Source organism: Paenibacillus agricola (genome assembly GCF_011440305.1).
GTDB lineage: Bacteria > Bacillota > Bacilli > Paenibacillales > NBRC-103111 > Paenibacillus_S > Paenibacillus_S agricola.
In genome coordinates, this window is the sequence record NZ_JAAOIW010000026.1 from 1 (window position 1) to 57,671 (window position 57,671).

The following is a 57,671-nucleotide window of genomic DNA, read 5'->3' on the forward strand; positions in this document are numbered from 1 at the left end:
CCCGAAGGTACAATCCGCTCGACTTGCATGTATTAGGCACGCCGCCAGCGTTCGTCCTGAGCCAGGATCAAACTCTCCATTAAGGTAGAACTTGAGTTGCCTCATTCTTTACATCTGGCGAGAACTTACATTCTCTATTTTTACTCACTCGTTGATTCAGTTTTCAAAGGACAAGATTCATCTATTAAATCCATAATTCTCAATACCTATATTGCCGCTATCTTACTTCATACTATTAAGTATCTCGTTTTCAGCGACTTTATAAATATATCACAACTGCCATACTAATTGCAAGCTTTTTTTAAAATAATTTGAAATTGAATCGTTTCAAACATTGTGCCTCAGAAGCGACAAAAAGTAATATAACAAATCCGCAAAGAAATTGCAACAACAATATTTGCATTTTTGCTTTCTTCGATGTTCCCATAATTAAAAAACGTATCCTCCATTGGAAGATACGTTGTATTATAAACCATTACGCCATTCTTTATTCACCTTGCCGCTCACGCATAAGTGGAAATAAAAGCACATCTCGAATTGAAGCCGAATCTGTCAATAACATAACAAGACGGTCAATTCCAATACCCAATCCACCCGTAGGCGGCATACCGTATTCTAGTGCCCGGATAAAGTCATCATCCATCTCATGGGCTTCGTCGTTCCCCTGCTCACGCTCAATCAACTGCGCTTCAAAACGTTCCCTCTGGTCGATAGGGTCATTAAGCTCAGTGAAGGCATTAGCATGCTCCCTGGCCACTATGAATAGCTCAAACCGGTCGGTAAACCGTGGGTCGGCACCATTTCTCTTGGCTAAAGGTGAAATTTCAACAGGATGGCCAAATACAAACGTAGGCTGGATCAAGGTTTCTTCCACAAACGCTTCGAAAAATGCATTCACGATATGGCCGAACGCCATCGTCGGTTCTACGTGTACTTTATGCTCTTTGGCTAATTGGTGCGCTTCTTCATTCGTCATATGCTTATTAAAGTCAACACCAACCACTTCTTTAATCGCATCGACCATTGATACACGCCTCCACTCAGGGGCAAGGTCGATCTCTTGTCCTTGGTATTGGATCGTGGTTGATCCTAAAACTTCTTCAGCAATATGGGCAACTAAATTTTCTGTCAGCTTCATGATATCCAAGTAATCGGCGTAAGCCTCATATAACTCAATCATCGTAAACTCAGGATTATGTCGCGTCGAAACGCCTTCATTACGGTAAACGCGCCCAATTTCGTAAACCTTTTCCAAACCGCCAACAATCAACCGCTTTAGATGAAGCTCAATAGCAATCCGCATATGAAGCTGCATGTCCAACGCATTGTGGTGCGTATTAAAGGGACGTGCTGTAGCGCCGCCAGCAATCGCATGTAAAGTTGGGGTCTCCACTTCCAAATAACCGCGGGAATCCAAATATCTTCGCATAGATTGGATAATTCGGGAACGCTGAATAAAGGTTGCTTGCACTTCCTGATTCATGATCAAGTCCACATAGCGCTGACGGTAACGGAGCTCCACATCCTTTAAACCATGAAACTTATCTGGCAATGGCAAAAGCGATTTGGACAAAACCTCTACATGTTTGGCTTTCACAGAAAGCTCGCCTGTTTTGGTTTTAAATACCGTCCCTTGCACCCCAATAATGTCACCGATGTCCAAGATAGAGAAAGCCTGGTACGGAATTTCACCCACAGTGTCCTGGCGTACATAAATTTGGATTTTTCCCGAAATATCCTGGACATGTGCAAAGCCCGCTTTACCCATTCCCCGCTTTTGCATAATCCGACCAGCAATGCTGACCTCAACAGGCAATGCTTCCAATTCATCATGGCTTAAAGCGTCATAGCCTTGTAGCAAATCTCCCGCATGATGGGTAACGTTATATTTTTGACCGAACGGATCGATGCCCAATCCCCGCAGCTCATCGAGCTTGTTACGCCGTATTTGCAGCAATTCATTTAATTCTTGTTCCTCTGACAAAGGGCTTCAGCTCCTTATAAACGATTTTTGTTACATTAAAAAAGCTTCCAAAGGAAGCTTTATCGACCATTATGGATTAAGATTGCATCCAAGTTATTTCTTAATATCGATAATTTCATACTGAATTGTACCTACGGGAACGTTGATATCTACCTTCGTGCCTTTGGGCTTGCCAAGAATCGCTTTGCCTACAGGGCTCTCATTGGAAATTTTATTGTTAAATGGGTCAGCCTCCGCCGTACCTACGATGTTATATTCGACGGTTTCCCCAAATTCTAAATCCTTCAATGTTACAATGGCACCTACACTAACTGTATCCGTGTTCACATCAGCATTATTAATAATGCGTGCATTACGCAGCAGCTTCTCGAGTGTTATGACTCTGCCTTCAATGAAGGCTTGCTCATTCTTAGCATCCTCATACTCGGAGTTTTCACTGATATCACCGTACCCAATTGCCACTTTAATTCGTTCTGCCACTTCGCGACGCTTAACGGATTTCAGGTGCTCCAATTCATCTTCAAGCTTTCTTAAACCTTCCTGCGTCAGAATGACTTCTTTTTCGGCCACGGTAACAATCCCCTTTCGTGTGAAAAATTTTCATATTTCAGATTCAAAGTTTGTACCCTGATAGGGTCGAATCCTCGAGTATGAATTCACTACTAAATAATATGTTGACATTCTTAATCTTCATGACTAATCTCGCTTAAAATGACTATTGACTGATTATATGGCAAGCCTATTCAAATGTCAATCTAAGCCAAACCTACATTTATTATACCACTTGGGGTATGAATGGTACGCCTTCCTCCAGTGAATCGGATTCCTTCAACGAATCGACAAATTGCTCCAAAACGTCAGCCATCGCATTTCGTTTGGTCTGCTCCATGACGATATCTCTCACGCGCGCCCCTCCCTGAAGACCCTTCAAATACCATGCCAGGTGCTTGCGCATCTCCTTCACGGCAATATGCTCTCCCTTTAAGGCGATCAACCGATCCATATGCAAAATCGCTATGCGGATCTTTTCTTGGGCTGTAGGCTCAGGCGGCAATTCTCCATGGCTCAAGTATTGGATCGTGCGATATAGCATCCACGGATTTCCTAATGCTGCACGTCCAATCATAACCCCATCCACACCAGTCTCATCCAGCATGCGCTTCGCATCCTCTGGTGTTTGAACATCACCATTGCCGATAACAGGAATCGACACCGCTTGCTTAACCTCTCTAATGATATCCCAGTTGGCATGACCTGTGTACATTTGGACACGAGTCCGCCCATGCACAGATACCGCTGCGCCTCCGCCATTTTCAACAGCTTTGGCATTTTGCACCGCATAAATATGCTCGTCATCCCAGCCAATACGCATTTTTACCGTGACTGGCTTATTTACCGATTTTACGACCGCCGTAATCATTTCTTCGATTCTTGAAGGATCCAGCAACCAACGCGCGCCCGCATCACATTTTGTAATTTTGGGAACCGGGCAGCCCATATTAATATCAATAATGTCTGCATTCGTGTTCTGGTCAACATATTTGGCAGCTTCCACTAACGATTCCGTATCTCCACCAAAAATTTGCAGGCTAAGCGGTTTTTCGCGGTCATCCACAAAAAGCATATCCAGCGTTCTATGGTTGCCATGTAAGATAGCTTTATCACTGACCATTTCCGCGCAAACCAAGCCACAACCGAACTCTTTGGCTATGAGGCGAAAGGCCGGATTACACACACCTGCCATTGGTGCCAGCACCACTCGGTTCAGCGCTTTGACATTTCCTATTTTCAACATCATTTAATCCCCTTTCCTTACTTATTTTGCTGTTGGCAATAATTCTTCTGGATCAATATGCAGCACTTCAGAAATCTTATCTATAAGGATCGGATCCGGCTTTCTTGTTCCCCGCTCAATAGCTCCTAGAATAGCAATCGACACCTCTAACCGCTCCGCTAGCTCGGTTTGCGTGAAGCCCTTTAGCTTCCGAAAAGCTCGTATTCGCTGCGCTGTTACATTTTTTTCCATAAGGTAACGCCTTCCTTTCGATTCAGATGCTGCAGCTTCGCTGCCCATTGATCAGCTTGTTCCTTTTGCTGCTTCTTCATCGCCTCAACCAGAGGTACCAAAACAAATGCCCGTTCCTCCATCCGTGGATGGGGTAAAATAAGCTCGGGGTTGTCTTGGGCAAGCTCGCCATAAAGCAATAGATCCAGATCGATCGTCCTTGGTCCGAAGCGCAACTCGCGTGTGCGACCCAGTGTACTTTCAATACTGACCATGTGGGCAAATAGCTCCTGTGCAGACAGTTGTGTTTCTACCCCAATGACCATATTAAGAAAAGGAGCCTGGTCTACTAATCCAACCGGTTCTGTTTCGTATATGGAGGAGCGTACGGCAATAAACACATCCTCATTTTCATTTAAACAGGCAATGGCATCCAGCAAATATTGCTCTCGATCCCCAATATTAGAGCCCAGCGCCACATACGCGCTCGTTGGTGTTGTTAAAACCATAAAGTTAAGCTCGCTTTCTGTGGATTTCTACCTTAACGCCATCAAAAAACATTTTTACAGGCGGGTGCGGTTTTACAACACGTACGGTAATTTCGTGGATACCCACATAGGTTTGCAGCAGCACCGCTGCAATATGTTCAGCCAAAGCCTCAATTAGCTTAAATACCTGCTCTTCTTCTACGATTCGACGAATAACTTCGTACGCCTCGGCATAATTGATCGTATCTTCAATTTTATCACTTGTACCCGGCTTGTCTAAAGGCAAATACATTTCAACATCCACCTGATAACGCTGGCCGATTGCATTTTCTTCCGGAAAAACGCCATGGTAGCCGTATAATTGCAGTCCGGTCATTACGATTTTATCCAAGCTTTTATCCAAACTGCTACTCAACATTCTTTCCCCCTTTATGCTCAAGGATCGTATCCATCATCAATGCCACACGTTTCATCGCCGCAATATCATGGACCCGTATGATTTGACAGCCCTGCTGGATACCCATACTGACAGTAGCTGCGGTTCCTTCCATCACAGCATTAGCAGGAAGCTGAAGTGTACGCTGGATCATACTTTTTCTCGATGTCCCCAACAGGACTGGGTAGCCTATAGCTACAATCCTGTGAAGCTCGTTCATTAATTGTAGGTTGTGTTCGTACGTTTTGGCAAATCCAATGCCTGGATCTAAAATAATCTGTGCTTCTTGAATGCCTGCTGCATGTGCCAAAGCAATACTTTCCCGCAGATCGCTTATTACATCTTGAATGAAGTTATCGTACACGGCCTCTGTCCGATTATGCATTATCACGATGGGGCATGCAAATTCCGCTGCTAAGCGAGCCATCTCGGGATCTTTTTTCAATCCCCATATATCATTCACGATATGGGCACCCAGCCCTAGCGCCTGCCGCGCTACCTCCGGCTTGTAGGTATCTACAGAGAGCGGGACACCTATCCCCGCTTCAAGCAATGCGCCAACAACGGGAATCACCCGTTGCAGCTCTTGCTCAAGCGACACAGTGGCCGCTCCCGGCCGTGTAGACTCGCCACCGATATCAATGATATCGGCGCCTTCGGTAACCATACGTTTGGCTTGATCTACCGCCGCCTGCACATTCATATACAAGCCACCGTCACTGAATGAATTCGGAGTGACGTTTAAAATCCCCATGATCGCCGTTTTTTTGTGCAAATCCAAGTAATGTCCACGGCAATCCACTCCCAACTGATATTTATGTGTTGTTTCCATTTTATTCATCCCTCATAGTTTTCGATAGTACCTGGATCCGCTGTTGGTACATTTGCTGCAATAGGCAGGTCACCGCCCCAACTACGCCGAAGCTTACCGGCGTTTCAATGCCATCTCGGCCAAACAGCTTCGTGATTGGCACAATCTCTTGGATTGAATTGGTCATAAACACCTCATCGGCAGCTAGCATATCGTCCCAACCATATAAGCCTTCCTCGAACTGGATATCCGCTTCAATCGCCAAGGTCCCTATCAAAGCTCGCGTAATTCCCGGCAAAATGCCTGTAGCAATAGATGGGGTATATAGCTTGCCCGCCTTAACAAAAAACACATTGCTCGTTATTCCTTCTGCTATATGGCCGTCAGCATCGGCTAGCAAGCCCTCAGCGCCATTCGCCCACGGATAACGCATTAGCTCCCGTTTGGCTAAAACATTGTTCATGTAATGCAACGATTTGAAGCGTATAGCGCCTTCCGGCGTATTTCGGGGCAGCTCCAGCTGCTGCAAAGCCTTGCCAATCCCTACTACAGGCCCAGGAGGCAGCGATTTGATATATACAACAACTGATGGCTTCTCATAATCGCTAGACGGCAAGCCTAATAAATCCTGGCCTGCCGTTACTGTAAAACGTATATACGCATCCTCCAACCCATTGGCTGCCAACAGGCTTTCAATGATTGGCTCCCAGCCTCCTCTATAGGGATCATAGGCAATTCCTAGCTGCCTGCATCCATCAGCTAGTCGCTTTCTGTGCTCCTCAAGTAAAAAGGGAATGCCTTTATAGCTGCGAAACGTCTCAAACAGACCAATACCATAAAGAAAGCCATGGTCGTATACCGAAATGACAGCCTTGTCTTCTTCAACGATAGATCCATTGACATAAATCTTCACGCCTGCTTTACGACCGTTTCCTGTAAAAAGTTTCGCAATATTTGCAGGCCATAGTCGGTTATAATCGATTCCGGATGGAATTGCACACCCTCTATCGGGTATTCCTTGTGGCGTAGCCCCATAATTTCTCCCTCAGCTGTTTCCGCACTAATTTCCAGGCAATCTGGCAAGGTTTCTCTTTTTACAATCAAGGAGTGGTAGCGGGTTGCCGTAAATGGCGATGGCAGATTTTTAAACAAGGTTTTGCCATCATTTATAATCGGAGAGGTTTTACCATGCATTAGCCGCTCCGCTCGTATCACATCGCCTCCAAATACTTGTCCAATCGCTTGATGCCCCAGGCACACCCCTAAAATCGGAATTTCACCCTTAAAACGCTCAATTAATGCCAAGCTAATTCCAGCTTCATTAGGCGTACATGGGCCCGGAGAGATCAGGATATGGTCAGGCTGCAGCGCCTCGATGCCTGCCAAATCGATTTCATCATTGCGGCGTACCTCAACCTGCTGCCCTAGCTCACCCAGATACTGCACCAAATTATACGTAAACGAGTCATAGTTATCGATCACTAGAATCATGGTATTCCTCACTTTCTTCTACACCAGATTTTGAACATTCCATTCACTATATTGGATCGCTTTCCACATAGCTTTGGCTTTATTGAGGGATTCGACATATTCCTTCTCAGGGATCGAATCGATCACAATACCGGCTCCAGCTTGGACGTATCCCACGCCGCCCTCCACAACCAATGTACGGATAACAATATTAAATTCCATATCCCCATTATAACCAATCCAGCCCATCGAGCCGGTATAAGGACCACGGCGGGTTGGCTCAAGCTCCTCAATAATCTGCATCGTACGGATTTTGGGCGCTCCGGTTATGGTCCCTCCCGGAAAGGTCGCGGCTATACTATCATAAGCCCCTTTGCCCTCAGCCAATTGTCCCTCGACCTGTGACACAATATGCATCACATGGGAGTAATATTCAATGACCATAAACTCTTTGACATGCACAGTTCCATAGCTGGAAATCCGCCCTAGGTCATTGCGTATCAGATCAACCAGCATGATATGCTCAGCCCGTTCTTTCTCATGGTGGATAAGCTCTTCAGCAAGCCTGATGTCACCCTCGGCATCCTTGCCTCTTGGCCTTGTCCCCGCAATGGGACGGGCTCGCACTACACCACCCTCCAGTTGGACTAATAGCTCGGGAGAACCGGATACGAGCTGGAAGTCACTGAACCTCATCAATGCCATATAAGGTGAAGGATTAACAATCCGTAGCCATTCGTAGATCGATTCAGGGCTTTGGTGGAGTCGTTTATGCTGCCGAACTGCCAGGTTAACTTGAAAAACATCTCCCGCAGCGATATAAGCCTGAATTTTATGAACGGCCTCGATATAAGCCTCTTTGGAAAAATTGGCTTGAATGCCCTCCATGAAATCCGAATCAACACGGAGTTTGTCATCTGCCATTTGTTCTTGCATCATTTGTCTATTGCGTATATGAAGTCCCGTATGATTAGCTTCCGCAATGCGATCCCATAAAGCTTTCATCTGTCCGGTTTCCACAACTGCTTTGCGATACTCTATATCCAATCCACGTCCACAGGAGCTATTAGGTGACACGCAATACGAGGAGGCACAATAGAGCTGTTTGTCCTCATGGTCGATTATCCACAATTGCTCAAACCGCGCAAAAGCATAGTCGGGGATTGCCAAATCGTCGGAAGCCAAATTCGGAAGCTTTTCTATAGAACGGATCACATCATATCCCCAAAAACCTACACAGCCTCCAACAAACTTAGGCGTTCCTGGCACTACCGGTGAACGGAATGGCTCCATCCAGCGCTTAACGAGCTCCAAAGGAGCCCCTTGCGTTTCAATTATAGCTCCATCTGCGCCCTTAATAGTTGCCTGAAGCCCGGTGCCCCGAATCTCCGAAACTGGGTGAAGGCCGAGGAAGGTATAACGCCCGCCTTTGCCACTCTCCAAGACAAAGGAGCCCGGCGAGGCCTCCTTCCAGGCCATCTCCCATGTAAGCAAGCGGTCATCATCCAAAGGGAATGATTGGATATAAGGGAGTACCGTGTAACTCCCTGCCCATTCCTGCCACTGCTCGTAGGTTGTCAAAACCACTGGCTACTCCCCCTTTCTTTATGAATAAGCCGATAATCACGGCCAATAGCTGTTCTCAGTCACATAAGTTTGGACTTAGTATACTGTATATTTACAACGAAAAAAAGCCCCTCAGTGAACTGAAGGGTATTATTCGGCAAGATTAATCTTCGAATTGGTACAATGGCGTACTTAAATATCTTTCGCCATTACTCGGGATGATAGCTACTACCCGTTTACCTGCGCCCAATTCCTTGGCTACCTTCAAAGCAGCGAAAATCGCGGCTCCAGATGAAATACCACCTAGAATGCCTTCTTCTTTGGCTACACGGCGGGACGTTTCAAACGCTTCTTCATTGTCCACCTTGATCACTTCATCATAAATATCTGTGTTCAATATTTGCGGTACAAATCCAGCTCCGATCCCTTGGATCTTATGTGGGCCTGGTTTGCCTCCAGATAAAACAGGAGATGCGCTAGGCTCAACCGCATAAATTTTGATATTCGGGAAATTTTCTTTCAATACGCCGCCAGCACCTGTAATCGTTCCACCCGTACCGATACCGGAGATGAAAGCATCCAGCTTGCCGTCATGGGAATTAATTGCTTCCACGATTTCAGGACCTGTAGTTTCACGGTGTACTTTCACGTTGGCAGGATTATTAAATTGTTGGGGAATGAAATAAGTCGGGTTCTCGGCTTGAAGATCTTCCGCCTTCTTGATTGCACCCTTCATACCTTCAGCTCCAGGCGTAAGCACCAATTGTGCTCCATAAGCACGAAGCAGGTTACGACGCTCCAAGCTCATCGTTTCTGGCATAACCAAAATCGCTTTATAGCCCTTGGCTGCAGCAACCATGGCCAAACCAATACCTGTGTTACCACTTGTTGGCTCAACAATGGTATCACCCGGTTTAATTTTGCCTTCTGCCTCTGCTACCTCGATCATGCTGATCGCAATACGATCCTTAACGCTTGCACCTGGGTTTTGGTACTCCAGCTTCACATAAACCTCGGCACTGCCTTCCGGGACAACACGATTTAGCCTTACTAAGGGTGTACCACCGATTAAATCCGTAATACTTTGAACTAATTTCGCCATTTAAATTCCTCCTAAAATCCTAATAGATAATATCATAGTAAATTGGTCGGTATTGTATCTTTATCCTATCAACCTGTAGAGAGGTTGTCAATATCCAAATGTTTAAAAGGTGATGCTAACTTTCCAACGCTCCCGAAGCTTGAGGATCACCTCTTTTAATGGAGGGGCTTCTCGCAGTGCCATCTCTTTGCGGACTACTTCCTTCAATTCGTCCTGCTTCGCCTTCGAATCTTCTTGGCGCTCCCGAAGCTTGATGAAATATATATTACCGTTAAAAGAAATCGGCTTACTGACCTCGCCTACCTTTAATTGCTTTGCAGCATTTAATAAGACAGGTACCATAAAAGGATCGTCCTCATCCAGCCAACCTAAGTCTCCGCCCTTATTGCGAGTTGCATCATCAAGTGAACGGTCTTTGGCGACCTGCGAGAAATCCATCCCCTTGCTTAAATCCAACGCCACTTTGTCTGCATTTGCTTGGCTGCTTACCACGATTTGCTGGATTCTTAATAGCACAGGAGCTTTAAACTCATCAGGATGGGCCTTAATATAGGCATCCACTTGTTCATTCGTAATGTTAATGGAGCGTGTGGCTAGCTTCTCTAGCAATAGTTTGCTGTATACATCCGTTCTTAGTGCCTCTTCTGAAAAGCCAAGCTGTTCTTTCATCGACTCATAAAATTGCTGTTCACTGTCATAGCCCTGTTGCATCCGTTTTAGCTCTTTATTAATTTCACTTTCTTCCACCGATATACCTTCTGCATGGCCTTCCATGCCAATAACTTCATGATCCACCATTTGATCTAACAGTTCCCGACCGTGCTTCTGCAATAATTGCTGCTTTAAATCCTCACTGGTAATAGTTTTCTCACCTATGGTCGCAATGATACGCCCAGCAGGCTTAGTCTGCTCTGGCTTCGCCTCGACAAGAGGCTTATTAAACAGCGCGGCAAATAATACGGAGGAAAGGATGACAACGACAAGCAGCAAAAGTGCATTGACTCCCCACAATATCTTTACGTTTCGCATTCCTTATCCCCTCGTAGGCTTACTTCTCCATGGAATTAAGCGTTTCCTGTATCCTAAATCTATCATCGTAGCTCATTGATGATCGCGGTTAATTGCTCTTGGTCAAACTTATAAGATTCATTGCAATAATGGCATAAAACCTCTGCTTGGCCATCCTCTTGCAGCATCAGCTCAATTTCCTCGCGGCCTAACGAAATGATGGTTTGTTCCACCCGTTCTCTGGAGCATTTACAGCGGAATTGGATATCCACTTCGCCTAATACCTGTACACCAGGAAGAATACGATGCAAAATCTCATCTAGCGCCATTCCTTGGTTCAGCAATGTGGTAATCGGTTCAATTCGCGAAAGCTGTAATTCAATTAACGAAATATCTTCGTCCGTCAGTCCAGGCAGCAGTTGTATAACAAAGCCGCCAGCAGCCGTAACTGTATAATCCACCCCTACGAGTACTCCAAGTGCTACTGCCGAAGGTGTTTGCTCGGATTTGGCAAAATAATAAGTAAAGTCTTCAGCCAGCTCTCCTGAAACTAACGGAATATTACCGCGATAAGGCTCCTTAAGACCCAAATCTTTAATGATACTTAAAAAACCATCCACACCAATCGCCCCGGAAACATCCAGCTTGCCAATCTCATTCAGCGGTAAGTCCACTTGTGGATTTTGTACATAACCCCGGACATCGCCGTTAGCATTAGCATCTACAACCACTTGGCCAATGGGGCCGCCACCTTGTACTAAAATCGTCAGCATCTCATCGCCTTTGAGCATCGCTCCCATAATGAGCCCAGCTGCCACGGTGCGCCCTATAGCAGCCGTTGCTGTAGGGGTCATCCCATGGCGTTTGCTGATTTCATCTACAATGCCAGTTGCTCGAACGGCGAATGCCCTTACCTTACCTTCCATAGCGGTAGCTCTAATTAATTGGTCACGCATCGTTTGCCCTTTCTTTGTAGACCAGATTTTATGTTCGATTTCATTTGATATTCCTATTCATTGGTTGCGTTCATAAATGATTTGTAAGCCCTGTAAGGTCAGCAATGGATTCACGGTTTCAATAGTGCGGGACTCCTTCGCAATTAAATCAGCTAGCCCGCCTGTCGCCACTACCTTAGGATGATTTCCGAATTCTTCGCGAATGCGCCCCACGATCCCGTCCACCTGCCCAGCAAAACCGAAAATAATGCCAGCCTGCATCGACGATACAGTATTGCGGCCTACTACACTCTTGGGCCTTACTAGTTCTATACGTGGCAGCTTCGCAGCACGTTGGTACAAGGCTTCCGTCGAGATACCAATTCCTGGAGCTACGGCTCCTCCAATATATTGCCCTGCTTCATCTATGTAATCAAAGGTTGTTGCCGTGCCAAAATCAACAACAATACAGGGCGGGCCGTATAACTCTATGGCTGCTACAGCATTCACAATCCGGTCAGCCCCGACTTCACGGGGATTCTCATAACGAATATTCAATCCGGTTTTCACACCTGGACCTACAATCAGAGGTGCTTTCTTAACATATTTTAAACATAATTGCTCTAATACAAACATTAAAGGTGGCACTACCGAAGATATAATGACACCTTCTACCTGAGCCAGACCAATTCCTGCATGCTGGAACAAATTATACATCATCATCCCATATTCATCAGCTGTTGAAGAGCGATTGGTGCTCAATCGCCAATCATGCAGCAAGCGTTTGCCTTCATAGAGTCCAAGCACGATGTTGGTATTCCCTACATCAATGACCAAAATCATGATTGCACTCCTTTTTGCGCATTTAAATCAAGACTAATATCCAACGCGTTAACGGAATACGTTAAGCGGCCGACAGAAATAATATCTACACCAGTTTCGGCTATGCCCCTCACTGTCTCCAATGTTACCGAGCCTGATGCTTCTATCACAATATGCGGAGCTGTCGATTTAATATGCATAACCGCTGCACGCATTTGATCATTCGTCATATTGTCCAGCATAATGATATCGGGCTGAGCAGACAAAGCCAACTCCAGCTGTTCAGTGCACTCGACCTCAATCTCGATTTTCATCGTATGGGGGATTTGCTCCCTTGCAGCACGAATAGCCTCAGCTACTCCACCAGAGCCTTTAATATGATTGTCCTTAATCATTACCGCGTCAAATAAGCCAAAGCGGTGGTTATGGCCACCCCCCACACGAACCGCGTATTTCTCCAGCAACCGGTGCCCCGGTGTTGTTTTTCGTGTATCCACGAGCCGGACAGGCAAACCTTCCAAAGCGTCGACAAATTGCCTTGTCCTTGTAGCAATCCCGGACATCCGCTGCATCAGGTTAAGCGCCAGCCTTTCGCCAAGTAAAATATGGCGGGTACTGCCCGAAACCTCGGCCAGCACCATGCCTTTGGTGACAGCTTGCCCCTCCACTACCTGGGCCTCGAAGCGAAGCTCAGGGTTAACTAGGGCAAATACGGCTGCAGCAATGGGAAGTCCAGCCACAATTCCTGATTCCTTGACATGGATAATACCTTTGGAACGATGGTCACCTACAATTGTCGTCATGGTTGTAACATCGCCCATACCGATATCTTCCTCCAGCCAAAGCTGGAGGTTTTTTTTAATTAATTCCGTTTGTAGCTCGTACATCATCGATTTGCACCTCCGTAATCCCATTTTCACGGCTGAACACGGTATGTTTTCTCCAAACCTGGTCATCCTTCTCAGGAAAATCGTCCCTGTAGTGTCCCCCGCGGCTTTCTTTTCTAATCAATGCCGCTTCTGTCGTCAAAAGCGCACAAGTCAACAAATTAGCGAACTCGAAATCCTCGCGTTTGGTTAAGCTAGTTTCAAAAATGGATAATTGCCGCTTAAGCTCCTCATAACCCTTCTCAAGACCTTTCGCATTACGCTTTAGGCCTACATAACGAAGCATAATCTTTTGCAGCTTTAGCCTTTTTTCAACGATAGGCTGCTTGGCGTGCTCATTTCTGGTGCTAGATTGCTCGGCAGCAGGAACCAACTCGATCGGTGATAATTTGTCGATGCGCTCCAAGATTCGGCGCCCGAATACAATCGCCTCAGATAAGGAATTGCTAGCCAAACGGTTAGCTCCATGCACACCAGTTGACGATACTTCTCCACAAGCAAATAAACGGGCTATTGCTGTTTCGCCATAAAGATCGGTTTTAACGCCACCCATCATATAATGGGCAGCCGGAGCAACCGGAACCCAATCCGAGGACAAGTCCAAGCCATAGCTTAAACAAAACTCATATATAGTGGGAAAGCGATGCTTCACGGTTTCTTCCGATTCGTGGGTAAAATCAATATAAACAAAGGTCGACTTGGTTTGCTCCATCTCGTCTACTATAGCTCGTGCCACAATATCCCGTGGTGCAAGCTCTAGCTGAGGATGGTACTTCTCCATAAACCGTTCACCCAAAATATTGCGTAGGATGGCGCCTTCTCCACGTACTGCCTCCGACACTAAAAAGCGTGGGGCTCCTGGATAACAAAGTGCTGTAGGATGGAATTGAATAAATTCAACGTCTTGAATGAGTGCTCCAGCACGATAAGCAATGGCAATTCCGTCACCGGTTGCTATCTCCGGATTCGTTGTATACCGGTATAGCTGCCCTGCTCCGCCTGTACACAGGATCGTCGCATTTGCTCTGACAACTACTCTTTGTCCTCCAGGCTTCTGTACCAATGCCCCGAAGCATTCCCCATTCTCTGTAATCAGGTCGATTATAAAGTGGTCGTCCCAAATTTCTATGTTCGGATCCAGCTTTGTTTTCTCCGACAAGGATCTTACGATTTCTGCGCCTGTAGCATCTCCATGGGCATGTAAAATACGCCGATGGCTATGCGCACCTTCTCTGGTTAGAGCGAACTCTCCGTCCTCAAGGTCAAACTGGGTACCCATCTTGATCAAATCCCTGACACCTGCTGGACCTTCATGCACCAACACATCAACAGCCTCGTGTGAGCAGAGCCCTGCACCAGCTACAAGCGTATCATGTAGATGGTAATCCGGTGAATCATCATCTGCTATAACAGCCGCTATGCCCCCCTGAGCGTAGCGTGTGTTGCTGTCCAGCAACGACTTCTTCGTCACCATAAGCACACTGTAATTTTCACTTGCCTTAATCGCGGTAAAAAGACCGGCGATTCCAGCGCCGATCACCATTACATCAATATGAACTTGCGGCAGCTTGTTGATGTCAAAGTCAACTAAATAACGTGGTATCATGAGTACACTCACTTTCTTCTATGCCAAAGAAGGGAATTAGGTAACGCTTGCTATTTAACTAGCAGCATGCGTTCCAAAGAAGCTCGGGCCTGATCAGCAATATGGGGCGGTACATAAATTTGCGGTTGCATGGTTTCAAGACAGCGAACAACCTTTTTCAAATTGTTCACCTTCATGTTCGGACAGACCAAATATTTAGTCGCAAAGCGGAATGTTTTGTTCGGGCTATCTAATCTTAGCTGATACCCCGTGCCGTCCTCCGTCCCTACAATAAACTCCTGATGCTCGGATTCCTTGCAGTATTTAATAATCGCTGTAGTGCTTCCAACGAAATCGCCCAGCTTGACTACTTCCGGACGGCACTCAGGATGTACAACGAATTTAGCATTGGGGTACTGCGCTTTCATTTCTTCTACATCTTTGACGGTCAACATGTCATGAGTGTTGCAATAACCTTCCCAAATGATCATTTTTTTCTTAGTAAATTTCGAAACATAGTCACCGAGATTTTTGTCTGGAACCCAGATAATTTCATCGGAGTCTACAGATTCAATAACTTTAATGGCGTTAGCCGAGGTACAGCAAATGTCGGTTTCTGATTTCACATCTGCTGAAGTGTTAATATAAGCGACAACCTTGGCATTAGGATGCTGTTTCTTCAAAGCACGCAGACCATCGACATTAACCATATCGGCCATAGGACAGCCTGCGCGTTCGTCTGGTATTAGTACCGTTTTATTAGGAGCTAGAATTTTTGCGCTTTCACCCATGAAGTGAACCCCACAGAATACAATGACATCTGCATCTGTCGTAGTTGCTTTTTGTGCTAAAAGAAAGGAATCGCCTCGAAAGTCAGCTACTTCCTGAATTTCATCTCTTTGATAATAATGAGCCAAAATAATCGCGTTGCGCTCCTTTTTTAATTGAAGAATACGCTCCTTTAACTCGCGCTTCTGCTCTTCCTTCCGTTCTAAAGCTAAAGCTTCCATAATAAACGCCTTCCTTTCTTACATCAGAATGTATAAGTACTCAGCAAAGCTTAGCCATTCGAAAAGTATGTGAAAATGTTCACATTTACGTTAGAGATTTACACCTAATTTACACAACATCCCTGTTTGTGTCAATGCTCAAATAACTTCAAAAAAGCACTCATGCTCGCCTGGTGCTCAGTATCGCGGCTCTACCCCGCTTTTGCACCTGATTGCTATCACCCTTGCCAGGAACTGGGTATGCGAATTTTCACTACTGCCATAATGAGCGAGCTTTTTGGACCTTGATCAACAACAAAGCCGGTAGCACTTGAATAGGCTACCGGCTCGTTATTAACCCTTTAATCAGGATTATTTATTAGGATCTTCATCAATAACAACAGGCTTATCCAGATCGATTTTATTCGTTTCTGTTGTTGAATCTTTGCCTTGAATATTGACTTTGACATCAATTACCACATCGTCTAGCTTGCCTTTGTCGATCAACTGTATAATTTGATCCTTTTCCAGAATCTCTTTTACAATCAAAGTCTCCGCTACCAAACGAACCTGGTCTGCATATTTCTCCAAGGTTTCTTTGGCTTTGGCATAACAGCTGCGAATGATGGTTTGCATTTCTTGGTCAATTTCATAAGCAATGGCATCACTGTAGTTCTGCTCATGGCCAATGTCACGACCTAAGAATACCTGCCCTTGAACGTTACCAAACTGCATCGGTCCAAGCTTGTCGCTCATTCCGTATTCCATGATCATCTTACGTACAATGGTAGTTGCACGTTGGAAGTCACTGTAAGCTCCAGTTCCGATTTGTCCGATGAACAATTCCTCTGCTACCCGACCGGCTAATAGCCCTGTTACCTTGTCAAGTAATTCAGTCTTCGTATTCATCATCTTATCTTCGCCTTCTTTAGGAAGCATCATGACGTAGCCGCCTGCGCGCCCCCGTGGAATGATGGTTACCTTATGCACCATATCGGCATTTTCTATATGGTACCCAACAATGGTATGCCCCGCTTCATGGAAAGCCACCATGCGCTTCTCACGTTCACTGATGACCCGATTCTTCTTCTGAGTACCTACAACCACACGGTCAAATGCTTCGTCTAGCTCACCCATCGAAATATCTTTACGGTTACGGCGTGCAGCGATCAATGCCGCTTCATTTAACAGGTTCTCTAAATCAGCGCCTGTGAAGCCAGTTGTAAAACGAGCAATTGTTTCCAATTTCACGTCTTTGTTTAACGGTTTATTGCGTGCATGAACCTTCAATACTTCTTCGCGGCCTTTTACATCTGGTCGGTCAACCGTAATTTGCCGGTCAAAACGTCCTGGACGCAAGAGCGCCGGATCGAGAATATCAGGGCGGTTCGTAGCGGCTACAATGATAATACCTTCGTTTGCGCCAAAACCATCCATTTCTACAAGCAATTGGTTAAGCGTCTGCTCCCGCTCATCATGTCCGCCGCCTAATCCAGCGCCACGTTGACGGCCTACAGCATCAATTTCATCAATAAAGATAATACAAGGAGCGTTTTTCTTGGCATTCTCGAACAAGTCGCGAACCCGCGATGCACCAACACCTACAAACATTTCCACAAAATCAGATCCACTAATACTGAAGAACGGCACACCCGCTTCGCCTGCTACAGCACGTGCAAGCAAGGTTTTCCCTGTTCCCGGAGGACCATTCAGCAATACACCTTTAGGAATTCTCGCGCCTACTGCAGCGAATTTCCGAGGATCCTTCAAAAATTCAACAACCTCAATTAATTCCTGCTTCTCTTCGTCTGCCCCCGCAACGTCTTCAAAGGTTACGCGCTTCTTCTCTTCGTTATATAATTTTGCGCGGCTTTTTCCGAAATTCATTACTTTTCCGCCGCCACCCTGTGCGTTGTTCAACAAAAAGAAGAACAGGATGAAAATAATGACGAACGGAATAATGGAGGTAAGGAAGCTAATCCAAACGTTGTCCCCTTCCATCTTCTCAATAGTAATGTTCGGCACTTCAGACTTTTCAAACATCTGGATAACTTCTTGGTCAAAGGGCGCACGAGTCTCGAAATTCTTCTTATCCGGCAAGGGCGCATTTTTATATTTCCCGCGAACCAAGTATGTATATCCGTCAAATTTGACATTGACTGAGTCCACATTTTTCTCTATTAAGGCCTGTCGGAGCTTATCGTAACTAATAACGTCTTTCTGTTCATTCTGCGTGCTAATAAAGTGAACGATACCGACGGTGACCAAAAAAATGAGCAAATAAAAACCTGTATTGCGTATAATTCGGTTCATCCCTTACCTCCTCTCAAACGGCAACTTTGTTTATTGTACCACAGCAAGTCTGGGCATAACAAGAAATGCTAATGTGAGTAAACTTCCGGCTTTAAAATCCCGACATAAGGCAAATTACGATACTTTTCCGCATAGTCAAGTCCATACCCAACAACAAAAGCATCCGGAATGCTGAATCCTTTATAGTCTGCTTCCAAATCGGTTGTTCTACGCGCTGGCTTATCAAATAATGCAGCGACCGTAATGGATAATGCATTGCGACGCTCCAGCACATCGATTAGATAGCTAAGCGTGAGTCCACTGTCGATAATATCTTCAACAATAATAATATGCCGACCTTCCACAGGTACATCCAAATCCTTCACGATCTTGACAACCCCTGAGGACTTCGTCGATTGTCCATAGCTTGAAACCGCCATGAAATCAAGCTCTAAGGGAATCGTCATTTTTTTCACCAGGTCTGCCATGAATATAAAGGCACCCTTTAATACACAAATAACTAGCGGATTACGCCCATCAAAATCATGGCTTAGTAGCTCCCCCATCTCCTTTACCTTTTCTTGAATGTCTTGTTCACTGTAAAGTATTTCGAGAATGTCGTTTTGCAACAGAGAACCTCCTACTGAAATCAAATTAATTATAAATACTCAGACAAAAAACAAACCGAGTTTGGGCGGTAACCAAAGCGTGAGATGACCTGCGGACACCTGGCAGCCATATCACCTGCTCTTGGCTATCCATCACAATCGGGGTCTTCAGCCTGATGCTTGGCGGAATCTTGGAATCAATGAAAATGTCCTTTACTTTCTTTGAACCATCCATCCCCAGAAGGCGCATGCGATCCCCATCCTGCCTGCTTCTTACCTGTAAAGGAAACAGCAATTGCTCCGCATCGAACCAAGCGGCGTTTTGTCCATGTACCGGTGGCGCCCATTGCTCTTGCTGCGGGGCTCGCTCTAGCCATATGCTTTCAACCGTAATTCCTGTCTCTTCAATCGCCAAAACCCTCATGTCCTGCTCCAAGGTATAAGCATAGGGCTTGGGTGGTACCACATCATTATGCAGATAAATCCGATCATATTCCCTTGCTAAAACCAAGTTGCCTCCTATATGTAGGCTCAGGTTAGATGATGTTTCCCCGAGAATAGCATCCCGTATCTGCTCTAGCTTCATGAAATCTATGGAATCTGCTTCACAATCAAGACAATTCAATATTAGTTTAATCAAACGTCTTTGTAAAGCAACATGTAACCCACAGAACCATTTTTTTGACCATTCGCAGAAATCACTTTCCTGAAGAACACCTTCTTTAAAAATAGCCCTCGTCTGCATATCCATAAAATCTTGCTCAGCCGCCATCATGACGGATAAACGATTCAATGATTGTGGCAGCTGGTCATTGTATTGCCGCAGTCGGGGGAGCAGGTCCAACCGCACTTCATTACGGAAGTATTTAGTATCCAGATTACTGCTGTCCATGCGAAAAGCAAAATGGTGAGCATGGCAATAATCCAAGAGCTCTGATTTATATATACGAAGCAAGGGGCGAACAAGTTCCACATCTTTTTCAAAACGTCGGACGGGGATGCCCACTAAACCCGCAGGGCCGGTTCCGCGAAGCAGCCTCATCAGCAGCGTCTCGGCTTGGTCATCGGCATGATGGGCAAGCACAATGGCTGCCGCCTTATGCTTATGGGCTATTTCACGCAAAAAGCCGTAACGAAGCTCGCGTGCTGCCACCTGCGGATTCGTCCCTGTAGCACGAATATATGCGGGCACATCCAGATGAGCCTCTTCGAAGGTTACACCAAGCTGTGCAGCAATACCAGCAACAAACAATGCCTCCTCTTCGGACTCCTCGCCACGAAAGCCATGGTTAAGGTGCGCTACGACCAGCCGCCAATGCCAGCGTTCTGCCAGCGCAAAAAGGAGATGCAGCAGAGCTACGGAATCCGGTCCACCCGACACCGCAACGACAATGCACTCCCCTTCCTCCAGCAGCTTCTCGGATTTAATGGTTTGCTCCACTTTCGTTAATAGATCCATACGCCAATCCTTTCACTTTGCAGCCAATAATGTCGCCAACTAAGGCCAATAGATGTAAAGCGCTAAGGCAAACACCAGCAATGAGGCGGCAAACCCCAGCTTCAGCCAAGATTCCCGACCGGAAAAGGAAGCAGGCGGGCGCTTGTGGAAGCTTAAGCGACGCCATTCGGCAAGCACCTGCTTGGAGCTGGTATACTGCCCCAGTAATGCCTTCTGCAGCACAGATGCCGCTTGGCCCAGCACAGGATTGGAGTTCAGCAAGTCAATCAGAATATCTACATTGCGATTCTGAGGCAATAGCTTATCAATGCCATGCATGCGCTGCTCGGTCTCCGTGCTGCTGATCAGCAGCACGGCAAAGGCAAACAAATCATAAGCTTCATCCGCGGAGCGTGATCCCGCCCCCCAATAGCCGCGATCATACACCTCAGTAAATTGCTTGACCGACCGGCCTTTTGCTGTCACACCACCAAAATCAATCAGCTCTACATCCCCATAACCGAATACAAGCATATTCTGCACTTTAATATCGCCGAATACATAACCACGGGCATGAAGCTCGGTCAGCTTGCGCAGCACATTCAAGCCGATCAGACCAATCCAATCACGACCATTTTGCCTAATAAAATCGGAGACGGTTTGCCCTTTTATATAGCGCATCACATAATACGGGTAATCCACACCCTCGTGATGAAAATCGTCGACATCCAATAAATAATCTTGAAATGACGTATTGGATTTCGACAACACCTTCAAAGCATTAACCTCGGATTGTGTGTCTGCTGCATCAAAGCCTATTTTCAGAGCCAAATTGCGTTTTCCACGCTTTACCAAATATACCTTGCCGTTTGCACCCTCGCCTAATAATCGTTCAACTCGGTACTCAATCTGGTTCCATTTCCCTTGGATAACGGAATCCGGTTGTATCATTTGATCAAACGATATAGTCACTCAGTATCCCATCCTTGCCTGAGGGCACATTTCCTGTCCTGAATGAGGAATCCTGACCAGGGCTCTCACTCTCATTTATATCGGTAACCGTGGCGCCTATTATAAACTGGACCACTTTCAACAAGGCGGGCCCCGTTGGTGTTGTACCTCTTATGTTTAATTTATAAAACAAACGGTTCAATTTTGCAAGGTCACTCGTCCAATTCATATCCATTTCAGCCTCTTGCTGGTTAACACCAGTACCCGGAAAATGGAATACGGCCATTTCGCTTTTGCCGATCCGTGCCTGCAAGCTAAGCTGCAAATCATAAATTGCTTCCTTCACCGCCGCTAGCTTAGGCTTCATGCTGGCGCTTGTATCAATCAGCAAGGCAATTTGGATCGCTGTCGTTTCACTTAGGTCGTCAATAACCTGAACCACCTGCGAGCGCTGATCAGGAGGGAGGCTTTCAAGCTTGGCATTCCCTAAAATTTGCTGGAGCTCCTTGCCTACTGCCTGCTGGATCGTTTGGGCTACGGTTTTACGCGTCATCATTTGTACGGTTTTTGACAGATGGCGCCCTGTGACAATTCGGCTCATCCCTCCGCCTGCACTAGCGATTTCGTTGATCTCTTCTGCGGCATGCTCATCCGTTTCATGCTCATCCAGCAAACCGATTACATTCACTACGATACCCTCTGCTTTGGCGTGCGCTGCCGCAATAATGGGATTTACCCCTACATTTGAGCAGCCGTCGGTTATTAAAAGAATTTGCTTCATTACGGAACCCCCTATGACTATGAATAAGGCTAGTTTTCCCAAAATACGAGAGTCCTAAACTAGGGGGTATAGACGTAAGAAAAGGGGTTTTATTCAGGTTAGTATGTTAGCTTACAACCTTAGGCCTCTCAATGCGTTGCAAACCCGGCCAGCTAAATGTTGCCCATTCCGGCTTGTACCTTTCTACCCTCGCTACAACCACTGTCATGTCATCGTGGATCTCCCCGTAATGGTAGCGCACAATCCGTTCCAGCAAAATATCAGCAAACTCCTGGGGAGACTCGGTTTCAATTTCTGAGAGTACCCGCCTCATCCACAATTCTTTGTTAACGGCATGCCCAGGCGCATCATAAATCCCGTCGGTCATCATGACCAGGATGTCGCCAGGCAGCAATGGCAAACTAATCAAGTCGACATCGATCTCGTGGATGATCCCGACCGGTAAATTATTGGCCGTAATCGGGATCACCTCCTTGCCGCGTTTGACGAAGCTTGGCACCGACCCAATCTTCAGAAAGGTCGTATGGGCATCGTACAGATCGATCAAGGCTACATCCACGGTTGCATAGATCTCATCCGAGGAGCGCAGCATGAGCACCGAATTGACCGACTTGATCGCCAGCTTCTCTTCCATGCCGGACTGCAGCAGCTGCTGCAGGATCGAAAGTGCGGTGCTGCTTTCCACTCGTGCCCGCTCCCCGTTGCCCATCCCGTCGCTTAAAGCTACCGCAAACTTGCCATTGCCCAGCTCCAGCATACTGAAGCTATCGCCAGACATCACATCGCCGCCTTTGGCTGCAGCAGCCACCCCTGTCTCAATCTCATATTCCTTTGCCGATCCGAAAACAACGGTACTGTACCCTTCCTTGCGCTCCAGCATTTGCTCGTTTTTAACAGTAATATGCTCGTCCAAAATTTGCGAAAGCAAGGGACCGATAATTTTCCGGCATTCATCAAAGCCTTTTGTATACTGGTGGATAATCTCAATCTCGACATTGCCTTCCTCCAGGCTAATAATATCAATGCTATGGATCGATAGGCCCAGCTCTTCCAATGCGCTGCGTATTTGTTCCTCCTGCAAAAACAGCTCCTGGCCTTCCCGCTTGATTTCATTCGCCAAATCCTCCATAACCTGGGACACGCCGAACAGCTGCTCCGCTACCAGATGACGGCTGTCGACTATTTGCTTTTTCCAATGCTGGTCATTCTGGTACAAGCGGTATTGCTGCTGCATCACTTCTAGCACATGGTTGGGCTGTACGCACCATTTTTTCCACTGTGGGTGGATATCCTTTCGCTTGAGCTCGTTGCCCTGCTCCACCTCGGCCATCATATCGGACATAAATTTATACGTCTGGTAAAACTTTTCATCCCAGCATTGCTCCTTCTTCCAACAGGAGGAGCAGGCTCGGTTAGCCACCGCATTCATAAATTGGCTGACCTCCTCCTCTTGCTTCAGAGGCTCCACATCAGCGGTCACTTGCTTGAAGCTACGCGATAATTGGCGGAACACCTCTGAAAACTTCTCAACTCGATCCGCGGTAATATCCCGCACTCTTTTGGCATAATCATGCTGCGACTTCAAATTCTCTTGGGTGCCGGGCACATATTTGGCTAACATTTGGATAACCCCACGGGGTGTCAACGTAAACAGCAGCACAGCAGCTAGTGACTCCCAAGTAGAGTTCATAATCTCCGACTGGTTGCCAATGTAGATAGAAAGAATCGAGGAGCCGAGCAGCATCCCGAGCGATACCGCGAACTTGCGCCCCTCCTTCAAGAGCCCGGCCAGCATGCCCGCAAAGGCAAGTAAGCTCATCTGGTAGATCGCCGTAGCATTAGCCAGACTTAAGATTAAGCCGGTAATGACCCCTACGGAAGCCCCAAGCGGCGCCCCTCCCACCAAGGCAAACAACAGGATCAAGTAGCGGGATAACACATGCTCCAACGTGACGGGCCCTATCAACCAGCCTACGGTGCCCGTCATAACGGAGGCGAGTAAAATAATAAGGCAAATGATTTCCTCATGTCTCAGGCTGTAATTTTTACGTGTTAGCGTAAACACAGGCACTGCCTGCAAAAAAATAAGAGTCAATATCAGGCTAAGCCCTGATTCGACAGCAGTCATCGTGAACGTATACCAAGAAAGCTTAGTAGCAACTAGAACGGAGAAAAGCTGGACGAAGAATACTGCGATGAACACAATTAGGGGAGCAAAGGATATATCCGAGCGTTGGAACCGTTCTATCCCTTTTTGGATAAGAAAAAAGACGAGCATCGCCACAGCCATATAGCCGGTATGCGCAGGTGCTGCGGAAAATAAACTGCCACCGATTAAAAACAAGCCCGTCCCCACTAATAAATCTTTGCGAAGGAAATAAATTACGGCGAAGAACGCCACAGCAAAAGGCGCCAGCTGGTCCAGGATCATCGCTCTGCCCAATAAAAATGCCATCGCTAATAAGAGGATCGACCATTTATGGATAGCCAGCGATTGCATCCAACGATTCCCCATTAATTTGCTTGCCGTGTTGCGTTTGGCCTGGTGCAACCAACGGCTTTGGTTAAGACCTATTTGGCGAAAGCTTAGTAACTTTAACATATTCTCCCAACACCACCTATAATTGATTTGTGGTTTCTAGTATATCGAGAGTCTACTGTAAAGTTTGTCATAATGAGTTGGTAGATTCAAAGTTTTTTCCGACAAGATAGGAGGCCTTAAAGATCAATCAAAGATTAAGCAACAAAAAAACACCCCACCGGACAGAATGTCACGGCAAAGTGCCTTTACTTTCGTACAATAGCGGCGAAGGGAATCGAACCCCCGACCTCACGGGTATGAACCGTACGCTCTAGCCAGCTGAGCTACACCGCCACAATAAGCATGAGTATATAATAGGCTTGCCTTCTTTGTCAAGCATTTGAGCTTGGGCGATCCTGCGGGGTATAGCAGCCGACAAGCAACAAAAAGACCGCATAAGCAGTTTGCTTATACAGCCTATTTAAGCATACTATAATTAATCGCGTCGAGCGCCGCGACCTCCACGTTTCCCTTCCGTGTTCTTCTTCAGGGAAGAGATGCGTTCCTCGCTGTCTTTCAAAAAACGCGAAACTTTATCTTCAAACGTTAACTTGCCTACTGGAGCTTTGCCTCCTCGATTGCCGCGGTCACCACCGCGTCCACCGCCGCCAAAACCACCGCCGCCTCCGCCACCGCGTCCTCCACGATCGCCTCCGCCACTGCTTCCACCACTACCGCCCATACCGCCGCCACCGGAACTGCCCGCTGGTCTTTCATAGCGCTGAGGCCTAGCTGCTTCTGGAGGTTTATCTACGGCTTGCTTGATAGATAACCCGATTTTGCCGTCTTTATCCACGTTAATTACTTTTACGGTGACCATGTCGCTCAACTTCAAGTGATCGTTGACGTCTTTAACGTAATTGTCCGCAATCTCCGAGATGTGAACTAGGCCCGTACCGCCCTCAGGTAATTCCACAAACGCCCCAAAGTGAGTAATGCCTGTTACTTTGCCTTCCAGCTTGCTGCCTACTTCAATTGCCATAAAGTAAAATGTTCCTCCCTTAAATAATTAACAAAGACCTTAACAATGGAGATTATAACGTACACGCTGCAATACGGTCAACATAACCTTGAGTACTTATACCTATTTTTTAGGTTCCTTAGGTACATAAAACAACGTTTCACCTTGTTTCACATAATGCAGCTCTTTGCGAATTTTTTGTTCCACGTATTCCGGGTCATTCAATCGGACAACTTCGCGTTTGGTGACTTCATTCACTTGTTGAGTTTCTTCCCTTAACTGCTGAAGAAAACTCATCTTATCACCCTTCTCGGTCAATTTGCCGATTTGATTCCACAAAGTAACGCCAGCCCAGCTCATAAAGCAAGCAAGAACAATCATGACCAAGCGGCGTCTGCGATAAGAGCCTTTATTATTTGGTTTCGTGTTGTTGCCTGTTTGTGAGACAGCTCGCATATTAGTAAAATCCCCCTACGTCCGATCAAACAGCCGGTGAATGAACCGCGCAATCACTTGAACGGTTTTGTTATTCTTTGCCATCATGCGAACACGCCTAGCCATTGGAGATATTAACCACAAAAGCAGTTTCCACACAGTATAAAGTAATTGTAACATAACTTGATACAGGAAAATAGCTATTGCGAATAAAAATCCAAAAAATATGGCGCAAGCCCTATAAAGCAATGAAATTGGCACTATAATCAATATTTTAAACGCACGCACGCCTATCTGAATCACAAATTTCAAAAATTGTATGAGCTTTAAGACTAGCTTTACCACAAGCCCACTGAATAACCAAAAGTAGACAACCATCCCTACCAGCAGTCCGATGAATATAAATAGCCTTACCTGGCCCCAGTTAATGTCATACAATAGCTTAAAAATAAGTAACGTGCCCAGGATCCAAAATACCACATCCCAAAAATAATAGGCATACCGCGGCATTCGAAAGTAATTAGCAAGCACTCGGTATAAATCAAACAGCCCGCCTAAAGATAGGCCTCCCAGCATCATCATGCCCATCGTAGCAAATTGGATATGCAGGGTCATTTGAACAGCTTGCCCCATATGCCCTTGGACTTGCCTTGTGAATTAGCATCCACATATATTAGAGCATTCACCAGACCTTCGATGACGACCAACCCTTGCTCAAGACTCAGGTTTTTGATATGCAGATTTTGTCCTTTGATCATGAGAAAGCCATTCTCCGTTTCCAGCGAAAACTCTTCACTGTCGAAGCTTTCCACATTCATCACACCCGTTACCTCAAGCAGCTTGCGGTTGAGCATTTTGATTTCCTGCCTTTTCACTTTCCCCTGCTCGATGGCCATTATCTGGTTCCTCCCCCATTTCGGAATATCGAAATATAGCTTAAGCTCCTAAAGCTTGTATACTATACAAATATGGGGGGAGACCTAAGATTAGAACACAAAAAGAGACTGAAACTTCAGTCTCTCTGGCCTTGCCATAGCTCGTTTTTGTGCATTTCTTCCTTGAGCAGCGTGTACATATGGGCTGCATCATCCTTGCGGGTTGATTCCGTAAGCAGTTCAACACGAACCGTAACATCCTTTTGCCCGAATTGGATCTTAAGCTCATCTCCGACCTTAACCGCACTGCTCGGCTTAGCATCTCTTCCGTTGATCCAAATACGCCCCTGATCGGATACATCCTTAGCGACAGTACGCCGTTTGATCAGACGCGACAACTTCAGAAATTTATCAAGACGCATTATTTTACCGCTTCTTTAAGCTTATTTCCTGCTTTAAAAGCAGGAACAGTGGACTCAGGGATGGAGATTTCTTTGCCCGTTTGCGGATTGCGGCCTGTACGACCGGAGCGCTTGCGGGTTTCGAAGGTACCAAAGCCGATCAATTGGACTTTATCGCCTGTGGACAATGCATCTGTAACTTCACCCAGAAAATTGTTTAGAACCGTTTCTACATCTTTTTTGTTAAGGCCGCTTTTCTCGGCAATATTGCTGATCAAATCCGTTTTATTCATCGTTGACATTTCCTCCTCAAAATAAGCATATTGGTATGTATTCTTTATACCTCAGGAAAATCCTGCTAAATGGATAGGCGATCTTAACATTTTTTTGCTTCCTGCCATAAGGCTTCCATCTCTTGTACATTAGCTTCGGCTAAATTTTTGCCCTTTAAACGCAATTGCTGTTCAATATAACCAAATCTTTTAAAAAATTTACGGTTTGCCTCTGCCATCGCTTCCTCCGGCTCTATGCGCAAAAACCGTGCTAGATTGACAACAGAGAATAGCAGGTCTCCCAGCTCCTCTTGCTGCTCGGCTTTGGACAAGGAAATGATCGCCTCCTTCAATTCAAGCCATTCGGATTCGACGACCTCGACAACTTCCTCTAAGCGGTTCCAGTCAAAGCCTACAGTGGAGGCTTTTTTCTGTAGCTTATAAGCCTTCATAAGACCTGGCAACTCACGTGGTACGCCAGATAATAAGGGAAGCTGCTCCACGTCGATGCCTTTCTTGCGCTTTTCCTCCTGCTTGATCTGGTTCCAATTCACAAGCGCCTCCGCCGAGTCCCCAGCAACTGCCTCACCGAAAACATGTGGATGGCGGCGAAGCAGCTTTTCGTTAAGCGTGGCAATGACATCCCACACATTAAAGCTATCCTCATCAGCTTCAATCTGCGCATGCAGCATGACCTGCAGCAGCAAGTCTCCAAGCTCCTCAGCCATATGGTCCGGATCTTCCTCATCAAAGGTTTCCAACACTTCATACGCTTCTTCGATTAAGTTTTTACGCAAGGATTGATGCGTCTGTTCACGATCCCACGGACAACCTTCTGGACTACGCAAAATATCAACAATTTCGTGAAGACGTGCAAAAGTTCGATTGCGCAAACGATCCTCGTCAGACCGCGGTATCCAAACTAAAGACAAGTTGCCGAAGTCCTGCAGATGGTCCAGCTCATAAAGCGGAACACGGTGAATTTTCTCTTCACCTTCAACGCCCAGGGAGTGGCCTACCACAATCTCATGCTCGTCCGGGTATAGCTCCATAAGGGTCAGCTTGACGTCTGAAGCGGTATAAGTATCGTAAACCTGGGCAATCACCGTATGCAGCTGCGGGTTCAAGCTGTAGATCGACAAATCCGATCCGTTCAGCAGTTGAAAGCCTTCTATCGGGTCAAAGCCGAGACGCGTGAAGGCTTGGTCAAGGAAGCTCTCCCCTCCTAGCACCGTTAGCTGTATGCCTTCTTCCGGGCAACGCACCTTAAGTAGCTGCACGGTCATTTCAGCAACCATCGGATGCCCGGGGACGGCGTATACAATTTCGCTCTCTGCATCATCATGGATACTAGCTTTGGCTTTGGCCAACAGTTGGGTGGCAATGGCCTCGTATACCTGTTCAAATTGGTCGTTGCTCTCATATAGTGAATCAAACGACTGGTAGGCAATGCCATTACGGGTTAGCATCTGGACCATTGGATGTTGATCGGTTCGTAAATATAGCTGTTTTACTTTTTGTAATTTTTTCCAAATACCAAGCGTTAGTTGATTTTCATCCCCCGAGCCTAAGCCAACGACAATTATGTGTGGTTGCATGATTGAATCCTCCTGTTGTTTTCTTACCCTCGCTTTTCACCCTCCCAAACCCTCCCTATAGGGAGGGCTCCAAAGAGCTGTGCCCTCTGGACTCCCCCAAAATCCGAGGAGTATTCTTGCTTTGGAGTTGCTTAGTTAGTTATGTGGGTATAATCGCTTTCGTCCCGTTGGGACACGCTTTACTATTGGTGCTCCGGTTCGGGTGCAGACTGATGTGGAAGGCCATCGCTCCTGTCCCCTTGGGAAACGCTTACTGCGGGAGGGGCGGCTAGGCTTAGTGCAACGACCTAGGGCAACGACTTAGTGCAACGACTTAGTGCAACGGCTTAGCGCAACGGCTTAGTGCAACGACCTAGTGCAACGACTTAGTGCAACGGCTTAGTGCAACGACTTAGTGCAACGGCTTAGTGCAACGGCTTAGTGCAACGACTTAGTGCAACGGCTTAGTGCAACGACTTAGTGCAACGACTTAGTGCAACGACTTAGTGCAACGACTTAGTGCAACGACTTAGTGCAACGGCTTAGCGTAGCAGCCTGGTCTTGCGAAGCAGCGCGAGCGGTTTGCCCCGCAGCTGCGGCACTTGCTCTAGCTCGGCGGCGCTAATGACGCCGAGGCGCACTAGCGCGAGCGCGTACACCAGCGCGCCGACGGCTACGCCTGCGAGCGAGACCACTGTGGCCAAGCCCCTTGGGGGCAGGGCCACATGGAGCGCGCCCAGCAGCGCGGGTACGCCGTGCGTCACGGCGAGCAGGCCTGCCGCCATCAAGCCGATGCACAGCAGCGGCTTGATGGCGGCGCGGCCAAACGCCGGCGCGACGCCGGTCGCGCGCAGCGCATGCGCGACTGCGAGCAAGCCCGCGAACGCGTAGGCGCACACAGCCGCGAGCGCGGCGCCGTCGATGCCCCAGTGGGGCACGAGGGCGACGTTCGCCGCGATCTTAGCCGCTGCGGCCGCGAGCAGGTACAGCGCTGGAGCGACAATCGCGCCGAAGCCCTGGAGCACGCTGCCCGCAATAATGTTCAGCGTGCTGAACAACGCCGTATAAGCAAGCAGGCTCATAGCCAGTGACCCCGCAGAGCTTGCATAAAACATCACATTCATCGGCTCAGCCAATACCGCCATGCCTACCGACGCAGCCAAACCAATAAGCCAAGCCAGCCGCAACGACATCACAACACGTCTTCTTAACATAGCCGGATTACGGTTCAGCTTCGCTTCCGCTATCGCCGGAACCAACGCCGCCGACATGGAGGAAGCAATCATCGCCACTAATTGCACAATCGGCAACCCATGGTTATATAATCCAAACTGGTAAAGCGCCCCGATTTCATCCCAGCCATGCAGCTTTAATAATCGAGGCAACGTGAATGAATCAACCAATGTAAGAATAGGCAGCGAAATCGTGCCTAAGCATATAGGCAAGGCATAAAGCAGCATCCGCCGCGCTAAGCCCCAGTTGCTTGCATCCGCCTGCCCATCCGCTCCAGTTGCCCACCCACCCGCTATTGCTTGGTCTTCTTGACACACAGATGCCTCTGCAAGCTTTATATTGCCATTAGGAGTCTGTGGATTGCTGCCAATCGTCATGTTGTCGATGATTGGGTTACCCACATCCACCCGCATCTTGTCCAGCGCTACCGTCCTGACGGTTAACACTTTTTCCACTACTGGCTGATCCCTTCTCGATAACCCCAGTGCCGCTTGCTGCTTCCGGTGGTAAACCAGCATCACAATAAGTCCAGCAGCTGCACCGGTCACGGATCCAAAGGTAGCCCCCGCTGCAATCCAATCCGGTCCATAGCCCCACTGCATAAACAGGAGCAGCAAACCAAACATCGTCGCCACCCGGATCGCCTGCTCAATGACCTGCGATACGGCTGTCGGAATCATATTTTGGTAGCCTTGGTAATAACCACGCAGTGCAGACATTAGGGGAACTACAAGTAACGCAAACGATACACTACGGATCGCCAAGCCTGTAGCTGGGGTTCCCATTAGCTCCGCCAGCACATCGGCTCCGAAATATAGTAGCAGGAAGCATACAAGCCCGGTAATTGCCAAAATAGATGTGGACACCTTCAACACGCGCTGCGCCTCGGTATGCCGCCCCAATGCGACCTGCTCAGACACGAACTTGGACACTACCAGCGGGAAACCCGCTGTCGCCAAAAACAAAATTAAAATATACAGCGGATATACCGCATTATAAATACCAAAAACCGTATCGCCTGCCATGTTTTGCAGCGGTATTTTTTGCATCGTTCCAATCAGCTTGGATACAACCGCAGCAAGTCCTAACACAGCCGCACCTTTTAAAAGTACAGAGCCAGCTTGCTTGGCGCTCCCTTGAATCGGAGGCTTCCCCATTCTTCCGCTTCCCCTTTACCTTGCCAGTGCCCTTAAAGTTGTTCAAAAGCGACTTTTGAACATGCTCCCTCATTATAACATAAGAGCCAACCTCCCCATATTCCCAAAAAAATAGCCCCCCAACCTTCATATCCATGGGGATACGTTGTCAGGAAGCTTTTTATTGCATCTCGTACCTCAAGCTACTGTTCCATTTGCTTAGCCAAAAAACCCGCTGCTGTTTCCGCCATTTTTGTCTCCATTTGTCCCATTTTCACATTCTCGTCTTTATTCAACAAAATCACAGAACCGATCGGATCCCCACTTGATATAATCGGCGCAACTACAAAGGAGGAGTAAGCTTCGTTCAGATCCTTGATAAGCTCATATTCGCCTTGGGTACCTTCCAAAGTCGTTTTGCGATTCTCCATACACGCTTCTACCAGAGCACCAACCTGCTTTTCTAAATAATCTTTTTTGGAACCACCAGAAACCGCTATAATATTGTCCCGGTCCGTAATCATGGTGATATGATTCGTGCTTTCATACAAGGATTCTGCGTATTCTTTGGCGAAATCTCCCAGCTCACCAATCGGCGAATATTTTTTCAAAATAACCTCGCCATCACGGTCAACAAAGATTTCCAAAGGATCCCCTTCTCTAATGCGTAAAGTGCGGCGAATTTCCTTCGGGATCACTACTCTCCCTAAATCGTCAATACGACGAACAATTCCAGTTGCTTTCATGTTTCTGGTTGCCTCGCTTTCTCTGAGGAATTAGATTCTACTGGATCGATCCAGGTGTATATTCATACAGGCGGAGGGGATTCGACTAAGTAACTATAGTATTGTTTATTTCCAGCAGTTTATACATCTGTGGTTGTATATTAAAGCGTCCGTCTGTTGCTTCACTTGTTAGGGCTCAGGCGCTGTTGCTTACATTATGTCCATATTTGTGAAATAAAAACAGGGTACCCTTTGGGGTACCCTGGTAATAGTTTACTTAGCTGGTGTTGCTGGTGCTGGTGCCGGTGTTACAGCTTCTGGTGTGGCTGGCGCTGGTGTTGCAGGAGCCGGCGCTGTTGGTGCTGGTGTAGGAGCAGGCTTAGGCAAGGTATTGGTTTCAATCAGAGTTGGCAATTCCTTCTCTACAAATAATTGTCCTTGTGCTTCCGCTACTTCGGAGCGCAAAGCTCCTTTTAGCTCGTCGTAGGTTTTAGTTTTACGGGATTCCACTTTCATGACATGGTAGCCATAAGTTGTTTCTACTGGATCACTGATTTGGTTAATCGGCAATTCCGCAGCAGCTTTCCCAAATTCAGGTACCCATTGTGCGATTTCTACATCTTCATATTTTCCAGCCTTATCCTTAGATCCTGGATCATCGGAATACTCTACGGCTAATGCGGCAAAATCGCCACCATTTTTCAGCTTTTCTTGAACTTCCTTGGCGCGAGCCAGCGCTTCTTCCTTAGTACGGGAATCTGCACCTGTTGCCGGATCCTTCGTACCTACAAGGATATGGGAGACTGTAGCGATATCGTAGGCATTTTTGTTATCAGCCAAATGTTTGTCATACGCGTCTTTCATCTCTTGGTCTGTAACCTTAGCTTCTAAGGCACTCATTGCCAACGTACTTCGTCCGATGAATTGCTCCAGATCCTGAGCAGTCAGGTTAGCGTCCTTCAGTTGCTTGTCCGCTCCACCTTCTTGCATAGCTAGATAAGAATTCAGCTGCTCAACCTCGGCTTTGGTTTTCACATCCGCTTCGGCCTTCACTTTATCATCGGCACGACCTGATAATACCTTGAGGATTACCAACTGCTGTACCAAATGCTGGTGAAACGCTGGGTCATCCTTATACTGGGCAAATTCCTGGTTAAAAAGTGTATTTACATTCAAAAAAGTATCGAACTCGCCGCGGGTAATTTTGCCCCCATCTTTATAGGTGACTACTACCTCGTTTGCATCACCCTTGACTGTAGTCGTAGTTGGCGCTGGTGTAGCTGGTGTAGCCGTTGTATCCGTCTTATCTGTACAGCCTGCAACTACGGCAGTGATCGTAATAACTGCAGCAAGGGCGGTTAGCCCTTTTTTAGCTTTTTTCCATTTAGTTGATAACATTCTGTAATTCTCCCTTCGATTTCAACGCACGTTTGAATTGTACCAGAAACTTTTCGAGCAATTCGATGGACTCTTCCGGCTGTAAATCTTTGCCCTTTAGTTGGAGATGGATAGCTGGACCTGGTATCAATCTAAAACGGTTTTCAAACTCTCCGGCTAAGACCGTCAATGCCAATTGGTCCAATAAAGCCGTTTGATCCGGATGGATCTTGATCTCATAATCGGCACCTTTTTGTGAAATGGTTTCGATAGCGTACATGGCACCATATACTTTCAACCTGGCTACAGCCAATAAATGATGGACAGCTTCAGGCAAATCCCCAAAACGGTCAACCAGCTCGTCATGCAGTTCGGCAACCTCGTCCAACGTTTTGAGCACGGAAACCTTTTTATATATTTCAATCTTTTGCACGCTGTCATAAATATATTCACCCGGAATATAAGCATCCAGCTGTATATCTAATACGGTTGACCAAGGTTTTTGGTCCACTGGCTCTTCCCCGGTGATCTCATGCTTGCGCTTGGCGATTTCCTCGGCGAGCATTTGCGAGTATAGGTCAAACCCAACCGAAGCGATAAAGCCATGCTGCTCGGAGCCCAGCAAATTGCCTGCGCCACGTATGGACAAATCCCTCATCGCAATTTTAAACCCTGATCCCAGTTCTGTAAACTCTTTTATAGCCTGAAGCCGTTTTTCCGCGATTTCTGTGAGCACTTTATCTCGTTGGTAAGTAAAGTAAGCATAGGCAATTCGATTTGAGCGCCCTACCCTGCCTCGCAGCTGGTAAAGCTGGGACAACCCCATTCGGTCAGAATCATGGACAATCAACGTATTGACATTCGGGATATCAACCCCGGTCTCAATAATGCTGGTAGAAACCAACACATCGAATTCACCGTCAAGAAAGTCGAGAATGGTCTTTTCCAGCTCATGCTCCGACATTTGGCCATGGGCCACTGTAACCCGCGCATCGGGAACCAGCATCGAAATTTGCTCGGCCATCTGGTTGATCCCTTGCACCCGGTTAAACAAATAGTAAACCTGCCCTTCACGGGCAAGCTCCCGCTCTATCGCTTCCCGCACTAAAGCATTGCTATGCTCTACCACATAGGTTTGCACGGGAAAACGGTTCTCAGGCGGTGTTTCAATAACCGAAAGATCACGGACACCCAGCATCGACATATGCAAGGTACGCGGAATCGGCGTAGCCGTTAATGTGAGCACATCCACATTGGTCTTCAGCCGCTTCAGCTTCTCTTTGTGGGATACACCAAACCGCTGCTCTTCATCTACGACCAGCAGCCCCAGGTCTTTAAACTTCACATCGGCGGAAAGCAAACGGTGCGTACCGATTACGATATCAACCGTTCCAGCCTTGATGCCCTTCATCGTCTCCGCTTGGTCTTTCTTGGAGCGGAACCGGCTCAGCACCTGGATGTTAAAGGGATACCCCGAGAACCGTTCGCGGAACGTCTCGTAATGCTGCTGTGCCAGAATCGTTGTCGGCACCAATACCGCTACCTGCTTACCATCGATAGCTGATTTGAACGCAGCACGTATCGCCACTTCGGTCTTGCCGTAGCCTACATCGCCGCAAAGCAGCCGGTCCATCGGGCGCGGCTTCTCCATATCTTCCTTGATTTCGCCAATAGCCCGCAACTGGTCGACTGTTTCCTCGTAAGGAAACATGCCTTCAAACTCCTGCTGGTAGACACTATCAGGGTTAAAGCCGTACCCTACTGTCGCTTGGCGCTCCGCATACAGCTTGATCAAATCATCAGCGATGTCCTCAACAGAGGAACGAGCCTTGCTTTTAACACGGTTCCAATCGGCTCCGCCTAGCTTATATACCTTTGGCTCCTTCTCTTCAGAGCCAACATATTTCTGGATTAAGTCGATCTGGTCAATCGGCACCGACAGCTTATCCCCACCTGCATACAAAATATGCAAATAATCCTTATGGATCCCGCCTACTTCCAAGGTACCGATACCGACAAATTTGCCGATTCCATGATTCACATGCACGACATAATCGCCAACCTTAAGCTCCTGGTAGCTTTTGATCCGCTCGGCATTTTCTATTTTTTTATCTACCTTGCGCACTTTGCGCTGCTTTTGGGTGAACATCTCACCTTCAGTTATTACGACCAGATGGATATTAGGCAGCTCGAAGCCCGCTTGCAGGTTGCCGTCAATAATCGTCGGCTCGTCAATATTGTAGTCTTCCAGCACACGGCGCACCCGCCCAGCGCGCTCCTCGCCATTAGCGAGAATGAGCACCTTGGCATTCGCTTTTTTCCAACGGTCCATCTCGGTCTTCAACAAATTCATTTGACCATGAAAATTTTGCATCACCCGACACATGAAGTTGACGATATTTTGCGGTTGGGTTTGCGGCACCTGCCGCAAAAATAATGACATATATAAGGTCGGGTAAGGCTTGCGCTGCAGCAGCGTGTCATAAGGCTTGGAAATGATTAAGGACGGTATGCTTTTGCCATCCTGTAGTGACATGGTCATCCAATCCGCTTCATCCCGCTCCAACTGCTTGGCTGTTTCCAGCAAGCGGGCTGGCTCATCAATAAGCAGAACCGAATCATCAGGCATATAATCAAGCAACGTTCTCCGCTCTGGATAAATCAATGAAATATATTTAAACAAGCCTGGGAAATAATTGCCTTCCCTCATCATTTCAATTTCATGCCCGATTCCTTCGAGAAGCCGATCCTTCGCATTCCGATCCGACATTTTCTCCAGCTGTGCCTTTAAAAGCTCGGAGGCATGTTGCGCCGCTTCTTGTAACCGTTTTCCATCGGCAACAATCTCACGACAAGGCGTAATCGTCAATTCATTCAATTTCTCAATCGAACGTTGGTCCGCAATATCAAAGCTGCGAATCGAATCGACATCGATATCGAACATCTCGATCCGGTAAGGCTGAGGAGAAGATAATGGAAAGAAATCAATGATGCCGCCCCGGACACTCATTTCCCCCTTCGCTCCTACCCGCTCTACCCGCTCGTAGCCAAGACCTACCATTCGCACAATAAGCTCATCCAACGGAATTTGCTGCCCAACCTTGATGACAATACGCGCTGCTGCGATTTCTTCTCTATAAGGCAGCACGCGCCGCATGCCTGCATAAGGCACTACAACCACACCATGGAAGTCTGCTGCCAGACGTGTTAAGGCATCAATCCTTTGCGCCAGCATTTCCGGACTGGCTACGGCTGTCTCAGCAGCCAGCAATTCCTGGGATGGAAACAAGAGTACTTTGTCGTTAGGCAAGCATTCGATCAGGTCGTCGAATATTTTTTGTGCAGAAAACATGTTGTGCGTCACAATAAACAAAGGACGCTTGAGCTCCTCGTAGAGGGCTGCCAGCATCACCTGCCGTGAAGAGCCAGATAAGCCAGACAGCAGTTGCTCCTTCATCCCCGAGCGAACGCCCGAAACAATACTTTGTAAATCAGGATCCGCGGAGAATGCTTGAATTAATGCCTGCAAAACGGTACACCCCTCTCACCCATTAAAACCATACCCTTTCCTGCAACCAACCCCCGCCAACGGGGATAAGGAGCTTCACCGCTTATGGGTGATGCCCCTTGATGAGCCTTCATGGTTGTACCTACTATACTCTAGAAAACAATCTTTTCAGAGCTGATATCCCAGAAAAAACCCAGACTTTCTAGCCCAGGCTCTTGCCGTCATACTTGGAGATCCGTACAGCCTCCATTTCCCTTACCAGCTATTGCAGTGGACTCACTATCAATGATAGCTCGGGGTTGCTGTCTAGCGCTTCTTTACAATAATCGCAAATCACTTTTACAGTGACATCGCCATTTGGGTTATACGATATTATACTCTGACGCTCCTCGGGGGTCAAGAAATGGAAGCCTAGTAGCTGCTCATTCAAATGCTCCTGGGGCAGCTGCCCAATCAATGTCTGGCAATGGCGGCAAATATAAGTAACAGTCAAAGCGCACACCTCCTTTTTAATCATTATGACCCAAAAAGGAGAATGTTAGCCTTTACCTTTACACGTTAAACTTCGCCATCGTTTTTTCAAAAGCACTAGTCAAGGAATACTCCATCGCCTCACAGGTTGTATCCAAAAGCCGCGGCATCCCTTTCATTTCGTCCTTGGAAAAGGAAGAAAGTACATAATCGGCAATATTGTAGCCAGGTTCAGGCCGGTTGACGCCTATCCGAATGCGGTTAAACGATTGGGTTCCCACATGTTGAATAGTCGACTTGATCCCATTGTGTCCGCCTGCACTACCTTGATAGCGAAGCCGGATTTGCCCAAACGGCGTATCCAAATCATCATAAACGATAACTAGGTCATGGAGGGGTGCTTTGAAAAAATCCATAAACGCCCGTATCGATTCCCCTGATAAATTCATATAGGTCATGGGTTTGATCAAATATACCTTCGTACCGTTGAAATTACCTTCCCCCACCAGAGCTTTACATTTACTTTGTGATACTCTGATTCCATGCTTTTCCGCAAACCGGTCGATCGCCATGAAGCCAACATTATGGCGGGTCGATTGATACGCAGGGCCCGGATTGCCTAATCCCACAAACCATTTCACGCTACCAAACTCTCCTTCCACCCATTAGAGCTGTCTATATATTGATCTCTATATCATACCATAACCCATGATAAACCGTGCAGCCTGATAACATTTCGGCGCAATCTGACTGCATACACAAAAAAGCGTATCGAATATGTATTCGACACGCTCCTTTGGATAACCATTCCACTTGCTGATAATGAACCAGCAGGATCAGTCTTAAGACTTGCTAGCCGTCCCTGCGTCTTCATCATTTTTAGTGCCAACCTCTGCCACAGCATCGGAATCAGCCACAGCATCTGCATCCACCTCGTCCTTCTGCGGTGCAAGAATGGTAACCAAAACATCATTTTCGTCCGTTTTAATTTCTATCTTGCTAGAAACCTTTAGCTCAGAAACAAGCATATTGCTGCCCACTTCCAGTTCGCTAACATCAACTTCTATCGAACTCGGTAAGTCATCGGGCAAGCAACGCACGGAAATTTCGTGCAGCTGCACCTGCAGGATGCCCCCTGCTTGTACGCCAGCTGCCTCGCCCAGGAAGTCCAAGCGAACCATTGCTGTAACCGGCTCATTCATATTAATTTGGTGGAAATCCACGTGCAACACACTTCTGGAAATCGCATGCCGTTGAACCTCATTGATCATAACCGGTTGCTTGCCAAAATCCGGTACTTCCAACTGGATAATGGCATTTGGACTTTTGCGAAGCAAGTTTAACAATTCTTTTTCGTCTACTGCTATTGGTTTGCTGCTCATTTTCGATCCATAGATGACACCTGGAATTTTACCATTCGAGCGGAGCCCTTTGCGTTCAGACTTTGTAGCACCTTTACGTGCCTCAGCTTTCAATGCTAGTACCATTGGGTTGTTCCTCCTTCAATTTCGGTATAATCTTAATTTACCCAATTGACCAGAAATTGAACCCCATATGGTCGAAATTAATGAACACGCTGCCTACTTCTTCGGCTGGGATTGCTGCTTTTTCTCGCTGAATTTACTCCGTAGCTTGCTGGCATATTCAGGCTTGTTGACCTGCCTTTCACGGGCAATGGCCATACCATCCGGCTCCACATCGTTCGTGATTGTTGACCCTGCCACAACGTATGCCCCTCTGCCAATTTTTACTGGTGCCACTAGGTTGACGTTACTACCGATAAAGGCATCCTCGCCGATTTCGGTCAATTGCTTATTGAATCCATCATAATTAACCGTAATCGCGCCGCAGCCGAAATTCACGTTATTCCCCACGCGAGCATCGCCGATATAGCTAAGATGGGATACCTTGACATCGTCGCCTAAGGTCGCATTTTTGATTTCGACAAAGTCGCCAATCTTTACATTGGACCCTAATTTAGCGCCTGGACGCAAATAGGCAAACGGCCCGATCGCTGTTTGGTTGCCAACAACGGCTTCTGACAGCACCGCATACTTCACTTGGACACCATCCGCAACTTGGCTATCCGTGATATCTGCTAGCGGCCCAATCACACAATCCTCGCCAATGACCGTTTGGCCCTTTATGATGCTGCCTGGCAGCACAACAGTATCGGCACCTATTTGGACATCTGCCTCAATATAAGTGTTAAGTGGATCCATCAAGGTAACGCCATTGAGCATATGGCTGCGGTTAATACGTGCACGCATAAGCCGCTCAGCATCCGATAATGCCACCTTGTCATTAACACCCAAGGTTTCCATGGCGTCTGGTGTGCAATAGGCCTCAACAACCTCCTGCTCACCCACCATAATCCCAAGGACATCCGTCAAATAGTATTCACCTTGGGCATTATGATTGGTTACTTGATTTAGGGCCTTGAATAGCTTGCGGTTTGTAAAGCAATACATGCCCGAATTAATTTCTTTCACTTCCCGCTCCTGCTCGTTACAGTCCTTCTGCTCCACTATTCGTGAAACACGACCAGCCTCATCACGAATAATTCTTCCGAGGCCTGACGGATCCTCCATAATTGCCGTCATCACCGTTGCCGCCGCACCTTTGTCTTGGTGCAGCTTGATCATGGCAAGCAAGGAGTCGCTCGTGATTAAAGGAGTGTCGCCATACAAGACAACGGTCAGCCCATCCTCTTCCCCAAGCAACGCTTCTGCCTGCAGTACCGCATGGCCCGTGCCAAGCTGCTGCTCTTGCATCGCATATTGGGCGCGGTCGCCCAAATAAGCTTTGACCTTGTCGGCTCCATGCCCCACGACGACAACTGTCCGCCCCGCTTGGATGCGCTCTAATGCCTGCACCACATGTCCTACCATCGGTTTTCCGCAAACGGGGTGCAGCACCTTATACAGCTTCGACTTCATCCGCTTGCCTTGCCCAGCAGCAAGTACGATCCCTGATATGTTCAAAATAAGCCAGCTCCATTCTTATGACCATGTTGTGTAACCATGTTGTGCCTTTCAATATTACCTTTAATATTATAGGAATGGGTGCAAAAAGAAAAGAGAGCCATAAATGGCTCTCCCCATGCAATTATGCCCCTTCGACTACGATAGCTTCTTCCTCTGTCTCAGATGCGGCCAAATCGTATTCTGCCAGAACAGCAGCTTGGATTTTTTCGCGTGTCGTTGAGGAGATGGGATGAGCGATATCTCGAAACTCTCCATCGGGTGTTCGCTTGCTTGGCATTGCCACGAACATACCGTTGTTGCCATCAATAACTCGAATGTCATGAACGACAAATTCGTTATCAATGGTAATGGAAGCAATGGCCTTCATTCTTCCCTCGGAGTTAACACGACGGAGTCTTACGTCAGTAATTTGCACTAATGTTCACCACCTTTTCACATCTTGAGAAGACTTGGTGTTTAAATTCCACATTTTGGTGCTAAATCCTTCTTTTTTTCTTAAGATTTAATTAAATAAATAATTTTTTTATTTATTTAAAATTATTCGACAATTGTCGCCGCGATTACCTCTATTTCGACATAAACATCTTTAGGTAATCGGGCTACTTCCACTGTTGAACGAGCTGGTTTATGGTTGCCGAAATAGCTGGCATAGATCTCGTTAACTTTAGCAAATTGGGACATATCTTTGAGAAAGACCGTTGCTTTGATAACGGATTCAAATTTCGCCCCGCCTTCAGCCAATACGGCTTCCAAATTTCGAAATACTTGATGGGTCTGCTCTTCAATTCCACCCTCTACAACTTGTCCATCTATACCAAGCGGAATCTGTCCGGAAGTAAATATAAGATTGCCGAATTGTATAGCCTGTGAATAAGGCCCGATAGCCGCTGGTGCTTGCTCGGTTGCAATCGCTTGTATAGTCATTCTAAGTCACACTCCATCATTAAAATAATTACCAGGAACTACCGTAATGGCCTTAGTTTTCGGGTCAACACCGGACAGCTTGGCAAGGGAAATGTAGTCCTCCACCAAATGCTCCTCCACCTCACCCGATTCCACAAAAACACCTACACCCTTGACGGTTGCCTTAAATTCCTGCAGTAAATCCATCATGCCATGGACTGTACCGCCCACTCGCATAAAATCGTCAATGATTAATACACGCGATTCTTCCTTCATCGCCCGACGTGATAAGGACATCGTCTGAATCCGTTTGTTGGAGCCAGAAACATAATTGATGCTTACGGCCGAGCCTTCAGTTACCTTATTATCACGCCGTACAATGACGACCGGCAAATTAAGATATGTAGCTGTTGCATAAGCTAGCGGAATTCCCTTGGTTTCGACGGTCATTACAACGTCAATGTCCTTGGAAGCAAAAGCGGTGGCAAACATTTTGCCCACTTCGTTTAAAATCAGCGGCTGCCCCATAATATCAGACATATACATATAGCCACCTGGTAAAATACGCTCAGGCTGCTCCAGCTGCCTGCATATGCCTTGGATGAACTGCAAAGAGTACGCTTTCGAAACCTTAGGGATAAATTTGACCCCTCCGGCCGCTCCAGCCAGTGTTTGCAGGTCACCGAGACCTTCTTCCTCAAACACTTCCTTAATAATCGCCAAATCCTCACTGATCGAAGACTTAGCCGAATTGTATCGATCAGCAAAAGTGGTTAGAGGAATAAGTGTATGGGGGCGAAAAAGCAAGTATTGCGTCATTTCGACCAATCTTGCACTTCGTTTTAATTTTCTCATAGGTGCACCCCCTTATTGTAAAATTCCATAAAATCCGAATAATATAATAAGAATATACCATTTTTATACGTATTTATTCAAGATGTCCATGAAAATTATTCTGACACCAAGCTCACATTCAGCTATTTTCCACAAAAATATCACAGTTAAGGAACAACTAAGAAGCAATCGGGCCCTAACCGCCAGCAAACCCTTGGTGACCCTAGGTCAGAAGCCGGACTGCATACACATCCTTGCAAAATCCACGAAGCCCATTGTAAATCCTGGGCAGCTTGGCTTCCTTGGATACCAGGCCAAATACAGTCGGTCCGCTGCCCGACATCAATACGCCGTCCGCGCCTAAGCGGATCATGCATTCCTTCAATTGGCGAACCTCAGGATACAAATCCAGCGTCACTTCCTCCAGCACATTGCCAAGCCGCTCACAGAGCAGGTCGAAGCGCTTTAAGCGCAGCGCTTCGAGCACATCGGACGTCGAGGGGTGCTTCACAATTTGGTTAGCCCGCAGCTTGCCGTAAATTTCCGCTGTCGAGACATTAATAGGCGGCTTGGCAAGCACCACCCAGCATTGCGGAGGAGCTTCGATGGGCTCCAGCTTTTCTCCACGTCCCCGGGCGATAGCTGTGCCTCCGGTTACACAAAAAGGCACATCAGAGCCAAGCTCCGCCCCCAAGCGCTGCATTTCATCAGAGGGGATATTCAATCCCCACAAACGGTTTAAACCCCGCAGCGTCGCTGCAGCGTCGCTGCTTCCGCCTGCGAGGCCTGCGGCTACCGGTATTTTTTTATCCAAATGTATGTAAACGCCTTGTTTCACATCATAACGGTCCTTGATCAAACGTGCCGCTTGGAAAGCCAAATTTTTCTCGTCAAGCGGGATATATCCAGCTTGGCTAGAAATAATGATCGTATCACGAGGAAGCTCCTGCATCTCGATCCTGTCAGACAAATCCACCATCGTCATGATCATTTCTACTTCGTGGTAACCATCTTCACGCTTATGCAAAACATCCAATAACAAATTAATTTTGGCCGGAGCCTTCTCAAAAACTTTCATACGACACCTTCTTTGCGGCTCTATGCTTCTATATGCTAATACTATACCAAAAAACGAACAAAAAAAAGCTAAAGACGCGTTTATGCGCCCTAGCTCCATTAGAATCATGCTTAGCACTACCTATTTGGTGGTGTTTGCCGCTTTAAGGACTGCTCTGCAATTTGAATCGCCCTTTTTACCATATTGCCAGCGTCCTTGGTACGAATCCCACCCCAGCCTTCACGCTGTACCGTTTCATAGAACCCTAAGTCCTTGGCTAACTCGTATTTGAATCCCTCTGACATGACTCCACGGCTTCTTCGCGACATACGTGAACCTCCCTTAAAGGTAAGATGTGAGTAGTATTCGCCTACAGACCATTAAACATTCATGGCGCAACAAAAAACAGCATACCCATCAGGGCATGCTGTTTATTAACCTATTATTGTTGTATGGATATCCGTAATTCGCCGTCATCGTGACAAACGGTTACTTCCACGGATTCTGTTAGTATATCTGCATAGCTGTAAGAAACGCGCTTAAACGCATTCTGTTCTTGGTCGAGCTTTACAATAAAAACGGATGGGTAGGTTTCTTCTAACACACCGGAACGTTCAATTGTTTTGCGGCGACCACCATTTGCTCTTAACATGATTTTTTGTCCGACATGAGGTTCCAAACTGCGTTTGATATCCAACAGCGCATTTTTAGCCATTTGACCACTCCACCTCTTTCTTATTAAAGTATATCGCATCAGAGGGGTAATGTCAAACCGGATAAATATTATATCAGTGGTACAAAGCGGTTGTCAACGGCATTTTTACTTAATTGGGGAGTTTTTTGCCTTAAAAAAATCATTCATTGTTCACAGGATTGTCGAAACCCAAAGAAAAAACGCCCTAAGGCGCCGGAACAGATGTGGTTTTATTAAAATGTGGAATCCCTTTTCGAAAGCTTCCACGGGATTCAATGCCGCCTATTCCTTCAAAGCCGCTATGTGTCAAGCTAATAACGTCTGCCACATTGACCGTGTCTCGGATCGACGTAAAAGCTACTTTAGCCGCTATGCACAGCGGGTCTAAAGCATGGATCAGGACGCGGGCTGGAGAACTGGCATAATTGGCACCAGCCTGCAAAATCGCTTCGAAATGGGATTGGCATGCGCCAGCAATCACCGTAAGCGCATCCTTGTTTTTCTCATATTGCCTGGCTGTTTTTACCGCATGGACAAAATGATGGGAGTTTTTATAGCTGCCTAGCAGGTTCATATCACCATTTCTTTGATGCTTAATAATACCATCATGACCGGTAACCACAACAATATCCGGTTTAATCTGAGGCAGTAACCGGTACAGTGCCTCTGCCATCTTGGCTTCAGGCACAAAAAAGCCCTCTGCTGGCACTCTAAGCTCGCCATATAAGTTCATGCACTTGCGCAAATAAGCGGGGTCACCGTCCAAATGCAGCACCTTGCCGGGCATCTCAAAATAGGAAAGAGGCCCCTTCACCGCAGAAGGCAAATGGTTCCCGACGGTATCCTTTGGAATTGGAGTTACAAGCTGTAACTCCGGGCTCCGGATCCGATCCATCCAAGGCGGACGCTCCCGGCTGCTGTCAGGGTAAAAGCTAGGCATCGGTGCCGTGGACAAATCGCTTAGCGGCGCATCAGCGAGCAAACGATATTCCACTCCCCATAGGATGGCTTGCTGCTGTAGCAGCTCCTGGACTTTAAATACAATATCATGGCCATAAGATCTACGAGTAACCAGATCTCCCTGTTTCATGGGCAATCGCCTCCTCGTCTATCTTATGGCATCTTAAGGTGATTGGTGATAGCCGTTCTGAGAGGCATATCCCCTCTTTAAGACCAGCCGAAGCCTAAACTTTGGTAGTGCCCCTCGGTTATACTTCGGCGTCTCCTGTTGGGCTATCTGTTAGATTGCCCAAAGCTAAAGCCAAGCACCTGCTTAAACGGGCATATTCCTCCATGGATAAGGTTTCCCCGCGTCTGGCAGGCTCTATTCCTGCCTCCTGCAAAATACCTTCTAGCTGCCCCTTCGTTTCTTTAGTGAAATAACGCACGGCCAGATTGTTAAAAATCGTTTTTCTGCGCTGAACGAAGGAGGCTTGGACTACGTCAAAGAAAAAAGCCTCATCCTCTACCTCTACAGCCGGTTTGGACCGCACTTTAAGCCTCATTACGGCCGAGTCCACATTCGGCTGAGGAATAAACACCGTTCTAGGAACGATCGTGACAACCTCAGGCTCGCAATAATACTGCACCGCGATGCTTAAGCTTCCGTACTCCTTGCCGCCAGGCGAGGCCGACATGCGGCTGGCTACTTCCTTTTGGATCATCACCACGATATATTCAAGCGGCAGCTTTTCTTCTAACAGCTTCATGATGATCGGCGTTGTTATATAATAAGGGAGGTTAGCAACCACACTCACTTGGGCGTATTCGCTGAAATGCTCTTGGAATAAAGCCTGAAGCTCTACCTTTAATATATCACCATGCACAACCGTGGCATGGGGATAAGGGGCTAAGGTTTCCTTGAGCAGAGGAAGGAGTCGTTGGTCAATTTCAATCGCGATAACCTTGCCTGCTGCTTTGGAAAGCTGCTGGGTTAACGCACCAATTCCAGGACCAATTTCCAGCACGCCCTTAGTTGCATCCAAATCAGCTGCCCCCACAATCTTTTGTAAAATATTCGGGTCGACCAAAAAGTTCTGCCCCAGGCTTTTCTTTAATACCAGATGATGCTTTTTCAACAAGTCATTCGTTTTCTTAGGGGAAGCGATATCTTCTTGCACGTCCAGCCTCGTCGTATCCATACTCTAGCCCTCTTCTTTATCAAGTTGCTGCCAGGCAGCTGCAAATTCTTCACGTGTAATCCGAAACATCCGGCAGCGGTTATAAAATTGTTTGCCGTTACAATAGCCAATCCCAAGCATTTTACCCATCTCCATACGCCTCGAAGCCGCTAGGGGATGCACGATCAAGCCCGCCGCTATCAAGTCATCTAACGTAATATCGGATTCAGCGCCCTCGTAGTCGGTACGCACATTCTCCAACGCTTGGCGTATTGCTTTTATTGAAGCATTCTCGACACCTATATCCCCCTTGCTGGTCGCTTCCTCCTGAGTGAGAAAGGCATGCTTGCAGCCGGGTACCTGTGCCGTAATGATCTTGCGTATCCGTTCCCCAGCGTGGTCTGGATCCGTGAAGACAATAATCCCCCTCCGCTGCTGTGCCAGCTTAATACGCCGGATAATTTCTTTGTTAATGGCCGATCCTCCGGTCTCGATCGTTTCTGCATCGACAGCCCGCTTAATAGCGGTTGTATCGTCCTTGCCTTCAACTACAATCATTTCCTTTATCACGCTTTGCACCGCGCCTTTCATAGCAGAAAAAAGAAGAGGACATCCCCTTCTTTTTCGTAATTCTATATATGATGAGTCTGTCCCAATTGCCGATGGCTAAAACAACCTAATAACGACTATGGCCATTATTCTTGTTGCCCCTTAATCCGAAGTTGGCTTATTGGGTCCGATCACATAAATGGTATATCCTCGCTTCATACCAAAGCGGTTGGCATAGTCGTTGCTATCGAAATAGACATCGACCTTGTTCCCTTTGACTGCGCTACCGATATCCTCAGCTCTCCGGAACCCTAAGCCATCAATGTATACCCACCAGCCCAGTGGAATCACGGTAGGATCCACTGCAATTGTACGACCTTCCATTACTCTCGTACCCGAGGCTGTAAGCCCGTATTGCGGATGTTCAGCGCTTTTACCTGTCGAAGCCACACCAGCTGAATAGGCGGTTAGCGTGACATTATTTATAACCTGTTTGACGGCAAAATTCATGCCGCTCTTGGATAATTGCTGTGTGCTGGGCGTTGCCGCAGATAACACGGTAACCGGATTTTTTGTGCCTATAGCGACAATTTTATTGACGCTCTCGGATTGCACCTTTTCGTCAACCACTGCTTCGGAAATCAGCTTTCCGTCTTCGAACAGCTTCTCTTTCGTTTTCACGATAACGCCTTCTTGACCTTCTTGCACAACCTGTTCCTTACCTTTAGGCAGCTGCGAATCGCTTGTCTTTTCGACCTCAAAAGCTATGAGTTCCGAGAACTCTTCCATTTCCTTCTTAACCCGAACGATTTGAATTTCTTCGGTTTCAGACAGTTTGGTTTCAAGTGCAGGACTAATTTTATCAAGCTCGCCTAAGGAAACTTGAAACTCCTGCAAGGCACTTTCTACCGTTTTGGCAACGGTGTAGTACGTTTTGGTTTCTCCGTCAGCGGTTAGCTTAAACGGTCTTGCGTGATCGATGGCAATCCGGTCACCCGTATTGACCTTGGCATCCAATGATGCGGAAAGTCGATCATTCTCCCCTATTGAAATCCCCTGTTCATCCAGAAAACGCTGCAGAATCCATTGCTTGGTATAAACAACCGATTCTTGTCCATTGACAACAACGGATACCTTCTTGGTAGCCGTGCCGTATAACATCATCAAAAACATGAAAGTCATAGCGATTGAAAGAAGTGCTACGATCGATATCAAACGCAAGTTTTCATGCTTCCATCGCAATGCGAAGGACATGCTGGATGATCGTCTTACATGGGGTTGCTCGTGTAGAATAGCTCCCACTTATTCGGTCCTCCTTAAAGCCCCGCCGTCGAATGTTTCACATGATTTCATCTGACGCGACTATGGTTTAGGTTTTTGCAATCTTTTCGTTAATATGTTCAACTAGGGGCTGCAATCTACGTTCCATATCGTTCTTCCTGCGTGCGGATAACACCTCCCCGGTGTAAAGATGTCAAGTTCTGGAACCCCTGCTATTATGACAGGAGAACACAAAAAAGTCAGCGGAGAAGAGGACTCTTCCCGTGACTTCAATTTATTCCATCAGCATGATGAAATAAAGTACACGACAATCGTTACCTCTCTCTTAACGCTTACGAGGTTAGCTGACGGATTCGGACTTGAGAGTCGCCCTACTTTGGAATTTGAACCTTGAAACTGTTGGTCCAACCCGAAAGATTCACCCCAGAAATTGTGACTTTTGCCTCATTGAAAGCAATGGGCATTGCACTTTGTGGTTCCCCCGTTTCCCATTAGGAAACTCAGCGAAAATGGAAAATTGGTAATCGTATTAAGTTAATATTGAGTTTACGCCCTTCGGTGCATGGTTGTAAAGTATACAAACAGGGCAAAAAACGATGAATTTCAACTATATCGGTTCAAATTAGCTGATTTGGGCAATGAAAACCCTATTTATCTTCCGTTTTCATTATTGATATAAATAATGCTTTAGATATCCCCTTTTACAAGAAAAATGAGATGTTACTTTACCTTGAAATGATTCATTTAATTCCGAATAGTGTAATGGCATTTTGCGTAGTTAAGCGCCCTAATTCTTCAAGGGAAACCCCTTTGATTTGGGCTGCTGTCTCTGCGACTAATTTCACATAAGAACTCTCATTACGCTTGCCTCGAAACGGATGGGGCGTCAAATAAGGAGCATCAGTTTCGATCAATAAACGATCAAAGGGTACTTTTTCCAGCACCTCTTTGGGCTGCTTGGCATTCTTAAAGGTGACAGGTCCGCCGAAGGAAATATAAAAATTCATATCCAGGCACTGCTTGGCGGTCTCCCAGCTTCCAGAGAAGCAATGCATGACGCCGCCGACGTCAGCAGCCTTCTCCTCGCGCAGCACTTGCAAAATATCTTGGTGCGCATCACGGTTATGAATCGCAATTGGCATGCCCAGCTTACGGGCCAAGCGGATCTGCTGGCGGAATACTAGGTTTTGCACATCCTTGGGGGAGGTATCCCAGTAATAATCGAGCCCGATCTCGCCAATGGCGACCACTTTGGGATGGCTGCACAATTGTTCAATCCATTCCAGGTCCTCGGGAGTCATATCCTTAGCATCTACAGGATGCCAGCCTACGGTTGAGTATATAAAATCATATTGCTCCGCCAAAGCGATCGAGCTCGGAATGGTTTCCCTGTTAAAACCGATATTAATGATTCGACTTATTCCTGCTTGCTTCGCACGTTCTATGACCTCATGTCGATCTTCATCGAACTGGGAAGCGTTTAAATGGGCATGGGTGTCAGTTAACATCGATAAATGCGCCTCTTTTCTTAATTAGCTTTCAAAGTTAGGTTTCAAAATCCAGTAGCTTTCGCAAGTCAGGTGGAATAAACTGGGGATCTACTTGCAGCAACTCCTCTGGATAGTATAAGTGGTACTTGCCCTTGTGAATACCACTAATCGATTGGACAATTTCGGATTTAAGAGAAATTTCTGTCAACCCATCATTGGGGTCTAACAATAAAATGGGCAGCCTTTCGTCTTCTTCACCAGGTCGATATACATCATAAGATAGGTCAGATGGAAAATCGATCTCCATGTAAAAAGTGGGGTCAAAGCCTGCCTCCAGCATCGTAGTACGTAATCTTTCTATTTGCTGCGCATCAAGCAGCTCGAGAGTGACATATTTAAATAAACGGCGGTTTAAAAAGCGACTGCACAGGTCGGATAGGATGGGATCCTGCTCAGTTGACCATTGCATAAGAACAGTCTGCATTAGGGCTTCATCCAGCATATGGTATTCCTCGACAGTCAACGACTTGCGGAACAAGCTGAGGAGCGGCGGCAGCATAAAGGCGAAGCTATAGCCCTCTTCATACAAATGTTTGGCGCGCCCAAATACTTTTTGCAGGACAATTTCGGCACTGCGTGTAACAGGGTGAAAATAAACCTGCCAATACATTTGATAGCGGGACATCAAATAATCCTCAACAGCGTGCATGCCGCTTTCTTTGACGACAATATGCCCTTGAAATGGCCGAATTACCCTTAAAATACGTTCGAGGTCAAAGGTACCGTAATTGACCCCTGTAAAATAAGCGTCACGAAGCAGGTAATCCATCCGGTCGGCATCCAGTTGGCTCGAAACAAGGCTCACAACAATTTCTTTGTAATAGGTTTTACAAATGACCCCTGCCACTTGCTGCGGAAAATGCTCGGACACCTTGCGCAGTACTTGGTTCACTTCGGTATCTCCAAGCACAATCCGGCAAGACCAATCTTCGTGGTGGGTGCCGAATGTTTTCTCGATCGAATGGGAAAAAGGACCATGCCCTATATCATGCAGCAGCGCTGCGCATAAGGAGAGCAGCCGCTCTTCCTTGGGCCAGTCCTCGTACCCGTTGCGCTCGAATTGCGAGATAATTTTACGAGTTACCTCGTAGACGCCCAAAGAGTGAGAAAAACGGCTATGCTCGGCTCCGTGGAACGTCATAAAGCAAGTCCCTAGCTGCCTGATTCGGCGAAGCCTTTGGAATTCTTTCGTATTAATTAATTCCCAAATGGTTTGTTCCTGGACATAAATATATTTGTGGACAGGATCCTTAAAAACTTTTTCTTCCTGTAGTGGGTTCATCATAAAGTTTCCTGCACTTTCCTTAAATTTTCGACATAATAATAATCGAAAAAGGCGAAAAAACAATTATTTTGTCGAATAATATTTTAAAAACACTTCCAATAAATGCTCTTTTCCATTCCTTTATTATCCAAATAAAACCTTCAATAGTCCTTATATTTCTATAATATTAAGTAGTTTCGAGTAATTTTAGCAAGTTTCATGATAATTTAAATCATTTTTGATCTATATTTAATGAAAAGTAGGGAGTTAATTCAATAAAACGTAAAAATCGACAAAATCGTTGTTGACTATTATGGGAATGGTTGGTATCATAAGAAATAAGAAATATGTCGAATAATGACGATTTATTTATGGAGAGGGGACTTATAACATGTTAAAATCAACTGGTATTGTTAGAAAGGTCGATGAACTGGGCCGCGTTGTTATTCCTATCGAGCTTCGTAGAACATTGGGTATCGGCGAAAAAGACGCCTTGGAAATTTATGTAGATGGCGAACGCATTATGTTAAAAAAATACGAGCCTGCTTGTATCTTCTGTGGTAATGCAGACAACGTTTCCTACTACAAAGGAAAAATTATTTGTCATGAATGTTTAGCAGATATGCCAATACCTGTGACAAAATAAGAAAAATAGTTTATAATAAGGATAGCACTTCTTACTTAGGTAATTCTAACCTTTTTCATATCTCCTCTTGTCCCTGAATCGCGGAGCTTTCTGCGTTTTGGGGATATTTTTTTGGAAAGGCACTGTACCATTTTTCACAAAAACGTTCCTCTCCAACACCGCTTCTTACCCATTTAGATACTATTGGCAAACGTGTTCCTTCTATAATAAGTAAACAAAAAGGGCCGCAGCCCTTCTCACGTTTTTTTATGCAAAAAGTTATATAATTCACGTTTGGGCATTTGCCGGTCAGCTGCCGCACGTTTGATTGCTTCCTTCCGGTCTGAGCCTTGTGTCACATAGTGTTCAACATGCTCCTCCAAACCGAAGGCTTCCCACCATGCGACAGCATTTGCACCTTCAGCTGCCGTACTTCCTTCAACTACAAAGCAGTATTCGCCTTTAGCCTCATGCTCCAACATATAGTCATAGCACTCACGAATCGTCCCTCTGATAGCCTCTTCATACTTTTTGGTTAGCTCACGGACGAGGCATACCTGTCGCTCAGGGCTCCACACCGCCAGCATCGCCTCCAGTGTCTTGAGAACACGATGTGGCGCTTCGTAGAATATTAGCGTCTCTTTCGCCAATTGCAGCGCTCCAAGCTCATCAAGCAAATGCTTCTTATCCCTCGGCAGGAAACCAAGGAAGGTGAATCTTTCCGTGGATAGCCCGGATACGATTAAGGCCGACAAGGCCGCATTCGCTCCTGGTATCGGAATCACATCGATTCCTGCTTCTAAAGCTGATTTGACCAAGTCCGAGCCAGGGTCGCAAATGGCCGGAAGGCCCGCGTCGCTGACTAAAGCGATGGAATCTCCGTTCTCTAACAAACGCAGCAGCTCGGGACCACTAGCATGCTTATTATGCTCGTGGTAGCTCACAAGCCGCGTAGCGATGTCGAAATGCGTCATTAGCTTCCTTGTCTGCCTTGTATCCTCCGCAGCCACCCACTGTACCTCCTTAAGCACACGGATAGCCCGAAAGGTCATATCTTCCAAATTGCCGATGGGGGTTCCCACCAAGTAAAGCTTTCCTGAGGCCTTATCTTCCTTGTAGCTTTTTTGAATGTCCACTTTGGCTCCCTCGTCATGTTACGTTGATTGGACTAGCTCCGTCATGCTTGCCATAATAAAGCTCCATCAGCTCGTCACAATATTCCGTTTTATTTTTATACACAAGCAGCGGCGGCATCGTTCGCAGCTCCGGTTTGCCATCCTTATGGGCTTCGATCAGCACCATATTCGCCTCTTCGCCTGCGCGCGGATGGACGAAGCGGATACGCTTAGGCTCCAGCTTATAATCACGCATTGCGCAAAAGATTTCCACCAGCCTGCTCGGACGGTGGACCATCGCCACCCGCCCTCCGGCGCGCACCAATTGGCTGCTTGTCCGAACGACATCCTCCAATGTGCAAAATACCTCATGCCTCGCCGCGGCCACATGCTCATTGATATTCTGCTCACCGCCTTGGACGCGCAAATACGGCGGGTTTACAGTTACCACATCAAAGTTCCCATGGCCAAATTGGGAACTTGCCTGCTTCAAATCCCCATGTACTATTTGAATTTGCTCCTCAAGCTTATTCATAACTACATTGCGATGAGCCATATCAGCCAACCGTTCTTGGATCTCAATCCCTACTACCTTGGCTTTCGTACGGGTGCTTAACAACAAGGGGATCACTCCATTCCCCGTGCATAAATCCATAATCCTTCCCCGAGGCGGCGTATAACAAAATCGACCAAGAAGTACGGCATCCAACGAAAAGCTAAAAACCTCATCACTCTGGATAATCTTCAAATCATTCGTCAGCAGATCATCGATTCTTTCACTAGCATGCAGCGGCACTTCTGCGTTCCCCATAGGTTTCGTTCCTCTTTCTAAAAAAACCGTAGAGAAGCTTTCTCCCTACGGCGGTTTATTTATTAGTTTATCACTTCATCACATACGCATCCGATTCATTGGATCGAAACTTCCTTATCTGTGCAGAAGTTCCGATACTGCTCCTCATTTATTTAAAAACGATAAGCAGAATAAGCAATCGCCTTCTGTCCGCAAGTGTCCATAATAAACATTACAAATATGGAAGCCCTCTTGGTACAGTCTTGTCAAATTGTCATAACCTTCCCCAGTAAGCTCTTTAGCCTGTGCAGGCGTAATCGGAGCTTGTGGAACGATAGCATCTGACGGCAAGGCGTCCATCTTCATCAGCTTGCGCAGTTGCTGATTTTCTATGCTAAGTCGCTTGTTTTCTTCTAAAAGCTCAATAATTTGCCGCTTCATCTGGCCAAGCTCACCATAGATGGAGCCCATCTGTTCTTCGATCTGCTCTATTTGCACAAATACATTTCTTTTATCCACACGTCCACCTCGGGGAGAGCTTGAACTACCGTTAATGCTGTTCAACCGCATCATCAAAGGAAAGCTCCATCACTTTGCCCAGATCATAAACTTGAATTTTTGCGGTCCGCTCGTTCATATTCAGCGATACTACACGACCATTGCCGAGTGAAGTAATGACACTGCTGCCTACACGAGGCACGTCTTCCTTGGCACTTTCGTAATTATCGTGCTCATACTTTAAGCAGCACATTAACCGGCCACAAAGCCCGGATATTTTCGTCGGATTTAATGATAAATTTTGATCTTTTGCCATTTTAATGGAAACCGGCTCAAAGTCACCTAGAAACGAAGAACAGCATAGTATCCGTCCACATGGACCGATACCTCCAAGCATCTTGGCTTCATCACGAACACCAATCTGCCTTAATTCAATACGCGTTCGGAACACTCCGGCTAAATCCTTTACCAGCTCTCGGAAATCCACTCTTCCTTCAGCCGTAAAGTAAAAGATAATTTTATTGCGGTCAAATGTATATTCAACATCAACCAATTTCATTCTTAGCTGATGATCCTTAATTTTTTCCTGACAGAGGGAAAAGGCATTTTTAGCTGCTGATTTGTTATCCTCTACCAGCTGTGCATCCGTAAAATCTGCAATCCTGATTACTTTTTTAAGAGGTAAAACAACATCGGACTCTTTAACTGTCCGTTTGCCTATGACTACTTTGCCATACTCTATACCACGAGCCGTTTCGACAATAACAGCACTATCTTTATCGACTGGAAGATCTATAGGATCGAAATAATATATTTTCCCTGCTTTTTTAAAGCGTACACCCACTACCGAATACATATTACACCCCCTTCAACTGCATCAACATCTTTTCTAGCACCAGCTGCGGGTTAGCATGGAAACGAAGCCTTTTTTGCAGCTCGATCGCCAGCTCCATGCAGCGGACCCAGTGCTTCATATCATAATTCAAGGCCTGTCCGTTCATCCAATCGGTTTGGTCTGCGTAAACCAATTCATCATGATAGCCAAGACATAACTGTACCATATCTTTAAGCCATAAAATGAGCATATCCATAAATAAAGGAAGCTGGTCGGAAAGCTCCGATTTCGCTAGCTTCTGTTGGGCTGTTAACATTGATGTTGGTAGCCGGGTCAGGCTCTCCCTTGCTAATTGTATCACTAGGCTTCTGATTTCTGCAAACCTATTTCCTAAAACCAGCTCACGTGCAGCCTCCGTCCCAGCCGCTAAACGCACTGCAGGATGTACTAGAACGGCTGGATGCCCCTCAGCCAGAAGCGTCGCTACCATCAATTCGCGGCTTAACGGGACAAAAGGGACCCATTGCGACCGCGAGCGGATCGTCGGCAGCAAAGCATTACCGTTTTCCGTTATTAATATAGCTACTACACGCGAGGTTGGTTCTTCCAAAAATTTCAATAAGCTATTTGCTGCTTGCACGGTCATCGTCTCGGCATTTTCCAATACATACATCTTCAGCCCCGAAACGCCAGCACGGTAAGAAAACTGCTTTTGCAGCTCGCGGATCTGGTCGATTTTGATTGAGGCACCATCAGGTTTAAGCCAATGTAGGTCAGGATGGTTACCATGCTCCACCTTACGGCAGTCCAGACATTCCCCACAAGCATCATCCACCCGTACTTTGCAATACAAAGCTTGGGCGAAGGCAAGCGCCATTTGTCTACGTCCCGTGCCATGCTGGCCTGTAAAAATGTAAGCATGCGACACTTTATCGGTCCGCAGGCTATTCTGTAAGATCCGTTTAACTCGTTCCTGTCCAGGTATGGATTGAAAAGACATCGCGGTCTATAAAATCCTTTCCTACTAAATAATAGAATATACAAAATGATACAATTTAAAAGACTAGGTTAATCAGCATGCCGCGGATTTCACCAATTTTATTCAATATGTCAATACGCCCTTGCTCGTTCTCTAGCATTTCATCGGCAAGCGATAATAATTCCTGATCGACTTCTTCCAATAGCTTATAGCGCTTTCCACGTCCGCGCCGATCCCAACCCCGGGTATCACGCAATTGCACACCTCGGCGTACCGTCTCTTCCAAAAACTTCATAACCAACAGCTTATATTGGCGAAGCTCGCGAACCGTCATGGATTTGCTTAAACGGTCCCCTTGCGTCTGAATTTCTTGCAAAATTCGTTGCAGCTGCTCTTGGTTCGCGCCTTCATTCTGCTGGTGCATCATATCGGAAAAAGATTTCTGCTGGAGCTGTTGCGCCGCTGTATTCTCCGTACGTTGAATTTCTTTGCTAAAAGGCCGCCAGCCCGGATTAATTTTCATGCGGCGTCACCCCTTCTTCATTTGGGAGCAACCGAACCTTAGCTGCATTCGATTGTTCTTTTAATAATGCTCAAAACGTTCAACGGGCATCACGAATACAGCAGCGCCACCGACTTGCACTTCTACCGGGAAAGGGATATAGGAGTCTGTAGTCCCACCCATTGGGGAGACCGGGGTTACCATCTGCTCACGAATTTTGCAATTAGCTTTAATCACCTGCATAACTTCACTAATCCGCTCATCCTCAATACCAATCATAAAGGTAGTATTGCCTGCACGAAGAAATCCTCCCGTACTGGCCAATTTCGTTGCGCGAAAGCCTTCTTTGATTAACGCATTGGAAAGACGATTGCTATCCTTATCTTGAACAATGGCCACAACTAATTTCATTGGCTAAACCTCCCATAAAATATTTGACGGTCGGAACAGTGCTAGGCCCATTAAACTTGCTTAGAGCATGTATATGCGATACAATCAATAGTTTCTGCCACACTATAAATATTTGACACGGAGGTCTTCAATTCCTGCATAGCTAACGAAAGCATGCGATCTAAAACCAGTTAAATCGAGGCTTTACCTACTATTTCTCTAGAAAAGCATGAATGGCCGCTTGAACCCGCTCAAATACAATCTCGATTTCCGAATTAGCCTCGATTGTGACCATTCTTTCCGAAAAACGTTCTGCGAGCAGCTGATACCCTTCACGCACCTTTTGGTGGAAACTTAGCTCCTCTAAATCAAGTCTATTAATTTCTCTTCCTTCATGGCTGTGGATCCGTTTAAGCCCCACCTCTGGATCTACATCCAGATAGATTGTTAAATCAGGAAACAACTCGTCAATCGCAAAGCGATTAATACTAAGCACCTCTTCAAACCCTAACCCCCGTGCATGGCCCTGGTAAGCTAGGCTGCTATCAATAAACCGATCGCAAATGACTACTTTTCCTGCATGCAGTGCCGGAATAATCTTTTCAACCAAATGCTGCCTTCTTGCCGCAGCGTACAAAAGAGCCTCGGTGCGCCCGTCCATCAACGTATTATGCGTATCAAGGATAACCGCCCTGATTTGTTCGGCAATCGCTATGCCTCCGGGTTCACGAGAAGTAATCACCTCGTACCCTAATCCAGATAAATAGCGCTCAAGCATCGAGACTATCGATGTTTTCCCTGAACCTTCACAGCCTTCTGTAGTGAGAAAAAATCCTTTAGGCATCTTGTATACTCCAATACTTATTGATCACAACTTATATTATTGATTAAGTTGTATCTTCTATTATATAACGTTTGCCTTATGATTACCTCAAAATTTTCAAGAAATTAGTTTAAAACTTATAGATGGGGGGCGCTAAACACAGAA

General features: G+C 46.6%; 60 protein-coding genes, 1 tRNA gene, 1 rRNA gene and 1 riboswitch (1 of these 63 running past the window's edge). Of the genes, 1 reads left to right on the forward strand and 61 read right to left on the reverse strand.

Annotated elements, in window-relative coordinates; genetic code table 11:
• The 52 genes from G9U52_RS35550 to G9U52_RS35805 form a co-directional block, all read right to left on the reverse strand.
• Window positions 1-83, reverse strand: a 16S ribosomal RNA gene (locus G9U52_RS35550); the annotation flags it as partial.
• Between the two features lie 404 nt (window positions 84-487).
• Entirely contained in the window at window positions 488-1,984 is a 1,497-nt protein-coding gene (gene lysS / locus G9U52_RS35555; RefSeq protein ID WP_166157148.1) for a lysine--tRNA ligase, read from the reverse strand.
• A 93-nt stretch (window positions 1,985-2,077) separates the two neighbouring features.
• A complete protein-coding gene (gene greA, locus G9U52_RS35560) occupies window positions 2,078-2,554 on the reverse strand; it encodes a transcription elongation factor GreA (RefSeq protein ID WP_166157151.1) in 477 nt (158 codons plus the stop codon).
• A 205-nt stretch (window positions 2,555-2,759) separates the two neighbouring features.
• The gene (gene dusB, locus G9U52_RS35565; RefSeq protein WP_166157316.1) at window positions 2,760-3,779 is read right to left on the reverse strand and encodes a tRNA dihydrouridine synthase DusB; all 1,020 of its coding nucleotides are present in this window, start codon (window positions 3,777-3,779) and stop codon (window positions 2,760-2,762) included.
• Between the two features lie 21 nt (window positions 3,780-3,800).
• The gene (locus G9U52_RS35570) at window positions 3,801-4,010 is read right to left on the reverse strand and encodes a helix-turn-helix domain-containing protein (RefSeq protein WP_166157154.1); all 210 of its coding nucleotides are present in this window, start codon (window positions 4,008-4,010) and stop codon (window positions 3,801-3,803) included.
• A complete protein-coding gene (folK, locus tag G9U52_RS35575; protein ID WP_166157157.1) occupies window positions 3,995-4,498 on the reverse strand; it encodes a 2-amino-4-hydroxy-6-hydroxymethyldihydropteridine diphosphokinase in 504 nt (167 codons plus the stop codon). Before folK ends, G9U52_RS35570 begins: the two co-directional genes overlap by 16 nt.
• Before the next feature lie 4 nt (window positions 4,499-4,502).
• Complete coding sequence (gene folB, locus G9U52_RS35580; RefSeq protein ID WP_166157319.1) at window positions 4,503-4,868, reverse strand: dihydroneopterin aldolase; 366 nt, start codon at window positions 4,866-4,868, stop codon at window positions 4,503-4,505.
• Between the two features lie 16 nt (window positions 4,869-4,884).
• Window positions 4,885-5,745: a dihydropteroate synthase gene (gene folP, locus G9U52_RS35585; protein WP_207953414.1), complete on the reverse strand. Its 861-nt coding sequence runs from the start codon at window positions 5,743-5,745 to the stop codon at window positions 4,885-4,887.
• Window position 5,746: 1 nt separating this feature from the next.
• Window positions 5,747-6,637: an aminodeoxychorismate lyase gene (gene pabC / locus G9U52_RS35590; protein ID WP_166157164.1), complete on the reverse strand. Its 891-nt coding sequence runs from the start codon at window positions 6,635-6,637 to the stop codon at window positions 5,747-5,749.
• On the reverse strand, window positions 6,634-7,215 hold the full coding sequence (gene pabA / locus G9U52_RS35595; protein ID WP_166157167.1) for an aminodeoxychorismate/anthranilate synthase component II: 582 nt from the start codon (window positions 7,213-7,215) through the stop codon (window positions 6,634-6,636). Before pabA ends, pabC begins: the two co-directional genes overlap by 4 nt.
• Window positions 7,216-7,233: 18 nt before the next feature.
• Entirely contained in the window at window positions 7,234-8,781 is a 1,548-nt protein-coding gene (locus tag G9U52_RS35600; RefSeq protein WP_166157170.1) for an anthranilate synthase component I family protein, read from the reverse strand.
• Between the two features lie 142 nt (window positions 8,782-8,923).
• Window positions 8,924-9,862 (reverse strand): cysteine synthase A, encoded by a 939-nt coding sequence (cysK, locus tag G9U52_RS35605; RefSeq protein ID WP_166157173.1) that lies wholly within the window; start codon window positions 9,860-9,862, stop codon window positions 8,924-8,926.
• A gap of 102 nt (window positions 9,863-9,964) precedes the next feature.
• The gene (locus G9U52_RS35610; protein ID WP_166157175.1) at window positions 9,965-10,891 is read right to left on the reverse strand and encodes a peptidyl-prolyl cis-trans isomerase; all 927 of its coding nucleotides are present in this window, start codon (window positions 10,889-10,891) and stop codon (window positions 9,965-9,967) included.
• 62 nt (window positions 10,892-10,953) lie between these two features.
• Window positions 10,954-11,826 carry an Hsp33 family molecular chaperone HslO gene (gene hslO, locus G9U52_RS35615; RefSeq protein ID WP_166157178.1) on the reverse strand — a complete coding sequence of 291 codons (873 nt, stop codon included), beginning with the start codon at window positions 11,824-11,826 and terminating at the stop codon, window positions 10,954-10,956.
• A 57-nt stretch (window positions 11,827-11,883) separates the two neighbouring features.
• Window positions 11,884-12,648, reverse strand: coding sequence for a type III pantothenate kinase (locus tag G9U52_RS35620; RefSeq protein ID WP_166157180.1), 765 nt, complete (start codon window positions 12,646-12,648; stop codon window positions 11,884-11,886).
• Window positions 12,645-13,514, reverse strand: coding sequence for a carboxylating nicotinate-nucleotide diphosphorylase (gene nadC / locus G9U52_RS35625; protein ID WP_166157322.1), 870 nt, complete (start codon window positions 13,512-13,514; stop codon window positions 12,645-12,647). Before nadC ends, G9U52_RS35620 begins: the two co-directional genes overlap by 4 nt.
• Complete coding sequence (gene nadB, locus G9U52_RS35630) at window positions 13,486-15,120, reverse strand: L-aspartate oxidase (RefSeq protein WP_166157183.1); 1,635 nt, start codon at window positions 15,118-15,120, stop codon at window positions 13,486-13,488. Before nadB ends, nadC begins: the two co-directional genes overlap by 29 nt.
• A 50-nt stretch (window positions 15,121-15,170) precedes the next feature.
• Entirely contained in the window at window positions 15,171-16,109 is a 939-nt protein-coding gene (nadA, locus tag G9U52_RS35635) for a quinolinate synthase NadA (protein ID WP_166157186.1), read from the reverse strand.
• Between the two features lie 351 nt (window positions 16,110-16,460).
• Entirely contained in the window at window positions 16,461-18,401 is a 1,941-nt protein-coding gene (gene ftsH, locus G9U52_RS35640) for an ATP-dependent zinc metalloprotease FtsH (RefSeq protein WP_166157189.1), read from the reverse strand.
• A 68-nt stretch (window positions 18,402-18,469) separates the two neighbouring features.
• Window positions 18,470-19,009, reverse strand: coding sequence for a hypoxanthine phosphoribosyltransferase (gene hpt / locus G9U52_RS35645; RefSeq protein ID WP_166157192.1), 540 nt, complete (start codon window positions 19,007-19,009; stop codon window positions 18,470-18,472).
• A 25-nt stretch (window positions 19,010-19,034) separates the two neighbouring features.
• On the reverse strand, window positions 19,035-20,447 hold the full coding sequence (gene tilS, locus G9U52_RS35650) for a tRNA lysidine(34) synthetase TilS (protein ID WP_166157195.1): 1,413 nt from the start codon (window positions 20,445-20,447) through the stop codon (window positions 19,035-19,037).
• Window positions 20,448-20,486: 39 nt separating this feature from the next.
• Window positions 20,487-21,398: a protein kinase domain-containing protein gene (locus G9U52_RS35655; RefSeq protein WP_311764983.1), complete on the reverse strand. Its 912-nt coding sequence runs from the start codon at window positions 21,396-21,398 to the stop codon at window positions 20,487-20,489.
• Entirely contained in the window at window positions 21,382-22,158 is a 777-nt protein-coding gene (locus tag G9U52_RS35660) for a vWA domain-containing protein (RefSeq protein WP_166157198.1), read from the reverse strand. The genes G9U52_RS35655 and G9U52_RS35660 overlap by 17 nt, the downstream gene beginning before the upstream one ends.
• Before the next feature lie 106 nt (window positions 22,159-22,264).
• Window positions 22,265-24,760 (reverse strand): stage II sporulation protein E, encoded by a 2,496-nt coding sequence (gene spoIIE / locus G9U52_RS35665; RefSeq protein WP_166157201.1) that lies wholly within the window; start codon window positions 24,758-24,760, stop codon window positions 22,265-22,267.
• Between the two features lie 199 nt (window positions 24,761-24,959).
• Window positions 24,960-25,033: transfer RNA gene (locus G9U52_RS35670), tRNA-Met, on the reverse strand.
• A gap of 142 nt (window positions 25,034-25,175) precedes the next feature.
• The gene (locus tag G9U52_RS35675; protein WP_166157204.1) at window positions 25,176-25,721 is read right to left on the reverse strand and encodes a S1 domain-containing RNA-binding protein; all 546 of its coding nucleotides are present in this window, start codon (window positions 25,719-25,721) and stop codon (window positions 25,176-25,178) included.
• 102 nt (window positions 25,722-25,823) lie between these two features.
• Window positions 25,824-26,156, reverse strand: a complete 333-nt coding sequence (locus G9U52_RS35680) for an FtsB family cell division protein (protein ID WP_166157207.1) — start codon at window positions 26,154-26,156, stop codon at window positions 25,824-25,826.
• Between the two features lie 15 nt (window positions 26,157-26,171).
• Window positions 26,172-26,768 (reverse strand): spore cortex biosynthesis protein YabQ, encoded by a 597-nt coding sequence (gene yabQ, locus G9U52_RS35685; RefSeq protein ID WP_207953415.1) that lies wholly within the window; start codon window positions 26,766-26,768, stop codon window positions 26,172-26,174.
• Window positions 26,747-27,031, reverse strand: coding sequence for a sporulation protein YabP (gene yabP / locus G9U52_RS35690; RefSeq protein ID WP_166157212.1), 285 nt, complete (start codon window positions 27,029-27,031; stop codon window positions 26,747-26,749). The genes yabQ and yabP overlap by 22 nt, the downstream gene beginning before the upstream one ends.
• Before the next feature lie 116 nt (window positions 27,032-27,147).
• Window positions 27,148-27,432 (reverse strand): RNA-binding S4 domain-containing protein, encoded by a 285-nt coding sequence (locus tag G9U52_RS35695; protein ID WP_166157215.1) that lies wholly within the window; start codon window positions 27,430-27,432, stop codon window positions 27,148-27,150.
• Entirely contained in the window at window positions 27,432-27,704 is a 273-nt protein-coding gene (locus G9U52_RS35700; RefSeq protein WP_166157218.1) for an HU family DNA-binding protein, read from the reverse strand. The genes G9U52_RS35695 and G9U52_RS35700 overlap by 1 nt, the downstream gene beginning before the upstream one ends.
• A gap of 83 nt (window positions 27,705-27,787) precedes the next feature.
• The gene (yabN, locus tag G9U52_RS35705; protein WP_166157221.1) at window positions 27,788-29,281 is read right to left on the reverse strand and encodes a bifunctional methyltransferase/pyrophosphohydrolase YabN; all 1,494 of its coding nucleotides are present in this window, start codon (window positions 29,279-29,281) and stop codon (window positions 27,788-27,790) included.
• Window positions 29,282-29,802: 521 nt separating this feature from the next.
• Entirely contained in the window at window positions 29,803-31,650 is a 1,848-nt protein-coding gene (locus tag G9U52_RS35710) for a putative polysaccharide biosynthesis protein (RefSeq protein WP_166157224.1), read from the reverse strand.
• A 182-nt stretch (window positions 31,651-31,832) separates the two neighbouring features.
• Window positions 31,833-32,375 carry a stage V sporulation protein T gene (gene spoVT, locus G9U52_RS35715; RefSeq protein WP_166157227.1) on the reverse strand — a complete coding sequence of 181 codons (543 nt, stop codon included), beginning with the start codon at window positions 32,373-32,375 and terminating at the stop codon, window positions 31,833-31,835.
• A gap of 252 nt (window positions 32,376-32,627) precedes the next feature.
• On the reverse strand, window positions 32,628-33,752 hold the full coding sequence (locus G9U52_RS35720; protein ID WP_166157230.1) for a peptidylprolyl isomerase: 1,125 nt from the start codon (window positions 33,750-33,752) through the stop codon (window positions 32,628-32,630).
• On the reverse strand, window positions 33,739-37,260 hold the full coding sequence (gene mfd, locus G9U52_RS35725) for a transcription-repair coupling factor (protein ID WP_166157233.1): 3,522 nt from the start codon (window positions 37,258-37,260) through the stop codon (window positions 33,739-33,741). Before mfd ends, G9U52_RS35720 begins: the two co-directional genes overlap by 14 nt.
• Before the next feature lie 241 nt (window positions 37,261-37,501).
• Window positions 37,502-37,732, reverse strand: coding sequence for an anti-sigma-F factor Fin (fin, locus tag G9U52_RS35730; RefSeq protein WP_166157236.1), 231 nt, complete (start codon window positions 37,730-37,732; stop codon window positions 37,502-37,504).
• A 58-nt stretch (window positions 37,733-37,790) separates the two neighbouring features.
• Entirely contained in the window at window positions 37,791-38,351 is a 561-nt protein-coding gene (gene pth / locus G9U52_RS35735; RefSeq protein ID WP_166157239.1) for an aminoacyl-tRNA hydrolase, read from the reverse strand.
• A 201-nt stretch (window positions 38,352-38,552) separates the two neighbouring features.
• Window positions 38,553-39,197 carry a 50S ribosomal protein L25 gene (locus G9U52_RS35740; RefSeq protein ID WP_166157242.1) on the reverse strand — a complete coding sequence of 215 codons (645 nt, stop codon included), beginning with the start codon at window positions 39,195-39,197 and terminating at the stop codon, window positions 38,553-38,555.
• Window positions 39,198-39,290: 93 nt separating this feature from the next.
• Window positions 39,291-40,694, reverse strand: coding sequence for a bifunctional UDP-N-acetylglucosamine diphosphorylase/glucosamine-1-phosphate N-acetyltransferase GlmU (glmU, locus tag G9U52_RS35745; RefSeq protein WP_166157245.1), 1,404 nt, complete (start codon window positions 40,692-40,694; stop codon window positions 39,291-39,293).
• A gap of 124 nt (window positions 40,695-40,818) precedes the next feature.
• The gene (spoVG, locus tag G9U52_RS35750; protein ID WP_166157248.1) at window positions 40,819-41,112 is read right to left on the reverse strand and encodes a septation regulator SpoVG; all 294 of its coding nucleotides are present in this window, start codon (window positions 41,110-41,112) and stop codon (window positions 40,819-40,821) included.
• 122 nt (window positions 41,113-41,234) lie between these two features.
• Window positions 41,235-41,621, reverse strand: a complete 387-nt coding sequence (locus G9U52_RS35755; protein WP_166157251.1) for a RidA family protein — start codon at window positions 41,619-41,621, stop codon at window positions 41,235-41,237.
• A 6-nt stretch (window positions 41,622-41,627) separates the two neighbouring features.
• On the reverse strand, window positions 41,628-42,455 hold the full coding sequence (purR, locus tag G9U52_RS35760; protein ID WP_166157254.1) for a pur operon repressor: 828 nt from the start codon (window positions 42,453-42,455) through the stop codon (window positions 41,628-41,630).
• Between the two features lie 202 nt (window positions 42,456-42,657).
• Window positions 42,658-43,512 (reverse strand): 4-(cytidine 5'-diphospho)-2-C-methyl-D-erythritol kinase, encoded by an 855-nt coding sequence (gene ispE, locus G9U52_RS35765; RefSeq protein WP_166157257.1) that lies wholly within the window; start codon window positions 43,510-43,512, stop codon window positions 42,658-42,660.
• A gap of 116 nt (window positions 43,513-43,628) precedes the next feature.
• The gene (locus G9U52_RS35770) at window positions 43,629-43,820 is read right to left on the reverse strand and encodes a small, acid-soluble spore protein, alpha/beta type (RefSeq protein ID WP_166157260.1); all 192 of its coding nucleotides are present in this window, start codon (window positions 43,818-43,820) and stop codon (window positions 43,629-43,631) included.
• 113 nt (window positions 43,821-43,933) lie between these two features.
• Window positions 43,934-44,206 (reverse strand): biofilm formation stimulator Veg, encoded by a 273-nt coding sequence (veg, locus tag G9U52_RS35775; RefSeq protein ID WP_166157263.1) that lies wholly within the window; start codon window positions 44,204-44,206, stop codon window positions 43,934-43,936.
• 184 nt (window positions 44,207-44,390) lie between these two features.
• A complete protein-coding gene (gene yabG / locus G9U52_RS35780) occupies window positions 44,391-45,275 on the reverse strand; it encodes a sporulation peptidase YabG (protein WP_166157266.1) in 885 nt (294 codons plus the stop codon).
• Between the two features lie 118 nt (window positions 45,276-45,393).
• Window positions 45,394-46,326: a 16S rRNA (adenine(1518)-N(6)/adenine(1519)-N(6))-dimethyltransferase RsmA gene (gene rsmA, locus G9U52_RS35785; RefSeq protein WP_166157269.1), complete on the reverse strand. Its 933-nt coding sequence runs from the start codon at window positions 46,324-46,326 to the stop codon at window positions 45,394-45,396.
• Between the two features lie 3 nt (window positions 46,327-46,329).
• Window positions 46,330-46,875, reverse strand: a complete 546-nt coding sequence (rnmV, locus tag G9U52_RS35790; protein ID WP_166157272.1) for a ribonuclease M5 — start codon at window positions 46,873-46,875, stop codon at window positions 46,330-46,332.
• A gap of 141 nt (window positions 46,876-47,016) precedes the next feature.
• Complete coding sequence (locus tag G9U52_RS35795) at window positions 47,017-48,156, reverse strand: resuscitation-promoting factor (RefSeq protein WP_375790318.1); 1,140 nt, start codon at window positions 48,154-48,156, stop codon at window positions 47,017-47,019.
• Between the two features lie 292 nt (window positions 48,157-48,448).
• Window positions 48,449-48,651, reverse strand: a riboswitch (cyclic di-AMP (ydaO/yuaA leader).
• Between the two features lie 224 nt (window positions 48,652-48,875).
• A complete protein-coding gene (locus tag G9U52_RS35800; RefSeq protein ID WP_166157275.1) occupies window positions 48,876-49,643 on the reverse strand; it encodes a TatD family hydrolase in 768 nt (255 codons plus the stop codon).
• 37 nt (window positions 49,644-49,680) lie between these two features.
• Entirely contained in the window at window positions 49,681-50,970 is a 1,290-nt protein-coding gene (locus G9U52_RS35805) for an HD domain-containing protein (RefSeq protein ID WP_166157278.1), read from the reverse strand.
• A gap of 370 nt (window positions 50,971-51,340) precedes the next feature.
• Here G9U52_RS35805 and G9U52_RS35810 point away from each other — a divergent pair, with 370 nt between their 5' ends.
• A complete protein-coding gene (locus G9U52_RS35810) occupies window positions 51,341-51,595 on the forward strand; it encodes an AbrB/MazE/SpoVT family DNA-binding domain-containing protein (protein ID WP_166157281.1) in 255 nt (84 codons plus the stop codon).
• A gap of 236 nt (window positions 51,596-51,831) precedes the next feature.
• Here G9U52_RS35810 and rsmI read toward each other — a convergent pair whose 3' ends face one another.
• The 9 genes from rsmI to G9U52_RS35855 all read right to left on the reverse strand — a co-directional run.
• Window positions 51,832-52,710 carry a 16S rRNA (cytidine(1402)-2'-O)-methyltransferase gene (gene rsmI / locus G9U52_RS35815; protein ID WP_166157284.1) on the reverse strand — a complete coding sequence of 293 codons (879 nt, stop codon included), beginning with the start codon at window positions 52,708-52,710 and terminating at the stop codon, window positions 51,832-51,834.
• Window positions 52,711-52,723: 13 nt separating this feature from the next.
• On the reverse strand, window positions 52,724-53,500 hold the full coding sequence (locus tag G9U52_RS35820) for a tRNA1(Val) (adenine(37)-N6)-methyltransferase (RefSeq protein WP_166157287.1): 777 nt from the start codon (window positions 53,498-53,500) through the stop codon (window positions 52,724-52,726).
• A gap of 144 nt (window positions 53,501-53,644) precedes the next feature.
• The gene (gene yabA / locus G9U52_RS35825; RefSeq protein WP_166157290.1) at window positions 53,645-53,998 is read right to left on the reverse strand and encodes a DNA replication initiation control protein YabA; all 354 of its coding nucleotides are present in this window, start codon (window positions 53,996-53,998) and stop codon (window positions 53,645-53,647) included.
• A 31-nt stretch (window positions 53,999-54,029) separates the two neighbouring features.
• Window positions 54,030-54,833: a PSP1 domain-containing protein gene (locus G9U52_RS35830; RefSeq protein WP_166157292.1), complete on the reverse strand. Its 804-nt coding sequence runs from the start codon at window positions 54,831-54,833 to the stop codon at window positions 54,030-54,032.
• Window position 54,834: 1 nt separating this feature from the next.
• The gene (gene holB / locus G9U52_RS35835) at window positions 54,835-55,812 is read right to left on the reverse strand and encodes a DNA polymerase III subunit delta' (protein WP_166157294.1); all 978 of its coding nucleotides are present in this window, start codon (window positions 55,810-55,812) and stop codon (window positions 54,835-54,837) included.
• A 55-nt stretch (window positions 55,813-55,867) separates the two neighbouring features.
• Window positions 55,868-56,314, reverse strand: coding sequence for a YaaR family protein (locus G9U52_RS35840; protein WP_166157297.1), 447 nt, complete (start codon window positions 56,312-56,314; stop codon window positions 55,868-55,870).
• Window positions 56,315-56,374: 60 nt separating this feature from the next.
• Window positions 56,375-56,704, reverse strand: coding sequence for a cyclic di-AMP receptor DarA (gene darA / locus G9U52_RS35845; RefSeq protein WP_166157300.1), 330 nt, complete (start codon window positions 56,702-56,704; stop codon window positions 56,375-56,377).
• A gap of 190 nt (window positions 56,705-56,894) precedes the next feature.
• Window positions 56,895-57,527, reverse strand: a complete 633-nt coding sequence (gene tmk / locus G9U52_RS35850) for a dTMP kinase (protein ID WP_166157303.1) — start codon at window positions 57,525-57,527, stop codon at window positions 56,895-56,897.
• Window positions 57,528-57,643: 116 nt separating this feature from the next.
• Window positions 57,644-57,671, reverse strand: partial view of an aminotransferase class I/II-fold pyridoxal phosphate-dependent enzyme gene (locus G9U52_RS35855; RefSeq protein WP_166157307.1) — the 3' portion only. It continues 1,460 nt past the right edge of the window; the window shows 28 of its 1,488 coding nt (coding positions 1,461-1,488); the start codon falls outside the window, past its right edge; it ends in the stop codon at window positions 57,644-57,646.

What these genes read in the sequence shown, in the direction of transcription:
- dusB (WP_166157316.1), bottom strand. Translation starts at nt 3,779, where the DNA reads ATGTTGAAAATAGGAAATGTCAAAGCGCTGAACCGAGTGGTGCTGGCA.
- G9U52_RS35570 (WP_166157154.1), bottom strand. Translation starts at nt 4,010, where the DNA reads ATGGAAAAAAATGTAACAGCGCAGCGAATACGAGCTTTTCGGAAGCTA.
- folK (WP_166157157.1), bottom strand. Translation starts at nt 4,498, where the DNA reads ATGGTTTTAACAACACCAACGAGCGCGTATGTGGCGCTGGGCTCTAAT.
- folP (WP_207953414.1), bottom strand. Translation starts at nt 5,745, where the DNA reads ATGGAAACAACACATAAATATCAGTTGGGAGTGGATTGCCGTGGACAT.
- pabA (WP_166157167.1), bottom strand. Translation starts at nt 7,215, where the DNA reads ATGATTCTAGTGATCGATAACTATGACTCGTTTACGTATAATTTGGTG.
- cysK (WP_166157173.1), bottom strand. Translation starts at nt 9,862, where the DNA reads ATGGCGAAATTAGTTCAAAGTATTACGGATTTAATCGGTGGTACACCC.
- G9U52_RS35610 (WP_166157175.1), bottom strand. Translation starts at nt 10,891, where the DNA reads ATGCGAAACGTAAAGATATTGTGGGGAGTCAATGCACTTTTGCTGCTT.
- hslO (WP_166157178.1), bottom strand. Translation starts at nt 11,826, where the DNA reads ATGCGTGACCAATTAATTAGAGCTACCGCTATGGAAGGTAAGGTAAGG.
- G9U52_RS35620 (WP_166157180.1), bottom strand. Translation starts at nt 12,648, where the DNA reads ATGATTTTGGTCATTGATGTAGGGAATACCAACATCGTGCTTGGACTC.
- nadC (WP_166157322.1), bottom strand. Translation starts at nt 13,514, where the DNA reads ATGTACGAGCTACAAACGGAATTAATTAAAAAAAACCTCCAGCTTTGG.
- nadB (WP_166157183.1), bottom strand. Translation starts at nt 15,120, where the DNA reads ATGATACCACGTTATTTAGTTGACTTTGACATCAACAAGCTGCCGCAA.
- nadA (WP_166157186.1), bottom strand. Translation starts at nt 16,109, where the DNA reads ATGGAAGCTTTAGCTTTAGAACGGAAGGAAGAGCAGAAGCGCGAGTTA.
- ftsH (WP_166157189.1), bottom strand. Translation starts at nt 18,401, where the DNA reads ATGAACCGAATTATACGCAATACAGGTTTTTATTTGCTCATTTTTTTG.
- tilS (WP_166157195.1), bottom strand. Translation starts at nt 20,447, where the DNA reads ATGGATCTATTAACGAAAGTGGAGCAAACCATTAAATCCGAGAAGCTG.
- G9U52_RS35660 (WP_166157198.1), bottom strand. Translation starts at nt 22,158, where the DNA reads ATGAAGCAAATTCTTTTAATAACCGACGGCTGCTCAAATGTAGGGGTA.
- spoIIE (WP_166157201.1), bottom strand. Translation starts at nt 24,760, where the DNA reads ATGTTAAAGTTACTAAGCTTTCGCCAAATAGGTCTTAACCAAAGCCGT.
- G9U52_RS35675 (WP_166157204.1), bottom strand. Translation starts at nt 25,721, where the DNA reads ATGGCAATTGAAGTAGGCAGCAAGCTGGAAGGCAAAGTAACAGGCATT.
- G9U52_RS35680 (WP_166157207.1), bottom strand. Translation starts at nt 26,156, where the DNA reads ATGCGAGCTGTCTCACAAACAGGCAACAACACGAAACCAAATAATAAA.
- yabQ (WP_207953415.1), bottom strand. Translation starts at nt 26,768, where the DNA reads ATGGGGCAAGCTGTTCAAATGACCCTGCATATCCAATTTGCTACGATG.
- yabP (WP_166157212.1), bottom strand. Translation starts at nt 27,031, where the DNA reads ATGGCCATCGAGCAGGGGAAAGTGAAAAGGCAGGAAATCAAAATGCTC.
- G9U52_RS35695 (WP_166157215.1), bottom strand. Translation starts at nt 27,432, where the DNA reads ATGCGTCTTGATAAATTTCTGAAGTTGTCGCGTCTGATCAAACGGCGT.
- G9U52_RS35700 (WP_166157218.1), bottom strand. Translation starts at nt 27,704, where the DNA reads ATGAATAAAACGGATTTGATCAGCAATATTGCCGAGAAAAGCGGCCTT.
- yabN (WP_166157221.1), bottom strand. Translation starts at nt 29,281, where the DNA reads ATGCAACCACACATAATTGTCGTTGGCTTAGGCTCGGGGGATGAAAAT.
- G9U52_RS35710 (WP_166157224.1), bottom strand. Translation starts at nt 31,650, where the DNA reads ATGGGGAAGCCTCCGATTCAAGGGAGCGCCAAGCAAGCTGGCTCTGTA.
- spoVT (WP_166157227.1), bottom strand. Translation starts at nt 32,375, where the DNA reads ATGAAAGCAACTGGAATTGTTCGTCGTATTGACGATTTAGGGAGAGTA.
- G9U52_RS35720 (WP_166157230.1), bottom strand. Translation starts at nt 33,752, where the DNA reads ATGTTATCAACTAAATGGAAAAAAGCTAAAAAAGGGCTAACCGCCCTT.
- G9U52_RS35740 (WP_166157242.1), bottom strand. Translation starts at nt 39,197, where the DNA reads ATGGTACTAGCATTGAAAGCTGAGGCACGTAAAGGTGCTACAAAGTCT.
- G9U52_RS35755 (WP_166157251.1), bottom strand. Translation starts at nt 41,621, where the DNA reads ATGACTATACAAGCGATTGCAACCGAGCAAGCACCAGCGGCTATCGGG.
- purR (WP_166157254.1), bottom strand. Translation starts at nt 42,455, where the DNA reads ATGAGAAAATTAAAACGAAGTGCAAGATTGGTCGAAATGACGCAATAC.
- ispE (WP_166157257.1), bottom strand. Translation starts at nt 43,512, where the DNA reads ATGAAAGTTTTTGAGAAGGCTCCGGCCAAAATTAATTTGTTATTGGAT.
- G9U52_RS35770 (WP_166157260.1), bottom strand. Translation starts at nt 43,820, where the DNA reads ATGTCGCGAAGAAGCCGTGGAGTCATGTCAGAGGGATTCAAATACGAG.
- veg (WP_166157263.1), bottom strand. Translation starts at nt 44,206, where the DNA reads ATGGCTAAAAATGCGCTGTTGGATATCAAACGCAGTTTGGAACCTCAT.
- yabG (WP_166157266.1), bottom strand. Translation starts at nt 45,275, where the DNA reads ATGAAACAGGGAGATCTGGTTACTCGTAGATCTTATGGCCATGATATT.
- rsmA (WP_166157269.1), bottom strand. Translation starts at nt 46,326, where the DNA reads ATGGATACGACGAGGCTGGACGTGCAAGAAGATATCGCTTCCCCTAAG.
- G9U52_RS35800 (WP_166157275.1), bottom strand. Translation starts at nt 49,643, where the DNA reads ATGTTAACTGACACCCATGCCCATTTAAACGCTTCCCAGTTCGATGAA.
- G9U52_RS35805 (WP_166157278.1), bottom strand. Translation starts at nt 50,970, where the DNA reads ATGATGAACCCACTACAGGAAGAAAAAGTTTTTAAGGATCCTGTCCAC.
- G9U52_RS35810 (WP_166157281.1), top strand. Translation starts at nt 51,341, where the DNA reads ATGTTAAAATCAACTGGTATTGTTAGAAAGGTCGATGAACTGGGCCGC.
- G9U52_RS35820 (WP_166157287.1), bottom strand. Translation starts at nt 53,500, where the DNA reads ATGGGGAACGCAGAAGTGCCGCTGCATGCTAGTGAAAGAATCGATGAT.
- G9U52_RS35830 (WP_166157292.1), bottom strand. Translation starts at nt 54,833, where the DNA reads ATGTATTCGGTAGTGGGTGTACGCTTTAAAAAAGCAGGGAAAATATAT.
- holB (WP_166157294.1), bottom strand. Translation starts at nt 55,812, where the DNA reads ATGTCTTTTCAATCCATACCTGGACAGGAACGAGTTAAACGGATCTTA.
- G9U52_RS35840 (WP_166157297.1), bottom strand. Translation starts at nt 56,314, where the DNA reads ATGAAAATTAATCCGGGCTGGCGGCCTTTTAGCAAAGAAATTCAACGT.
- darA (WP_166157300.1), bottom strand. Translation starts at nt 56,704, where the DNA reads ATGAAATTAGTTGTGGCCATTGTTCAAGATAAGGATAGCAATCGTCTT.
- tmk (WP_166157303.1), bottom strand. Translation starts at nt 57,527, where the DNA reads ATGCCTAAAGGATTTTTTCTCACTACAGAAGGCTGTGAAGGTTCAGGG.